Source organism: Pseudomonas sp. 9Ag (assembly GCF_902506445.1).
Taxonomy (GTDB): domain Bacteria; phylum Pseudomonadota; class Gammaproteobacteria; order Pseudomonadales; family Pseudomonadaceae; genus Stutzerimonas; species Stutzerimonas stutzeri_AB.
The window spans coordinates 2,564,507-2,619,791 of record NZ_LR733836.1; the positions used below are offsets into that span (position 1 = coordinate 2,564,507).

The window sequence follows — 55,285 nt, forward strand, 5'->3', positions numbered from 1 at the left end:
TGCTCACCGAGATCGAACAAGCCGACCTGATCTGGGGCGTGGTTACCAACAAGCCAGTGCGTTTCGCCGAGCCGATCATGCAGCAATTAGGGCTTGCTTCTCGCTCCGCCGTTCTGGTCTGCCCTGATCACGTCAGTAAGAGCAAACCCGATCCGGAGCCGATGCTGTTGGCCTGCAGCCAGTTGGACCTCGATCCTGCAACCGTCTTGTTCGTTGGAGACGATCTTCGGGATATCGAGTCCGGGCGTGCTGCGGGAAGCCGCACGGCTGCTGTGCGTTACGGCTATATCCATCCCGATGACAATCCAGATACCTGGGGCGCGGATGTGGTGGTAAATCACCCGCTTGAGCTGCGCAGGTTTCTCGGGTCGCCAAGGCTCGACTGACCGACAACGGCCATCATCACTTTCACGATAATTACCAATGGGCGATCGCCCTACTCCGTTTTCTACGAGGCTTTAGATGTTCGAGTACTCAGCCCGCCCCGACCTGCTCAAGGATCGGATCATCATGGTCACCGGAGCAGGCCGCGGAATTGGCGAAGCAGCCGCAAAAGCCTACGCAGCACATGGGGCGACCGTGCTCCTGCTGGGCAAAAACGAGGACAACCTCAACCGGGTCTACGATGAGATTGAAGCAGCCGGCTGGCCGCAACCAGTGGTAATACCGCTCAACCTCGAAACCGCACTGCCACATCAATACGATGAACTGGCCGCGACCGTCGAGCGCGAGTTTGGGCGACTGGACGGGCTTCTGCTCAACGCCAGTATCGTGGGCCCCCGCTCTCCGATTGAACAGTTATCAGGCGATAACTTCATGCGCGTAATGCAGGTGAACGTGAACGCTACCTTCATGCTCGCCAGCACCCTACTGCCACTGCTGAAACTGGCGGATGGCGCTTCGGTGATTTTCACGTCGAGCAGCGTTGGCCGGAAAGGTCGAGCCTACTGGGGTGGATATGCCGTCTCCAAGTTCGCCACCGAAGGCTTGATGCAGGTACTGGCTGACGAGCTGGATGGCACCAGCTTCGTGCGCAGCAATAGCATCAACCCTGGCGCTACGCGGACAGACATGCGCGCCAAGGCCTATCCCGGGGAGAATCCTGCAGTCAACCCTTTGCCTGCTGAAATCATGCCTGCGTACTTGTATCTGATGGGTCCGGACAGTCGAGACGTCAACGGACAGTCATTCAACGCTCAGTAAGCACTCAGCAGGGGCGCCTGTTTTCCGGCGCAATGGCAGCGGCACACATGTCAAATTGGCATCAGGCTGCCGTTTCGCTGGCAACCTCTTGCCACTAGCTTTGTAGCGCCGGGCTAAGTACTTGTTTTTGTAGCAATTATTAAGTTGGCATCATATTCGCTATAGGACCTCTATCAACGCAGGCAGCGTTCTGAGGTTCACTCCCATGCTGGCAGACAAGCAGACCCCTTCTACAGTCGACATCGGCAGCGCCCGAATTCGACGCATGGACATCAGTTGCAGCAAGACGCTGTCGACAGGCCAATATGGCCTTTCCGAACGACTGAGACATCTGACGTTGCGCTTGCAAACCAGCCTTGAGCTCGACCGGCTACTGGAGTTCTTCTTCGAGGAGGTCCGCCATCTGGTTCCCCTGCGAGCCCTTTCGTATCGCCATTCGGGCACTGACTTCCAGCTTCAAATTGGCGAGACCAATGGCTTCGATGTCAGTTATTCGCTCTCCCATAGCGGGGACTGCCTGGGCGAGCTGCGCCTGTTCAGCCCGAAGTATGTGGCCGATCCGCTTCTGGATCAGCTCGAAGATGCCCTCGACTGCCTGCTATTCCCGTTGCGCAATGCGTTGCTTTACCGGCAGGCCGTTCAAGCCTCGCTGAGAGATCCGTTGACAGGTGCTGGCAATCGCGCAGCCATGGTCCAGTCTTTGACGCGGGAAACCGAATTGTCGCGCCGCCATTGCCAAGCCGTGTCAATCATCATGCTGGACATGGACCATTTCAAACACCTTAACGATACCTACGGACATCAGGCGGGAGATGCTGCCCTGAAAGCCACCGCGCTGCTGCTTAGAGAACAGCTACGCAACGTCGACATGGTGTTCCGCTTTGGCGGCGAGGAGTTCGTTCTGGTGTTGTCAAACACGGGGCCGGAGGCTGCGGCTGTTGTGGCCGAACGGATCAGAGCCTCCATTCAGAACCTCTGCTTGCTGGTCGGGGACAAACAGGTCCGGCTATCAGCCAGTCTCGGCTGCGCTACTTACCAGCCCTGCGAGTCCCAGGATGATTTGCTGCGTCGCGCTGACCAGGCCCTGTACCAAGCCAAAAGAGATGGACGAAATCTGATCCGCGTTGCCTCGGCTTAGCGACAAAGGCTAGGTAGGCCAGCCAAACAAAAAGGGCGAGACCGTAATGGCCTCGCCCTTTCTATTTAGCTTCTCGCTACACCGTCAAGGCCGCTTGGAGCGATCACCACGCCCAAAACCCGGACGTTGCCCTTCGGTTGCTGCCGGGCCATTACGCTTGGCAGGCGCCGGCTTGCCACGCTCGCGGCCAACAGCACTTGGCCGCTCCGCCACGGGTGTGCCGCGGCTGGGTTTGCTGCGCTCATCAGTATCGCGCGGCTTGCGTGCTGGTTTATCACCGCGTGCGCCTCGGCCGCGTCCCGCATCTCCAGGCGCATCAGCTTCATGTGAAGAGCGCAGCACACGGGGGCGACGGTCGCCGCGACCGATAGGCTTGGCCACTTTACGCTGCATGCGATCAAGCTTCTCCTTGGCCTTGGCTTTCATGCCTGGCAACGCCACTGACTTGAGGCCAACCTCTTCACTGAGGATATCGACTTCGCTTTGCGACATTTCACGCCAGCGACCCATTGGAAGGTCTGAGGTCATGAACACAGGCCCAAAACGCACACGCTTCAGACGACTGACCACCAAACCCTGCGACTCCCAGAGGCGCCGGACTTCGCGGTTACGGCCTTCCATCACCACGCAGTGATACCAATGGTTGAAGCCCTCACCGCCAGGCGCTTCCTGAATGTCGGTGAATCGGGCCGGACCGTCTTCGAGCATGACGCCCGTCTTCAGGCGCTCGATCATTTCCTCGTCGACTTCGCCGCGCACACGCACCGCGTACTCACGGTCCATTTCGTACGAGGGATGCATCAGACGGTTCGCCAGTTCGCCATCGGTGGTGAACAGCAGCAAGCCTGTCGTGTTGATGTCGAGGCGACCAATGTTGATCCAGCGTCCCTCTTTTGGACGTGGTAGCCGGTCGAATACCGTCGGACGACCTTCTGGATCGTCACGGGTGCAGATCTCGCCATCGGGCTTGTTGTAGATCAGCACTCGACGGACCGTTTCGGCCGCTTCTTCACGCTTGAGCAAGCGGCCATCGACGGCAATCGCATCGTGCAGATCGACACGCTGGCCGAGCGTCGCAACGGATCCGTTGACCTTGACTCGGCCAGCCGCGATCCAGTTTTCCACGTCGCGCCGCGAGGCAAGGCCAAGACGGGCCAGTACCTTCTGCAGTTTTTCGCCGTGGGCAATGTGAGGAGTTGTTTCTTCGTGTTCGGTCATCTGGGCACCTCCCGGTGTGGCAATTCCGATTGAAAGGCCGCGCACTATACGCGCAACGGTTTACCGAAGCACGAGAAGGTTAGCAGCCAGAAAGGAGGCGCGCCCGGCGCGCGCCTCGATCTGCCGTCAGCCTTTCGCCAAGGAGGCCAGAGCTTCAGCCGTGGCCTGCTGTATTGCAGCCCAATCCCCGTTCTTCAACGCGGCGCCATCAATCATCCAGGTTCCGCCGACGCACAAGACGTTAGGGAGCGACAGGTACTGAGCGGCATTGCCTGCATTCACGCCACCGGTGGGACAGAAACGAACGTCAGCGAACGGTCCTCCAAGTGCTTTGATCGCAGCGACCCCACCACACACCTCGGCAGGGAAGAGCTTGAAGCGCCGATACCCGAGCGCGTAGCCACGCATGATGTCGGAGGCATTGCTGATGCCGGCCAGCAGGGGCACGGAGCAATTGACGCCGGCTTGCAACAGTTCATCGGTGCAACCCGGTGAGACGATGAACTGAGCACCAGCAGCCTCGACCTCGTCCATCATGCGCTTGTCCAGCACCGTACCGGCACCGACGCACAGGTTGGGCCGTTCCTGGCGCAGGCGGCGAATGGCAGTCAGCCCATGTGCTGAACGCAGGGTTATCTCAAGCGCCGTCAATCCACCAGCGGCGAGCGCGTCCGCCAGCGGCAGGATTTGCTCCTCGCTGCCAATGGTGATCACCGGCAGGATGCGAGCTTCGGTACAGATCTTCTCGATCAGCGCGTTTTTCTGGTCCATGGTCATGGAAAAGTCCTCGGGCCTCACGGGCACCAGTAGATCTCTAGAGGTGAATGCAGAAATGCGCGAATCGGCATCTGCGAAGGTTCGAGCCGCATGGCCTGGCGCAGCGTTTCCAGCTTGGCGGAGCCTTGAATCGCCAGGCATTGAACGCGTGCTGATGCCAGCAGCGGGAAGGTCATGCTGATGCGCTGCTCGGGACTGACGGGCGCCAGCATTGGCAGGCAAAGGTCACTACCGCTTTCATCCAACCCTTTTGCCAGCAGCGGGCTGTTCGGGAACAGCGATGCGGTGTGTCCATCGTTACCCATCCCAAGCACCAGCACATCGATCGGCTGAGCGAAGCCCACCAGCTTCTCACTGGCGAGCTCTGCCGCTTGCTCCAGGGTCTCAGCGGCTTGATACAAACCGACAAGCAGGGCGTCGGCCGCTGCGTTTTGTAGAAGATGTCGACGGAGCAAGCCTTCATTACTGTCTGGGTCTTCAGGTTCAACCCAGCGCTCGTCAGCCAAGCTGACCTGCACCTTGGCCCAGGGCAACTCGCGCACGGACAGCGCTTCGAGAAACGCTATTGGGCTCCGCCCACCCGATACCACCAGGCTTGCTCGGCCATGGCTGGCGACGGCGTACTGCAACGCCCCCGCAACCCGATCGGCCAGCGCCTGCGCCAGCTGTTCCGGCCCAGGCAGACTGTGTGCCACTACGTCGGAGGGTAGATCGAGTTCAGAGATCGCCATACCAAGACCTCCCGTCACGCGTAATCAATGCAATTGAAGCCACAGGCCCCCATGAACCCGCCGGGTAGGGTTTGGGGGCATCCCCGATGCGCGACCAACCGTCGATCAGCTGATCGCACCATTTCCAGGCATATTCAATTTCATCCTTGCGGACGAACAGGTTCTGGTTGCCCTGCATCACCTCGAGCAGCAAGCGCTCATAAGCATCCGGAATGCGCGAGCTTTTGTAGGTTTCGGAGAAGTTCAGCTGGAGCGGGCCGCTACGCAAATGCATGCCTTTGTCCAAGCCCTGCTCTTTGGTCATCACCTGCAAGGAAATGCCTTCGTCCGGCTGCAGGCGGATGATCAGGCGATTGCTGATCAGCGACCGTTGCTCGGGCGCGAAGATATAAAAAGGCGGCTCTTTGAAATGGATGACGATCTGAGAGACCTTTTCACCCATCCGCTTGCCTGTACGCAGATAGAACGGCACTCCGGACCAGCGCCAGTTGCAGATATCGGCCCGTAGCGCAACGAAGGTCTCGGTGCTGCTTTCGGCGTTCGAGTTCTCTTCCTCGAGATAACCCGGCACCTGCTTGCCGCCGACCGAACCCCCAACATACTGGCCCCGCACAACTTGCCGAGACAGACGCTCGGGTGTGATCGGCGCCAGCGCCTTGAGTACCTTTACCTTTTCGTCACGGATGCTGTCGGCAGTCAGGTCGCTTGGCGGGTCCATGGCGATCAGACACAGCAACTGCAGCAGGTGATTCTGAATCATGTCGCGCAGCTGGCCGGCCTGATCGAAATAGCCCCAGCGTCCTTCAATGCCAACCGTCTCGGCGACCGTGATCTCGACGTGGGAGATGTGGTGCTGATTCCACTGGGTCTCGAACAGGCTGTTGGCAAAGCGCAGCGCGATCAGGTTCTGGACCGTTTCCTTGCCGAGGTAGTGGTCGATCCGATAGATGCGCGTCTCGGGGAAGTACTGCGCAACGGCATCGTTGACCAGTCGCGACGAGTCCAGGTCGTGCCCGATCGGCTTTTCCAGAACGACTCGCGTCTGCTCGGCCAATCCGGCCGCTGCCAGGTTTTCGCAAATCGAGCCATACACCGCTGCAGGTGTGGCGAAATAAGCAATCAGCGGCATCTCGGGCGCGACCATTTCGGCCAGCGCCGCGTAGTCTTTCGCATTGCGAAAGTCCATGGTCAGATAGCCCAGCCGGCCTTGGAATCGGCTGAGAACGCTTTCGTCCAGCTGAGCAGCCGGCACATAGCGACGCAGCGCCTGGTCGATACGCTCGAGATGAGCCGCCGGCTCTCCCGGATCACGCGACAAGGCCAGGATGCGCGTGTTGTTGTTCAGCAGCCCCGCTCTATCGAGCTGATAAAGTGCCGGGAACAGCTTACGCAGCGCCAGATCCCCGAGGGCGCCAAACAAGGCGAAGGTAGTTGCGTCAACAGTTATAGCAGGCATGATTTTTATATTAACCAAATTAGTCTGCGCGAGAGGTTCAGATGCGCAGTTTAAGCACAATATGTTGTTATTAAAACAACATACACCGATTTTTTCGAACGCCGAATTCGGTACTATCCGTAGCCTTGGGCATGAGTCCCTGAAGGAAGAGACATGGATCGCATGAAAAATCTCTTGGAACAGATAAAGAATCGGCTCGATGAGCTGAACAAGGCAGAGCGCAAGGTGGCCGAGGTCATTCTTCGCGACCCACAAGAAGCAACGCGCTATAGCATCGCCGCGCTGGCGCAAGCAGCGAAGGTCAGCGAGCCAACGGTGAATCGCTTCTGTCGCTCATTTGGTGCGGCCGGCTATCCAGCCTTGAAAATCCAGCTGGCACAGAGCCTGGCCAGCGGCGCGGCCTATGTCAGCCGGGCCGTGGAAGCGAACGATGGACCTGAGGCGTACACGAGGAAGATATTTGGCAGCGCCATTGCGTCTCTGGACAGCGCCTGCCAGGCGATAGACCCTCAGGCGATCAGCCAAGCCGTCGATCTGATGATTCAGGCGCGGCAGATTCACTTCTTCGGGCTTGGGGCTTCGGCATCGGTGGCGCTGGACGCTCAGCACAAATTCTTCCGGTTCAACCTGCCGGTAACCGCACACAGTGACGTGCTAATGCAGCGGATGCTGGCTTCGGTCGCGCATACCGGCGATCTATTCGTGATCATCTCGTACACCGGACGCACCCGAGAGCTGGTGGAAGCCGCGACCATCGCACGGGACAACGGTGCCTCTGTTCTAGGTTTAACGGCAGCAGACTCCCCGTTGGCAAAGGTTTCCACGTTGAGCCTGGATATTCCGCTGCCAGAAGATACTGATATCTACATGCCGATGACGTCTCGAATCATTCAGCTGACGGTACTCGACGCACTGGCTGCCGGCGTGACATTGAAGCGAGGTGTGGATTTCCAGCCACACCTGCGCAAGATCAAAGAAAGCCTGATGGCGACCCGCTATCCAAGCGAAGAGCACTGATCATTTCTTTTTCTTCTTTGCCTTGCCCAGCTGTTTGAGCCGCTCGGCGGCCACCTCATTGACCGCCTTGCGCTCCTTGTTCTTCATGCCCTTCCAGGCCTTCATCTCCTCCCGGCTGCGACCGCAGCCGATGCAGATGTCGTCCTTGAGCTTGCAGATACTGAAGCAAGGGTTCTTCGCCTTGTCGCCCAAAACCACCTCCTGATCAGCCATGGCGCCTACGATCAGTAGAGGCCATGGCGGGCAGGAGGTTCTAAGCGAATTCGGCTATGGCGTCGATCAATCCCACCAGTACTCGACCTGCACGCCAAAGTTGGAACCGTGCTGCGCGGTGCCAAAGGCACCGGTCTCCGACAAGGCGCTACCAGCGGCCATCAGATTGGCGGCCTCCTGCGCAGCGTCGTTCCACTGGGCATAGGTGTAATACAGACGGAATTCGGGACGCGCCCAGAACCCAGGGCCTGCGGGTGACCAGGTCGGAGCGATGGTGAATTTGGTCAGCTTGCGGGTCCCGGCTTCAGCATCGATCTGATCGTGTCCCACCTCGGCCACCAGCTTGAACTCCTCGGTCAAGGCATAAACCGGGCGCACCCCCACCGAGATCCAATCCTGATCGCCGCCACCCTGGCGCTTGTCCTTCTGATAGACCACCTGGAACTGCCCACCGAAGCGCGGCGTAACCTGCCAATCGAAAAACTCAACCACCCGCCAGCTCTTGGCGCTTTCATCCAGCGTCACGTCTCCGGTGTAGCCAAGCCCGGTACCTGGGCCTTCACCATATTGAACAGCGAAAGTATTGCTGCCCCCCAGAAACCCAATCTGCTCATGCTGAGCCGTCACCGACCAGCCACTGTTGGAGTCGCCACGGTCCGGATCGGCGATGTAGCTGACGCCGAACTGCAGCTCACCGTCGGGGTTAGAGTCAAACCCGCCGACGTTGAAGTCGTGGCGATTGGTGTAGTTTTCCTGGAAGACGCTGTCCTTGCGCGAAAATGCGTAGCTGTATTGCAGGCCGCCAATTTCAACGTTTTCAATACCGGCACCCGTAGCACTCTGGTTCCAGTAATAGAAGTCGGAGATGTGGATGTCATTCCGCTTGTAGAAGCGCCTTCCGGCCCACAACGAGCCGTTGTTAAGCGCCGCGATGTTGCTCCATTCGGCGTAGGCCTGCACCAACCGCGCAAAGCCATGGTCGCCGGTGAACTTGGGTGTGTGATCGTATTCGTTGTACAGCGCAGCCATGCCCTCAACGCTCAGGACTGACCCGTCGTCCATGGTGAATAGATTCTGACGCAACCCCAGCTCGGCGTACTGCTCGCACTCGTTCCCTAGTCGGAACTTGGACGCTGCGCCCGGCAGCTGGAAGCAGGCCTGCGATTCGCTTGCCGTCGATTCGCCAACACCACTGCGCACATAGCCGTTGAAGTCCAATGCCTGCGCAGTAAACGGCAAAGCGAGACTGGCCAGCGAGACTGCGAGGCCTATGCGTGTCGTTTTCTTCATATCCACTCCAATTAGCTCTTATTGTTGTTACTGCTTTTGGATTGAGCCGGTATGGCTCTCCTTTCGATCCGCATCAGCGTCGCTGCCTGTCGCGGCTCGAGTTTTCACCAGCAGCGACCATGGCCACTGCCTGCTAAAAAAGTCTGAAATATCAATAACATCTCAAAGCGCCGGGTGCCGGTACGCAAATACACGGCGACCCGGCCTTTTTCCCACTTCGCTTGGGATCAGCGATTTACCGCGCGACCAGCCGGGTGATGGTGCTATTGCGACCGGAAGCTCCGTTGCCAGGCGTAACGCCCAACCGCTCACCCGTCTGCGCATCGAACAGCAGCACCTTGTCCGGCTCGAATTGCAACGTCAGGCTCTCGTCGGGATTCGGCGCGGCGTCCGGGCTCAGCCGGCAGCAAACCTTGGTCTGGTTGAGGCTGACGAAGATCATGGTGTCGGGCCCTGTCGGCTCGATGACCTGCACTTCGGCGCGCAGCGAAGGCAGATCTACCTCGGCACCTACGCTGATCTGCTCTGGACGTATGCCGAGGATCACCTCTCGGCCTTCCAGCGATTGCCCATCCGCCAGGTTCAACGGCAACTCGCAACGGTCCTGGCCGCTTTCCAGCAAAGCGCGCCAGCCACCGGCGTGACGGCTCAGGCGCAGCGGGATGAAGTTCATCGGCGGTGATCCGATAAAGCTTGCGACGAAGAGATTGGCGGGATCGTTGTAGATCTCCTTTGGTGTCCCGAACTGCTGGACGATGCCATCCTTCATCACGGCAACTTTATCGCCCAGAGTCATGGCTTCGATCTGGTCATGGGTGACATAGACCGTCGTGGTCTTCAGGCGCTGATGCATCAGCTTGATTTCGGTGCGCATCTCCACCCGCAATTTGGCATCGAGGTTGGAGAGCGGCTCATCGAACAGATAGATCTTCGGCCGGCGCGCCAATGCCCGGCCCATGGCGACGCGTTGCTGCTGACCACCGGAAAGCTGAGCCGGCTTGCGACCGAGCAGATGTTCGATCTGCAACAGCTTGGCGACACGAGAAACCTCTTCGTCGATCTTCGATGCCGGCACTTTGCGCATCTTCAAGCCGAAGGCGATGTTCTCCTGCACCGTCATGGTCGGGTACAGGGCGTAGGACTGAAACACCATGGCGATGTCGCGATCCTTTGGGCTGGCGCCGCTGATGTCTCCGCCGTCCAGGCGGATCTCTCCACCCGTGATCTCTTCCAGCCCAGCAATGCAGTTCATCAAGGTCGATTTGCCGCAACCGGAAGGCCCGACAAGGATCAGGAATTCGCCATCGTCGATTTTCAGATCGATGTCTTTCAGGGTGTCGTGGTTGCTTCCGGGATAGCTCTTACGGACATTGCAAAGTTCGAGTGCGGCCATGATTGTTCTCCTATCCCTTGACTGCGCCGGCAGTGAGCCCGCGCAGGAAATACTTGCCGGCAAGGATGTACACCAGCAGTGTTGGCAGCCCGGCGATCATCGCCGCAGCCATATCGACGTTGTATTCCTTGACCCCCGTGCTGGTATTCACCAGGTTGTTCAGCGCCACGGTGATCGGCTGCGTATCGCCACTGGCGAACACCACACCGAAGAGGAAGTCGTTCCAGATCTGGGTGAACTGCCAGATCAGGCAGACCATGATCGTGGGGATCGACATCGGCAGCAGGATCCGCGCAAAGATGGTGAAGAATCCCGCACCGTCCAGGCGTGCTGCGCGAATCAACGCGTCCGGCACACTCACATAGAAGTTGCGGAAGAACAGCGTGGTGAAGGCCAGGCCATAGACCAGATGCACCAGCACCAGGCCCGGCGTGGTATTGGCCAGCCCGAGTTGCCCGAGCGTGAAGGACGCTGGCAACAGGATCACTTGAAACGGCAGAAAGCAGCCGAACAACAACAGACCGAAGAACAGCTGCGAGCCGCGAAAACGCCACATGGCCAGCACGTAGCCGTTCAAGGCGCCGAGCAGTGTCGAGATGATGACGGCCGGAACGGTGATCTTCACAGAGTTCCAGAAGTAACCGCCGACGGCATCCCACGCCTTGACCCAACCGATCACAGTCGTGACCTCCGGCCACGACAGCAGATTGCCGGTTCGGATGTCTGCGGGCGTCTTCAGGCTGGTCAGCAGCATGACCACCAGCGGTATGAGATAAACCGCAACGGCGACCAGCAGCGTTGTGTAGATCGCTACACGACTCAACGTCAGGCGCTTTGGCCCTACATGGCTAGTCATGGCGCTTGTTCCTCAATTCCGAATACAGATAAGGCACGACGATCGCCATCACCGCGCCCAGCATGAGGATCGCGCTCGCTGCGCCAAGCCCCATCTGCCCGCGGGTGAAGGTGTGCGTGTACATGAACATGGCCGGCAGGTCGGAGGCGTAGCCCGGCCCCCCTGCGGTCATGGCCGCCACAAGGTCGAAGGCCTTGATGGCGATATGCGCAAGGATCATCAGCGCACTGAAAAACACCGGGCGCAGGCTGGGCAGGATGATGCGCAGGTAGATGCTCGGCAGGCTGGCGCCGTCGATCTGCGCGGCGCGCACGATGGACTGGTCGACGCCGCGCAAGCCGGCGAGGAACAGGGCCATGACGAAACCCGAGGCCTGCCATACGGCTGCAATCACCAGGCAATAGACCACGCGGTCCGGGTCCACCAGCCAGTCGAAACGAAAGCCTTCCCAGCCCCAGTCGCGCAGCATCTTGTCGATCCCCAGGCCGGGGTTCAGCAGCCACTTCCAGGCCGTGCCGGTGACAATCATCGACAGCGCCATCGGGTAGAGGTAGACGGTACGAATGAAGCCCTCGCGGCGGATGCGCTGGTCCAGCAGCACCGCCAGCAACACGCCAATCGCGAGACTGATCGTGATGAACAGCCCGCCGAATACCAGCAGGTTCTTGCTTGCCACCCACCAGCGATCGTTGTTCCAGAGCCGCTCGTACTGCAGCAGCCCGACCCACTTGTAGCTCGGCATGAAGCTTGAATTGGTGAACGAAAGCAGGAAGGTCCACAGGATGTAGCCGTAGAAGCCGACCAGAACGATCAGCATGCTGGGCGCCAGTACCAACTTGGGTAGCCAGTTCTGCAGCGCATCCAGCGGCGAAGCCTTGGTGTAAACGGCTGTTGAGCTCATGGTTGGCTCCGATTGTTTACAGGTTCCGTTACGGTCGTGATCAGAGCGCGCTGATATCGAGGCCCGTTACGAATTTCGAACAAGCCGTTCCCGTCGCGGCCGGCTGACAGCTCGGCCGCGGGGGAGTCAATGCTTGATCGGTGTTGAAATGGGGCGCGAGGGTCCGCGCCCCGTTGCGCTACTGGACCGCCTGAATCGCAGCTGCCAATTGCTGGGCAGCCTTTTTCGGGTCGGCGGACGAGTCGTTGAAGAAGTTCGTCACGACATCGAACACAGCGCCCTGAACGTAGCTCGACGCCGCCATGCCATGCGCCAGGCTGGGCACCAGCCCCGGGCCCTGAGCCGCTTGCTTGAAGTCCGTCATCGATTGCTGGGCGCAGGCATCGAACTCACTCATGTCCTGATCCAGACGGACCGGGATCGAGCCCTTGTTCTGGTTGAAGAACTGCTGGAACTCAGGCTCCAGAACGATCCGGGCCAGATCCTGCTGGGCCTTGCGATTGTCATCGTTGTTCAGCTTGAACATCGCCAGTGAGTCGATGTTGTAGGCGAAGCTGCCCTGAGTGCCCGGGAACGGCACGCACTTGTAGTCGTCGCCAGCGATCTTCTTGGCTGCGCTCCACTCGCTCTTGGCCCAGTCGCCCATGATCTGCATGCCAGCCTTGCCGTTCATGACCATGGCCGTCGCGCTGTTCCAGTCGCGGCCTGCGGCATTGTTGTCGACGTAGCCGCGCAGCTTCTTCAGGGCCTCGAAGGTCTTGACCATCTTGTCGCCGGTCAGCACGTCACGATCGAGCTCGACGAATGCCTTTCGGAAGTCCTCCGGGCCAAGGATGGCCAGGGCCAGATCTTCGAAGACGGTTCCGTCCTGCCAGGGCTGGCCACCATGAGCCAGTGGCATGAAGCCCGCTTCTTTCAGCTTCTCGGCCACTGCGAAAAATTCGTCGAGTGTTTTCGGCGGTTCAACGCCGGCTTTCTCGAACACGTCCGGGTTGATCCACAGCCAGTTCACACGGTGTACGTTGACCGGCACGGCGACGTAGTCACCGTCGTACTTCATCGCAGCCGATACCTGTTTGGGCAGCAGTTCGTCCCAATTGGCTTTTTCCGCCACCTCGTTGAGGTCAGTCAGCAGGCCCAACTCACCCCACTCCTGAATGTCAGGGCCTTTGATCTGAGCGGCTGCAGGTGCGTTGCCAGAAACGGCGCGGGTCTTGAGAACGGTCATGGCCGCTTCGCCACCGCCACCGGCAACGGCGAAATCCTTCCAGGTGTGGCCCTCTTCCTCGACCAGTCGCTGCAGGGTGTCAGCAGCGCGCTTTTCGCCTCCTGAGGTCCACCAGTGCAGCACTTCAACTTCCCCGGCGTGGGCGAAAGGAACGAGGGAAACAAGGGAAACAGCAGCAACCAGACGATGAATCGCGTTCATTGGGGTTCCTTTTCTTGTTGTTATCGATGCAAGTCTTTGCTTGCGCTGCACCGATTCTAGGCGCGCGAATCATCGCGCCGGGTAACGAAGGGATAGTGATTGGTCACCGTTTCGTTACAAAGCTCGGGACTTTGTAACGCGTTGAGGTGCCACGCCTGCAGAGGGGCTCAATCGGTCGTCCGCGGAAGGCTCAAGGTCACCCGCAGCCCCCCGGCAGGCAGATTGCGCAGACTGACCTCACCGCCATGGGCATGCGCGATGTTTCGCGCGATGCCGAGACCAAGTCCGTAACCGGGTTGCTTGGCGGCGAGGCGGAAGTTGGGTTCAAAAACCTGCTTGAGCCAGGCTTCCGGCACCCCAGGCCCTTCATCATCAACATGCAGAACGAATGTTCCGTTATCGTCTTCGATAAGCAGATGGGCACGTTCGCCATACTTCAACGCGTTGTCCAGCAGGTTGCCGATGCAGCGCTTGAGCGCCAGCGGCTTGCCGGCATAGGGGGCACTCGCCCTGCCCTGAACCGTGACGCGGCCGTTGCCTCCGTTCGCCAGATACGGCTCGGTGACGCAATCGAGCAGCAGATTGAGATCCAGCGGTTCGATGTTTTCGTGGATATCGGTGTCCTTGACGCACTGCAGTGCGCCTTTGACCAACAACTCCAGCTCATCCAGGTCACGACTGAATTTGCGCTGCAAGGCTTCATCTTCCAGCAGCTCCACTCGCAACCGCAGCCGCGTGATGGGCGTACGCAGATCATGCGAGATCGCACTGAACAACTGGCTACGTTCGGTGAGGTAACGCCCGATGCGCTCACGCATGCTGTTGAATGCGCGACTGACTTCCACCACCTCACTTCCCCCCGCCTCGGGCAACAGTTCCACTTCGCTGCCCAGCGACATCTCACGCGCCGCCTGGGCCAGCTGCTTGAGCGGTCGGCTCTGCCAGTGCACCAGAATACCGATGAACAGCAGCAGAAAACTGCTGGTCAGAAAGATGAACCAGAGTTGCTGAGTGGGGACGCCTTCGTTCTCGAGGCTGACATAGGGTGCCGGCATCAGCGAGGCGAGATACAGCCACTCGTTCGGCGCAATCTGAATCTGAGTGACCAGCACAGGCGGGTTCAGCGGCTCCAAGCTCAGTGCGTAATGCGCCCAGGACCGCGGCAACTCGTCCAGCTTCAGGCCGCCGTTGAAAATCCGCAGATCGTCAGGACTGACGAAGCTGACCGACATGTCGACATTCCTGCCGAGACGTTCACGCAGCACCTCATCCACCTGCGCCAGCACCGCCTGCTTGCGCTCGGTTGGCGGCAGGATTCGCATCTCAAGCGGCTTGTCATTCAGCGATACGAAAAAGCGCGTACCGCCCATGCTGCGCAACTGGTCGAGCACCAGGGGCCGGTACCCCAACGGCAACGAACGGAAATAGCTGACGCTGGCAGCCATCGAATGGGCCAGGCTGCGTGCACTGGTCAGCAGCCCCTCCTTCTGGCTTGCGCGAAGCTGCGAGACCCAGATAAAGCTGGACAGCGCCTGCGCCATCAGCACCACCAGCAGCGTCAGGAACAGCATGCGGCCGAGCAGTGAGCGTGGAACAGGCGACCAGCGGCGCTTAACCGAGCGCGTCATGATGCGGTGCGACCTGCGCGGCGAGCATGTATCCACTGCCCCGTACGGTTCGGATCAGTCTTGGGCACTTTCCGGTGTCGCGCAGCCGCTGACGCAGGCGACTGACCGCCATGTCGACGATCCGCTCGAGCGGCATGACCTCGCGGCCGCGGGTGGCGTTGGCAATGGTGTCGCGGTCGAGGATCTGTTGCGGATGGTCCAGAAACAGCTTGAGCAACGCAAAGTCGGCGCCGGACAGCAGCACCTCTTCACCGTCTTGATGAAACAACCGGTGACTGACCATATCCAGCCGCCATTCATCGAAGGCCTGTACGTCACTGCCGCGCTCCTGGCCAAAGTTGACCCGACGCAACAGCGCTTTGATCCGCGCCAGCAGCTCGCGCGGACTGAAAGGCTTGCCGAGGTAATCGTCGGCACCCAGCTCCAGACCAATCACTCGATCAGCCTCATCTGAACTGGCGGTCAGCATGATGATTGGCATCTGTGCCAGCCGCTGATGCCCTCTCACCCAACGGCAAAGGCTGAAACCGTCCTCGTCAGGCAGCATCACATCGAGGATGACGAGGTCTGCAGGGTCGTGGCTCATGGCTTCGCGAAACTGCGCACCGTCGGCAACGGTGCGCACTCGAAAGCCTGATCGGCTGAGGTAGGTGTCTAGCAGCTCGCGGATTTCCTGGTCATCGTCGACCAGCAGAATCGATCTTCCAACCTGGCTCACTGGCGTCCTTTCTTTTCTTATAGGGTGTTTCGAAACGGGTCAGTCCCCGCTGTGCAGGCCCTCCAGCAACTGCTGCAATGCCACGCCGGCGCCTTCCAGGCCAGGATACTTGGCAGTCACTACCCAGACCGGAATATTGTCAAAATACCGACTCATATTGCCCTTGTCGCGAAAACTCTGGCTGAAACCGCTGCGCCTGAAGAATTCGACGAAGCGCGGAACGATACCACCCGCGATATAAACGCCACCTCGTGCACCCGTGGTCAACACGTTATCGCCGGCGATCCGACCCAACCAGACGCAGAATTGTTCCAGCACTGCTGCCGCATAGGCATCACCGGTCAGCGCTGCCGCGGTCACCTCAGCTGGGCTGGCCAGTTTTACCGGCTCGTTATCCAGCGCGCAGCTGGTCCGATAGAGTTCCAGCAAACCGCCGCCACTCAGAATCGCTTCAGCATTCACGTGCCCTAACTTATCGTGCAGCCGCGTCCACAGTGCAGCCTCTCGCGCGCTGCCGATTGGCAGGCAGACATGGCCACCCTCCCCTGGCTGCGCCCGCCAACTGCCGTCCTTGAGCGGCAGCAGGGTCGCGACGCCGAGGCCGGTCCCGGGGCCGATCACCAGGCGTGCGGCGCCGGGTTCAGACTGCCCCGAACAGACCTCGACCAGTTCGCCTTCGCGCAGCCGGGTCATGCCCAGCGCCATGGCGGTGAAGTCATTGATCAGCAACAGGTTGCTCAATCCCAGGTCCTGGCTGAACGCCTTGCGGCTGAGGCGCCAATGGTTGTTGGTGAAAGCGAATTCATCGCCTGAAACCGGCCCGGCACAGGCCAGACACACGGCCTGCAGCGCGTCGACAGCCAGTCCGACGCCTTGCAGGTAGGCACGAATCGCATCTTCCGGGCGTGGATAATCAACCGTCGGCAATACCCGCACCGACTCGATCTGCTGGTCTCGCCACAAGGCAAAGCGCGCATTGGTGCCGCCGATATCCCCTACGAGCGCCGTCACTTGAGCGCCCCCAACGCCTCGGTGAAGACGCTAGCGCCCTTTTCCGCCGGGCTGAACGCCGCGCGCAGAAAGCCGAACAGCTCACGTCCGCAGCCAATCCCCAGATCGCTCGGAGCCGAGATGGCGTCGCGGCTATCGAACTCGGCCTGATCAACCAGTACTCGAAGCTCACCCGTTTCGCCATCGACACGAATGACATCGCCGTCGCGCACACGGCACAGCGGACCGCCGTCGAGCGCTTCCGGACAGACGTGGATAGCCGCCGGTACCTTTCCGGAGGCGCCGGACATGCGGCCGTCAGTGACCAGCGCAACTTTGTAGCCGCGATCCTGCAGCACGCCGAGGAATGGGGTCAGCTTGTGCAGTTCAGGCATGCCATTGGCTTTCGGCCCCTGGAAACGCACCACGGCGACGAAATCCTTTTCCAGTTCACCGTTCTTGAATGCCAGTGCGAGCTCGCTCTGGTCATTGAACACGCGCGCCGGCGCCTCCACCACGCGGTGTTCCGGCGCGACCGCAGAGATCTTGGTGACGCCACGCCCAAGATTCCCTTCGAGGACACGCAGCCCGCCCTCAGGCGAGAATGCGCGCTCGACCGGGCGCAGGATCGCCTCGTCCAGACTGTTTTCCGGCCCTTCGCGCCAGACGAGCTTGCCGTCTTCGAGGAAGGGTTCCTTGGTGTATTGGCTGAGGCCCTTGCCCAGGACCGTGTATACGTCCTCGTGCAGCAAGCCGGCCTCAAGCAACGTACGCACCATGAACGGAACGCCACCGCAGGCGTGGAAATGGTTAACGTCCGCCTGGCCGTTCGGGTAGACCTTGGCGAGCGTCGGTGTGACGGCCGAAATATCGGCCATGTCCTGCCAGGTCAACTGGATGCCTGCCGCCTGGGCGAACGCCGGGATATGCAGGGTGTGGTTGGTCGAGCCGCCCGTGGCATTCAGCGCTACGACCGAGTTGATGATCGATTTTTCATCGACGATCTTGCACAGCGGCACGTAGTTACCCGACTGCGGCGTAAGGCGAGTGATCTGCCGCGCCGCCTCACGTGTGAGCTCGTCACGCAGTGGCGTATAGGGATTGACGAAGGACGAACCCGGCAGGTGCAGGCCCATGATCTCCATCACCACCTGGTTGGTGTTGGCGGTGCCATAGAACGTGCAGGTACCAGGGCTGTGATAAGACGCCATCTCCGATTCCAGCAGCTCCTCACGGCTGGCCTTACCTTCTGCGTAGCGCTGGCGCACTTCCGCTTTCTGCTTGTTGGGAATGCCAGAGGTCATCGGGCCACCGGGCACGAACACTGACGGCAGGTGGCCGAAGCGCAGCGCGCCGATCATCAGGCCCGGAATGATCTTGTCGCAGATACCGAGGTAAAGGGCCCCGTCGAACATGTTGTGAGACAACGCGACGGCCGTGGCCATGGCGATTACTTCGCGACTGGCCAGGCTCAGTTCCATACCCGCCTCGCCCTGGGTCACGCCGTCACACATTGCCGGCACACCACCAGCGAACTGCCCGATCGACCCCACTTCGCGCAGAGCTTCCTTTATCAGGTCGGGAAAGTACTGATACGGCTGATGCGCCGAGAGCATGTCGTTGTAGGCCGAGACGATGGCTACATTCGCCTCGTTCATCAGTCGCAAACGCTGCTTGTCATCGGCCGATCCACAACCGGCAACGCCGTGAGCGAAGTTGGCGCACTGCAGCTTGCCGCGCTGAGGCCCGTCACTCGCCGCGCCGGCCATCTGCGCCAGATAGCGCTGTCGGGTCGGCCGGCTGCGTTCGATCAATCGCTCAGTCACTTCTTGAATCCGCGGGTGCATGCCATCACTCCTGCTCATGAATCTTTGGTTTTATCAACAAAACAACATGGATTTGGGCTTGATTTCTATTTTGACAGGAATAATCTTGTAATTCCTACAACAAATTCCGCCCAGGACCTCTTATGACTATTCGGATCGCCATTAACGGCTTCGGTCGTATCGGACGCAACGTCCTTCGTGCCCTGTACAGCCAGAGCTATCGCGAGCATCTGCAGGTCGTGGCCATCAACGACCTCGGCAGCCCGGCGATGAACGCCCACTTGTTGCAATTCGACAGCGTCCACGGCCATTTCGACGCAAAAGTCGAAGTGTCAGACGACCAGCTGCGGGTCAACGGTGACCCGATTGCCGTGACAGCTATTCGTAATCCCGCGGAGCTGCCGTGGCGCCAGCACAACGTCGATGTGGTCTTCGAGTGTACCGGCCTGTTCACCTCCCGTGAAAAAGCCAGCGCACACCTGCAGGCCGGTGCCGGCAAAGTCATCATTTCAGCCCCGGCCTCCGGCGTTGACGCCACCATCGTCTATGGCGTCAATCACGATACATTGCGTCAGTCGCACCAGATCATTTCCAACGCATCCTGTACGACCAACTGCCTGGCGCCCGTAGCGCAGATCCTGTCACGCGAATACGGCATCGAACACGGCCTGATGACCACCATCCATGCCTACACCAATGACCAGAACCTGTCCGACGTCTATCACAGCGACCCGTTCCGAGCGCGCTCGGCCACCCAGTCGATGATCCCGACCAAGACCGGCGCCGCCGAAGCGGTGGGTCTGGTACTGCCAGAGCTGGCCGGCAAGCTGACCGGCATGGCCGTACGCGTTCCGGTGATCAACGTCTCGCTGGTCGACCTGACCCTCGAACTGGGTCGCGAGACAACCGCCGAGGAGGTCAACGCATTGATGCTCGACGCCAGTCAGCACTCGCCGATTCTGGCGTGCAACTCGCTGCCGCTGGTTTCCTGCGACTTCAACCACAACCCGATGTCGTCGATTTTCGACACCAACCACACCAAGGTTAGCGGACGCTTGCTGAAAGTGATGGCCTGGTATGACAACGAGTGGGGTTTTTCCAACCGGATGCTAGACACTTGCCGCGCTCTTCACGAAGCGTCATAAGATCAGCAGCCCATCCCTGCCCTCAAGGAAGAACATGAACCGCATCGATTTTGTGAGCGCGACACTCCCCGCCCGCAAACGTATCGCACTGGTCGCGCACGATCACTGCAAGGAGCGCCTGCTGGACTGGGCTGAGCGGCAGAAATCTAAATTGGAGCCTCATGAGTTGCTGGCTACCGGGACCACGGGGTTGCTACTCGAGCGGCGCTTGAAGTTGCCGGTCGAGTGCATGATCAGCGGCCCCCTCGGAGGAGATCAGCAGATCGGCGCACGCATTGCCGAGCGCAGGATCGACATGCTGGTGTTCTTCTGGGACCCCTTCGAGCCACAGCCCCATGACCCTGACGTGAAGGCGCTGCTAAGGGTCGCCGCAGTGTGGAACATCCCACTGGCGGCCAACGAAAGCAGTGCCGATTACCTGCTTTCCAGCCCGCTGCTGGACCAGGAACATTCACTGAGCATCCCGAACTATGCAAACTACCTGGCCGGCCGCCAGGTAGCCGATCAATAGTCGCGACGGTCCTCTTCTGAGGTGGACTGGCCTTCCTCAGGGTCAGTCTCGCCGCGCAGGTCATCAAAATCGGTCTTCAATCCGGTTTCCATACTGTCCAGCTCGGCCAGAAGACTGCGGAAGCTGGTTTGTTCACGCGGCGTCTCCGGCTCCCCTTCGAGATCGGCGCGCGCCTGCAGCGCTGCCGGCACCGGAGCCTCTTCGACGTCGACCAGCTGGGGTTCGGGCTCCATCTCGCGCAACACGGCCAGCGGGGGCAGCTCGTCGAGGTTCTTCAGGTTGAAATGATCGAGGAATTGCTTGGTGGTGGCGAACATGGCCGGTCGCCCTGGCACATCGCGATGACCTACCACCCGCACCCACTCACGCTCCAGTAGCGTCTTCACGATCTGGCTGTTGACCGCCACTCCGCGGATATCCTCGATCTCGCCACGGGTGATTGGCTGGCGGTACGCGATCAGTACCAGCGTCTCCAACAGGGCCCGCGAATAACGCTGTGGCCGCTCCTCCCATAGCCGGCCAACCCAGGGAGAAAAACGCTCGCGCACCTGCAGGCGGTAACCACTGGCCACTTCTTTCAGCTCGAACGCTCGTCCCTTGCATGACTTGTCCAGCACTTCTAGCGCCTTGCGCAACAAGCTGGGGGTTGGCCGCTCAATTTCGTCGAACAGCTCGGCCATTCGCTCAACCGACATCGGCTTGCCTGAGGCCAGCAAGAAGGCTTCAAGCAGCGAGGCAAGATCCTTGGGATCGGACAGATTCACAGGCTCGGTTCCATTGACTCTTCCAGTGGCAACGAGGACTCATCGCTGCGGGCCCTGACATGAATTGGTGCGAAGGGCTCGTTCTGCACCAGCTCGACCAGCGATTCCTTGATTAGCTCAAGCACTGCCATGAAGGTCACCACCACACCGAGCCGCCCCTCTTCGGCAGTAAACAGCGCAACAAAAGGTACAAAGCCGCCGCCCTTGAGCCGTTCGAGCACGTCGCTCATGCGCTCGCGGGTCGACAGCGTCTCACGGGTGACCTGATGGCTTTCGAACATGTCAGCACGACGCAAGACCTCAGCCATGGAGATCAACAGCTCCTCCAGGCTGACCTCAGGCAGCAGCTTGCGTGCGCGAGCGTCAGGTGCGTCGAGTCTAGGCACGTAAAGGTCGCGACCTACCCGCGGCAGCTGGTCGATATCTTCCGACGCCGCCTTGAACCGCTCGTATTCCTGAAGCCTGCGGATCAATTCGGCACGCGGGTCGAGTTCGTCCTCCTCCACCTCGGCCGAGCGAGGCAGCAGCATGCGCGACTTGATCTCAGCCAACATGGCCGCCATTACCAGGTACTCGGCCGCAAGCTCCAGGCGCACGGCCTTCATCAACTCGACATAGCCCATGTACTGACGAGTGATTTCCGCGACAGGGATATCGAGAATATCGATGTTCTGCTTGCGGATCAGATAGAGCAGCAAATCCAGAGGTCCCTCGAATGCCTCAAGGAAGACCTCGAGCGCATCTGGGGGGATATAGAGATCCTGCGGCAGGTTATTGAAAGCCTCGCCGTAGACAAGCGCCAGCCGCAGCTGCTCGCCGGGCGCCTTGAGGGTCGCCTCGGCCTGGGTGTCCTGCATTATCTCTCCGGAACGAACGAGTACTGGAAGCGGCGACAGCTTATGCCGGCGCCCGAATAGGCTCTAGCGATAATTCAGACCCATGGCCTGACGCACGACCACCAAGGTCTCGCGTGCTTCGTCGCGTGCCTGCTCAGCGCCTTCAGCGAGAATGCTGCGCACCAGATCCGCATTCGCCTCGTAGTCCTGAGCCCGTTCTTGCAGCGGTGCCAACTCGAGCTTGATCGCATCGATAAGTGGCGCTTTGCATTCCAGGCAGCCGATGCCCGCGGTGCGGCAGCCCTGCTCCGCCCAACTGCAGACCTCTTCTACCGAATGGGCCTGGTGCATTTGCCACACCGGACAACGTGTCGGCTCACCCGGGTCGTGGCGATGAACGCGTGCCGGATCGGTTGGCATGCGCTTGATCTTTTCCTCGATCTCAGGCGGCGTGTCGCGCAGAAAGATGGAATTACTGGCCGACTTGGCCATTTTTCCGCCGTCCAGCCCAGACACCTTGGGGATATCGCTGAGCAACGCCTGCGGTTCGGGCAACAACAACCTGCCGCTCCCCTCGAGATAGCCAAACAGGCGTTCCTGGTCGCCAATGGTAATGGTCTGCTGATCCTTGAGCAGCGCACGGGCGGTATTCAGCGCTTCGAGATCGCCTTGCTCCTGATAGCTCTTGCGCAGACTGGCGTATAGCTTAGAGCTTTTCTTGCCGAGCTTGCGCACCGCCGCTTCGGCCTTGACCTCGAAATCCTCTTCGCTGCCGTACAGATGGTTGAAGCGTCTGGCGACATCACGAGCAAACTCGATATGCGGCAACTGATCGGCGCCAACAGGCACGACACCTGCGCGATAGGCGAGGATGTCCGCGGCCTGCAACAACGGATAACCTAGAAAACCGTAGGTGCCGAGATCTTTGTTCTGCGAATCAAGCTGCAGCTCCTTGTAGGACGGCACGCGCTCCAGCCACGCCAAGGGGCAGATCATCGAAAGCAGCAGGTGCAGCTCGGCGTGTTCGGGCACCTGGGACTGGATGAACAACGTGGCAGAGCTCGGGCTGACACCGGCTGCCAGCCAATCGACTGCCATCTCCTGCACATTGCGTGCGACATCTGCGCCTGCAGCGTAGTCGGTGGTCAGTGCATGCCAGTCAACGATGCAGAAAAAGCATTGGTACTCATGCTGCATTCTGACCCAGCTCTTCAGCACGCCGTGATAGTGGCCGAGGTGGAGACGGCCATTAGGCCGCATTCCGGAGACTACACGTCGCTGCGAATCCATGGCGCTCAAAAGGGTTTCCTTCGTAGATTTGAAAAAAGCGAACGGTTCAGCCGGCGAACGGCGCGGGATCGCCGCAGCCGACCCGTACCACTTCCGGATCGCCATCAACCAGGCTGATGACGGTCGACGCTTCGACGCCACCGTAACCGCCGTCGATGATCAGGTCTACCTGATGCTCCAGCGCATCCCGCATTTCGTAAGGGTCGCTCATCGGTTCGGTTTGACCAGGCAGGATCAGGCTGACGCTCATCAATGGCTCACCCAGCTCGGCGAGCAACGCCTGCGCAATCGGTTGAGCAGGCACGCGCAGGCCAATGGTACGACGCTTCGGATGCAACAGCATTCGCGGCACCTCCCGAGTGGCGCTGAGAATGATGGTGTAAGGCCCTGGCAGATGCGTCTTGAGCAGGCGGAAAGCGGCGGTATCCACCTTCGCGAACAATCCCAGCTGGGACAAGTCGCGACAGACCAGGGTGAAATTATGTTTATCGTCCAACTGGCGCAGGCGGCGAATGCGCTCGATGCCGGTTTTGTTTCCCATCGAGCAACCCACGGCATAGGACGAGTCGGTGGGGTAAACCACCACGCCGCCGCTGCGAATGATCTCTACGGCCTGCTTGATCAGCCTGGCCTGTGGGTTGTCTGGGTGTATCTGAAAGAACTGGCTCATGGGAACTCCCTGTTCAGCGGCCAACAGACTCGCCGGGTTCATGATCAAAAGACTTCCACAGCGGTCGCAAGTCGTCAGGGAGGGTTCTATACATACCCAGCTCCGACCAGTCGCCTGGCGCATGGAAATCACTGCCGATGCTGGCCATCAGCCCGAACTCCCGCGCCAGGATCGACAAGCCACCCACCTGTTCCAGTGGTTGCATACCATTGACCACTTCCAGCGCATGACCGCCTGCCTGGGCGAATTCGCTCACCAGTCGGCGTCGTTTGCTGCGGGTGAAATCGTACTGCCAGGGATGCGCCAAACTGATCCAGGCGCCGGCGTCGCGCAAGGTACTCACGGTTCGCTCAAGCGTCGGCCAATGCTGCTTGACATCCCCCAGCTTGCCGGAACCGAGCCACTTGCGGAATGCCTCGGCGCGGTCGCGCACATGCCCGGCACGCACAAGGTAATCCGCGAAATGAGGGCGAGCCGGCGCGTTGCCGCTATCCCCCAGCTCCTGCTGAATTGCCCGCGCACCCTCCAGCGCACCAGGCATTCCCTTGGCCTCCAGGCGCTGAGCAATCGTCTCGGCACGCTGCCAGCGGCCGGCGTGCAACTCGCCAATAGCCTGTTGCAGCGCAATGGCATCACGGCGAAACGCGTAACCCAGCACATGGATGGTGGCGCCATTCCAGACACAGGACAGCTCGATGCCATTGACCAGCCGGACACCCAGCAAATCAGCAGCGGCGCGAGCATCATCGAGCCCTTCGAGGGTGTCGTGATCGGTCAGCGCAAGCAGTTCGATTCCACGCGCATGTGCTCGCTGCACCAGCACGTCCGGCGCAAGCACGCCGTCAGAGGCGGTGCTATGGCAATGCAGATCAACAATCATTCGGGACAGATTCTCCAGGGGGCTTGGCAGCTCACAGCGTGTGACCGCCAGCGCCAGCGCTCGTGCCGTCGTCCAGTTTGCCAAAGCTTGCGCAATGTCTTGGAAACGGCAAGCGGACAGCGTTCCGCTAAAAGCGCGGTTTGTTATTATGCCGGGCACATCTGCCCTCTGGCTTGCCTCGTGAAACAAATCATCGACTTCGTTCCGCTGCTGCTGTTCTTCATCGCCTACAAAATCGAGCCTACAACGGTCGACATCGGGGGTTTCAGCCTAGGCGTCGGCGGCATATTCAGCGCAACAGCGGTGCTGGTCGTCAGCTCCGTCATCATCTACGGCGTTTTGTTCATCCATCAGCGACGACTCGAAAAAAGCCAGTGGCTGACATTGGCGGCTTGCTTGTTATTCGGCGGGCTGACCTTGGCGCTGCACAGCGAAGCGATCCTCAAGTGGAAAGCGCCCGTACTGAACTGGCTGTTCGCGCTGGCCTTCACCGGTAGCCACTTCATCGGCGACAAACCGCTAATTCAGCGGATGATGGGTCATGCCGTCAGCTTGCCGGCAGCACAATGGGCCCAGCTCAATGTCGCCTGGATTCTGTTCTTTCTCGTCTGCGGCTTCGCCAATCTCTTCGTTGCCTTCATCTATCCCACGATCTGGGTAGACTTCAAAGTCTTTGGCAGTCTCGGCCTGACGCTGCTGTTCATGGCTGGCCAGGCCTTATATCTGGTGCGCCACATGCGACCCGAACCTGAACAATCATAGGAATCCATCATGCTCTACGCCATCATCGCCAGCGATGTACCCAACTCCCTGCAGGACCGTCTGGCCTCGCGCCCCGCTCACCTGGCGCGTCTCGACCAACTCAAAAGCGAGGGCCGGCTCGTGCTGGCTGGCCCACATCCGGCAGTGGACAGCAATGACCCAGGCGCAGCCGGCTTTACTGGCAGTCTGGTTGTCGCCGAATTCGACTCGCTGCAGGCAGCCGAACAGTGGGCTGCGGCCGACCCCTACAAAACCGCAGGCGTTTATGGCGATGTCATCGTCAAACCTTTCAAGCAGGTTTACCCCTAAGTCGATCGGCTGACGCCGCCACCCTGCTGCAGAGCCGTCGCTTCGCCACGGCCCTGCAGAGAAACAACCGTTGAGGAAAAAGGAGTTCCGATGCGCCAAGGTCCGCTGTTTCTGCTGATTGCCCTAGGTCTCGCCACACCCTTGCTGCAGGCCGAAGAAGCCACCATCGAGCCGCCCGCCGAACAACAGGTCGAGCTGGAGCACCGCCTAAGCGACAATCAGCAGCAACGGGAGGCGATCAAGGAAAACCTCGACGTCGCCGTCAGCGCAGTGAGCCATGCCCAGCTTTTAAGACTGCGCCAGGAAAACCAGCGATTACGCCTGCAGCTTGAACAAGAACAAGCGCAGACGCAGGTGCAGCCGCCACTGCTCAACGACCAGCAACAGTGGTTCGCCGTTGGGGGCGGCGTCGGCGTGCTGGGCTTTCTGCTTGGTGTCCTGACAACCCGCGGCCGCCGCCGCCGGCAGTGGCTGAACTAAATCGACGCGAGCGAACCATGAGCGAATTGCTGCTGATAGACGATGACCAGGAGCTCTGCGAGCTATTGGTCAGCTGGCTGGCCCAGGAAGGCTTCGTCGCCCGTGCCTGCCATGACGGCCAAAGCGCACGTGCAGCGCTGGCCGAACACCAACCCTCGGCAGTCGTGCTCGACGTGATGCTGCCTGACGGCAGTGGGTTGGAATTGCTCAAGCAGCTGCGTAGCGAATATCCCGACCTGCCAGTATTGATGCTTTCCGGGCGAGGCGAGCCACTTGACCGCATCCTGGGCCTGGAGCTGGGTGCGGACGACTACCTCGCCAAACCCTGTGATCCACGCGAACTCACCGCCCGCCTGAAGGCTGTCTTGCGCCGTAGCCAGCCGGCCAGCACGCCGACCCAACTCGAACTGGGTGATCTCTGGTACAGCCCCGCACGCGGCGTCGCCAGCGTCGGCGATCATGAGGTCACGCTCACCCTTTCCGAAGGGCGCATCCTCGAAGCACTCCTGGGCCAGCCCGGCGAACCTATGGAAAAGCAGGCGTTGGCGCAGCTGGCCCTGGGTCGCAAGCTCACCCTGTACGACCGCAGCCTGGACATGCACGTCAGCAACCTGCGCCGAAAACTCGGCCCCCATCCAGACGGCCGCCAGCGGATCGTCGCCTTGCGCAGCCGCGGTTACCTTTACGCATCCTGATCGGCCTTTACCCAGCCTTTACCCTGCACTGACTGCCGTTGACCTTGCGCGTCCTAGACTGAGCTCATCCGGTCGAAGCCTTGCTGAGGCGCCCTCGAAAGGCGCCAACTCGGTGACCGGTTTCCATATCAAGGAGAAACTCATGATGCGCAAGACTCTGATTGCCGTACTTTTCGCCTCCACCCTGCCCACCATTGCCATGGCCATGCCTGACGATGGCCAGCGCCATCACGGTGGCAACCACTCGCCTTTCGAGCAGCTCGACCTGACCAAGGAGCAGCGGAAAGAGATGCGCCAGCTGATGGGGCAGCAGATGAAAAGTCATCGCGAAATCACTCAACGGTACCTGAACAAGCTGCCCGAAGCTGATCGCAAAGCCATGCAGGACGAACTGAACGCCAACCAGGAAAAAACCCAAAAACAGGTGCGTGACCTGCTCAAGCCTGAACAGCAGAAGAAGTTCGACGAGCTGCACGAAAAGATGGCAGCCAAGCGCGCCGACCGCGCTGAATTCGAACAGTGGAAAGCCGAACGCGATCAAAAGAACTGATCCACAAATCCGCAAAACCGCCCGGCGCGCCCCCACCTTTAGCCAAGCGCGCCGGGCTTTTCTCTGGAGTACATGACAGGTGCGATCACTGTTCTGGCGCATCCTTGCGACGTTCTGGCTGGCCATTGCGCTGGTAGCAGGCTTGGCCATGCTCCTCGGTCATGCGCTCAACCAGGACACCTGGATTCTCAACCGTCACCCCGGCGTAAATGGCCTGGCCGAGGTTTGGACCAAGGTCTACGAGCGACAGGGACCAATCACTGCACAGTTTCTTCTCGAACGGCATCGCAACCGCTACGGCGTCGATGTGCAGGTTCTCGCTGAGAACGGCCAGCCAATCATCCGCGGCACCTTTCCAGCTCGCGCCGCCGCTTTCGAAGCGCGCCAGGAACACCGCGACGGTCGCCTGCCCTGGCGGCGGCTGACTGCTGATTACACCAGTCCCGAAACCGGCAATACCTACCTGTTTATCTACCGTATTCCGAATCAGGAGCTGCAAGCCTGGCACCGAGGCAGCCTGTTCTGGCCCCTGAGTGCGCTCGCCATCGCCTTGGTCGTTCTGACCGGGTTCAGTCTGCTGCTGACCCTTTCGATCACGCGTCCGCTCGACCGGCTTCGCGGCGCCGTGCACGACCTGGGGCAGACCACCTATCAGCAGAATTCGCTGGCGCGCCTGGCCAATCGACGCGACGAGCTGGGCGTGCTTGCCAAGGACTTCAACCGCATGGGAGCCCGACTGCAAAGCTTGATCGGCAGCCAGCGGCAATTGCTGCGTGACGTTTCCCACGAACTGCGTTCGCCGCTGGCCCGCCTGCGCATCGCACTGGCACTGGCAGAACGCGCCACGCCGGCCGAACGCGAAGCCATCTGGCCACGGCTGGCTAAGGAATGTGATCGCCTGGAGGCGCTGATCAGCGAGATCCTGGAGCTCGCGCGACTCGACGCCGACCCTGGCGCGCCGAACCCCATTAACTTGCAATCGATGTTCGACCAGCTTGAGGAAAACGCCCGCATTGTCTCGCCGAATCAACGCATTGATTGTCAGGTTGAAACCGAAGCCCAATTGCAAGGCTGGCCGGACATGCTCGAGCGCGCCCTCGACAATCTGTTACGCAATGCCCTGCGTTTCAATCCCGAAGGCAAGCCCATCGAACTGCGAGCCAGCAGCGACAGTCAACACCTGCTACTGAGTGTCCGCGACCATGGACCTGGGGTAGACGGAGCCCACCTCGAGCAACTGAGCGAACCCTTCTTTCGAGCACCCGGGCAGACCACAGCGGGACACGGATTGGGGCTGGCAATCGCTCGCCGAGCCGCCGAACGCCATAACGGCGAGCTACTGCTGGGCAATCACCCGGACGGTGGCTTTATCGCTACGCTGAAGCTGCCGCTGAAACTGGCTATCGACGCTCCGCAGCACGCGTAGTGAGCTAGCGTGCACCGGACCACTCAGTGACGAACTGCTGAGGCTCCAGTTCCGGCGGGGTCCGCAGCGTACCCTCGGGAGTGCCGACGTAGATGAACCCCAGGATTTGCTCGTCACCGGTCAACCCCAGCGCCTTCGCCAGGTACGGATCGTAAGCAAAGTCGCCGGTCCGCCATACGGCGCCAAGGCCCTGAGCGTGCGCAGCCAGTAACAAACCGTGCGCAGCGCAGGACACTGCAAGCACTTGTTCGGAACCCGGCACCTTTGCGTGCGGCTGCACGGAGGCTATGACCACCACCAGCAGCGGCGCGCGCAACGGCATTTTACGAGCCTTAAGCAAAGCTTCATCGCTCGCCTCAGGCGAGCGCACACGCAGCGACTCAGCCATCAACTTGCCCAACCGCTCGCGGGCTTCGCCTTGCACAGTCAAGAAACGCCACGGACGCAGCTGGCCATGATCCGGCGCGCGCAGGGCAGCACGAAACATCACGTCCAGCTGAGCCGGTGTTGGCGCAGGATCGGTAAGCCGCGTGACAGACACGCGGTTGAGCAACAGGTCGAGAGCTTCCATCCGACTACCTCCGAAAACGAATCGGACATTCTAGAGCCCAGAGCCGTTCGTTTGGCAGCACAGGTTGTAGCAAGCGTCGTATCGGCTGACCAATTTGACGATCAGCGCCCCGAATGCCAACGCTGTCAGGCGACCCGATCAGGCGCAAGCTGCGGTTCCAGCGGGGGCATCAGCGGTGGAAGACCGTGGGCCGCGCGAGCAGTGTCGCAATGGGCGTTATGTTGACCGTCGACCCAGGACGCTTCGAATTCGCGACAGGTACTCGAGCGCTGCTCGTACATGGTGCAACGGACGCCGCAGCCCACATCGCCCATCAGCCCGACACAACGCGCTGGACTGGCTTGCGTCCCGAGCATGGCAACGTGAAACGGGCTGACCTGCACGGTAGCGCTGTCAGGAACGGCACCGCCGGACGAGGCACACTCGCCCCAAAAGAAAGACACACGAAAATACGCGCAGCAGGCGCCGCACGTGAGGCAGGGATTGTCGATGGACATGGAAGGTGAACACTCAGAAACCGGCAAAGGGCCGGCACCGGGCGGCTATTCTATTTATCGCAACGAACTTGGGAAGAGGCCCGCCAGGGGGGTTACAAAAGATTTTTCAACAGGCCGATAGCCGGTTTACTGCCACAGCGACAGGCGTAGAATGGCGGCCTCATTTTTCGAGCCGAGCAGCAATCACACATGGCCTTGCCGACCCTGCGCATCATCGGTTTCATTCTCGGCATTTTCCTGATCACACTCGCAGTCAGCATGGTCATTCCAATGATTACGTTGTTCGCTTTCGATCGCACGGACGATCTCCAAGCGTTTCTGTGGTCCAGCCTGATTACTTTCAGCTGCGGTATCGCATTGGTAGCGCCCGGACGCCCCGAATTGGCCCAGCTGCGGCCGCGTGATATGTATTTTCTGACCACCGTCAGCTGGCTGATCGTGTGCTGCTTCGCCGCGCTGCCGATGATGCTGATTCACCACATCAGCTACACCAACGCCTTTTTCGAAACCATGTCTGGCATTACAACCACAGGCTCGACGGTGCTCTCCGGTCTGGACTCGGCATCGCCCGGCCTATTGATGTGGCGTTCGATGCTGCAGTGGCTTGGGGGCATCGGCTTCATTGGCATGGCGGTAGCGATTCTGCCGTTGTTGCGGATCGGCGGCATGCGGCTGTTCCAGACCGAGTCGTCCGACTGGTCGCAGAAAGCCATGCCGCGCTCGCACGTCATGGCCAAGTCGATTCTGCTCGTCTACCTGGCGCTTACCCTGATCTGCGGGCTGGCCTACTGGCTGAGTGGGATGACGCCCTTCGAAGCAATCAACCACGCCATGACGACCATCGCCACCGGTGGTTATTCAACATCCGATAGTTCAATGGCCAAGTTCAGCCCTGCGGCGCACTGGGTAGCAGTGGTGTTCATGCTCCTTGGCGGCTTGCCCTTCATTCTTATGGTCTCGACGATACGTGGGAACCGCTACGCCCTGATTCATGATCAGCAGGTGCAGGGCTTCGTTGGCATGCTCCTGATCATGTGCTTCGGGTTTGCGATATGGCTGACGCTCAACTCCGACTATGTGTTTCTCGACGCCCTGCGCATCGTCTCGCTGAACGTCGTGTCGGTGGTCACCACTACCGGTTTTGCACTGGGCGATTACACCCAATGGGGTGAATTTGCAGTGTTGGCTTTCTTCTACCTGACCTTCATCGGTGGCTGCTCCGGCTCGACCTCGGGTGGCCTGAAGATCTTCCGCTTTCAGGTCGCGTATTCCCTGCTGCGCGCCAACCTGGCGCAGCTCGTTCATCCACGCGCCGTCATCAAGCAGCGCTACAACAAACACACCCTCGATGAAGAAATCGTGCGGTCCATCCTGACCTTCTCGTTCTTTTTCACCATCACCATCGGCGCGCTGGCGCTAGCGCTGGCGCTTCTCGGATTGGACATGCTCACCGCGCTTACCGCGGCAGCAACCGCGGTCTGCAACGTGGGCCCAGGGCTCGGTCCGATCATCGGTCCCGCGGGCAACTTCTCAACCTTGCCAGACTCGGCAAAGTGGTTGTTGTCGTTCGGCATGTTGCTCGGACGTCTGGAAATCATCACCGTACTGGTGATGCTGACCCCTTCGTTCTGGCGCCACTGACGGGGATTACGTCTCGCCGATATCCTCGTTCCACAGCTCGGGGCTGTCGGCGATGAAGCGACGCATCATCTCGACACAGCCCGGCTCCTGCAGCACCTCAACCTCAACGCCCCGACCGCGCAGCAGCAGTTCCTCGCCCATGAAGGTCTGGTTCTCGCCGATCACCACCTTCGGTATGCCATAGAGCAGAATCGCCCCGCTGCACATGGAACAGGGCGACAGCGTCGTATAGAGGGTGGAATCGGCGTAGACGCTGGCCGGTTGCCGACCGGCGTTTTCGAATGCGTCCATCTCTCCGTGCAGCACCGCGCTGCCTTGCTGAACCCGCCGGTTGTGACCGCGACCAATGATCCGACCCCGATGGACGATCACCGAACCAATCGGAATTCCACCCTCGGACAGCCCCTTGTGCGCTTCGTCGATTGCGGCCTGCATGAATTCATCCATTCACGGTGCTCCTTCGCTCTTGCTGGATAGTGGGATTCGCCATTAGGCGGTTTCGGATCGACGCTTGAACAGTCGCTTACCCAACTCGACAGCTGCAAATACCAGGCCGCCAGCCAGTATCCCGAAAGCGGCGTCCAGCAGCGTCGGCAACAGCCCGGCCAGAACAGTCCCGATGTACGGCAGCGCCAAGGTGTGCTCCGCGCTGTTCTCGATGAGGTGGTGAATGGCCTTGAAGCCGTGGGTCAGAATGCCGCCGCCGACCATGAACATGGCGGCCGTACCAATCACTGACAGAGACTTCATCAACCAGGGCGCGACCGAGAGAATGGCACTGCCGAGCGACTGCGCTGCGGAACTGGTGCGTTTGGTCAGCGCCAGGCCCGCGTCGTCGAGTTTGACGATGCCGGCAACCAAACCGTAGACGCCGATGGTCATGATGATTGCTATGCCCGCCAGTACGACGATCTGCTCGACAAAGGTGGCGGCAGCGACTGTACCCAGTGTGATGGCGATGATTTCGGCGGACAAAATGAAATCGGTGCGCACCGCCCCGCTGATTTTGTCGCGCTCGAACGCCACCATGTCGACGTTCTCGTCGGCCAACGCCTTGATCTGCTCCGCATGATGATCCTGATCGCGGTGCAGGAACCGGTGTGCCAGCTTCTCGAATCCTTCGAAGCAGAGAAAAGCACCGCCCAGCATCAGCAACGGCGTGATGGCCCAGGGGATAAACGCGCTGATAAGCAACGCTGCCGGCACCAGAATCAGCTTGTTGCGCATGGAGCCCTTGGCCACGGCCCAGACCACCGGTAGCTCGCGGTCCGCATTGACGCCGGTGACCTGCTGAGCATTGAGTGCCAGATCGTCGCCGAGCACGCCAGCGGTTTTCTTTGCTGCCACCTTGGTCATCAGGGATACGTCGTCCAGGACCGAAGCGATATCGTCGATCAAGGCAAGAAGGCTACTGGCCAATGCGGGTCATCCTTTAGGTATCGGCAAAAAGCGGCACAGGTGCGCCGCGGTCATGTATACGCAAGCTAAGGCTATGGCAGCAAAGCACAAGTTCCGGCATGGGCGCTTCAACGCTGTGCGCGGTATTCGCCAGGTGTCATCGCGAACCAGCGCTTGAAGGCGCGGAAGAAATTGCTCGGATCGGCAAAGCCCAGCAGATAAGCCACTTCCAGCAAGGCGAGATCTGCACGCGCCAGATATTGCTCGGCAAGCGTGCGCCGGGTGTCGTCGAGCAACTGCTGGAAGCTCGTGCCCTCCTCGTCCAGTCGCCGCTGCAATGTACGCTCGGACAGTTGCAGCGACTGCGCTACCGTTTCGCGCCGCGGTTCGCCCTGAGGCAACAGACGGCAGATCACCTGCCGGGCCCGGTGCGTTACCCGGTTGTCCGAGAAGCGTGCCAGGTAGTCGCCGGCAAACCGGTCGTGCAACTGAGCCAGTTCGGCGTTCGCGGTAGGTAATGGAATATCCATATCAACGTGGCGCATCAGCAAGCCGTGGCTGTCGGCATTGAAGCGTAGCGGTGCTTGAAACATGGCCTGGTACGGTTCGACATCCGCAGGTCGTGGGCCCTGGAAATAGACTTCTAGCGGGACCAGTGACTTGCCGGTCAGCCAGCGACAGAATGCAAGCGTACTGGCCAGGGAACCGTCTGCGCTCTGGCGGGCGGGTGGCAACTGATCACCATGAATCGCCAAGGTCAACAAAGCGCCGCGATCAGTTGGCCTGAACTGCAGGTCCGCACCTTCGGCAATGATGCGCTGGTACCGCACCAGCCGCTGAAAGCTGTCCCTGAGCGTGCTACTGGACATCAGTGCATAGCCGACCACATGCATCGCGCCGGGGCGCATCACCTTTGCCAGATTCAAGCCGATCGCAGGGTTCCCGGTCATCTCCACCGCGCGTTGCCAGAGCCGAGTCATGCCATCCTGGGCAAACCGGGCGTCGGGATCGCTCAGTGCGCAATAGTCGAGCCCAAGCTCGCTGAACAGCGCCTGGCAGTCGAGGCGCTCGAGTTCAAGCGCCTGGACAATGCTCAAGGCCCAGCTCGAGGACGTGGTGCGTTCTGTCATTAATCGATTCGCTCATGGTCAGCTATTACTCAGCGCGCCGTCATAACAACGGCCAACGCAGTGTCAACCGCCGAGGGATGGCACACAAGGCTACTAAACTGGCACCTGGAGTCAGTGGCCTATATTGCCGGAGGTTCTAGACTCCAACGACCACAACTACAGGAGGTGCGGCATGAGCACGCAAACCGCCGAACGCTTTACCCGCTTTGCAGATTTCTATCCGTTCTACCTGGCCGAGCACAGCAATCTCACCTGCAGACGGTTGCACTACATTGGCAGCTCGCTGGTACTGGCAATCCTGGCGTACGCAGTGATCACCCAGCAGTGGCTATGGCTATTGGCGATGCCATTGGCCGGCTATGGGTTTGCCTGGGTCGGTCATTTCATTTTCGAGAAGAACCGTCCGGCGACATTTCAGTACCCGCTGTATAGCTTTCTCGGCGACTGGGTAATGCTCAAGGACATGCTGACTGGAAAGATTCGATTCTGATCCATGGATCGTGTGCCGGTGCTGCGCTGCACCGGCGCTCGGTCACGGAATGGACCGGCGGTTTGGCGCAGTGCTGGCGACTTGGTTATGATCTGCGAGCCAGCGCCGGTCGATGCGCTGCAGCCTCTCACGGCGCATTCCAGAGCGCCGGCATCTTTCAGGGATAGCAACCATCATGTCAACCGTGACCGGTGAACGACGTAACGGCCTCGCGACTCGTCCATTGCGCGAGTACTACGCACGAGTCTTCGCCTATCTGATCTGTGCCGCCACGCTCGCTGCCGGTGTTTATACCCAGCAGTTCGGGCTCGAGCTCTTGTGGATGGTGCCGTACACACTCCTGTATCCGCACTTCGCCTATCACCTCAGCTACCGCTTCAAACGCGACCATCCGGAAACCACCTCACAGACCCTGTTGTGCCTCGATGCCCTCAATGCAGGCGCCGGAATCGTGCTGCTCGGAGGCAGCCTCGTACCGAGCCTGATGTTCATGCTGACGCTGAGTTTCAGCGCGCTGGTGGTCGGTAGCCTGCGTCATCTGTTGATGACGCTGTTGATGGTCTGCATCGGCGCCGGACTGACCAGCCTACTGGTGCCTTTGCGCTTCGAAGGCGTCAGCTCGGTCTTGGTATCCACAGTCAGCATCCTGCTCACCACGCTCTACGTGTGCGTAACGGCTTACTACGTCCACCAGCAGGGCATCCGTCTGGCGCAGGCACGCAGCGAAGTGGAGGCCCAACAGGCTAAAGCGGCGCGACTGGCCCGTAGCCTGGCCAAATACCTGTCACCGCAGGTATGGGAATCGATCTTCTCTGGCAAGCGCACGGTCCGCCTTGAAACTCAACGCAAGAAGCTCACCGTCTTCTTCTCGGACATCAAAGGCTTCACTGAGCTCTCGGAAGAACTGGAAGCCGAAGCCCTCACCGACCTTCTCAACACCTACCTCAACGAGATGTCGAAAATAACGCTCAAGTACGGCGGCACCATCGACAAGTTCGTTGGCGACTGCGTGATGGTGTTCTTTGGCGACCCCACCAGCCAGGGCGCGAAAAAGGACGCCGTGGCAGCGGTTTCGATGGCTATTGCCATGCGCAAGCACATGAAGGTCCTTCGCCAGCAGTGGCGCAGCCAAGGCATCACCAAGCCGATGGAAATCCGCATGGGCATCAACACTGGCTACTGCACAGTCGGCAACTTCGGCGCCGACACTCGAATGGACTACACCATCATCGGTCGCGAAGTGAATCTGGCGAGCCGCCTGGAAAGCTCCGCCGAGGCCGGTGAGATCCTCATTTCCCACGAGACCTATTCGCTGGTCAAAGACGTCATCATGTGCCGCGACAAAGGCCAGATCACGGTCAAAGGCTTTACCCGCCCGGTACAGATCTACCAAGTGGTGGACTTCCGTCGCGACCTCGGCGCCACAAACAGCTTCGTCGAGCACGAGTTGCCCGGCTTCTCGATGTACCTGGACACCAATGGCGTGCAGAATTTCGACAAGGAGCGTGTCATCCAGGCGCTCAACCAGGCCGCTGAAAAGTTGCGCGACAAGGTCATCATGTAGCGCCCCCCAGGTCCGGCACGGGTCCGACCGCCATCACTCATAAATACCGGCCGGCGCTCCGCAGGCAGTCGAGGTCTACCATGCCGCCCATCCTTTCCTTGCGTCATTACAACCGTGACCAGATCACCCATAGCCATGAGCACACGCAGCTGGTCTTCGGCCTGCGAGGACGGTTGGATTTCGAGGTTGATGGCCATGGCAGCCGCATCCAACAACAGCTTCTGGCCGTTGTGCCCAGTGACACTCGGCATGCCTGCGACAGCGCCGAGGGCAGTCTGTGTCTGGTCCTCGACATTCCGGATGGTGCCTGGCTACGGCGGCAGCTCGGCCACCACGCCGATTCGGCGCAGCGGCTGCTAGAACGCCCCGCTGCCCTGCACCTGAGTCAGACGCAAAGCCAACTGGTGGGCTGGCTCGCTGCCAGCCCCATCAACGACCCGATCATCAGCGAGCAAGGCGCTGCCCTCTTGCTGACGAGCCTCGCCGCCGGCTGCGAACCCATTGCTCGGCAACACCCGCTGCCGATCGCGGCGTTGCGGGACTTCGTCGATCGGCATCTGTCACATCCACTCGAGGTAAAGGATCTTGCACGGTCGGTGGGCCTTTCGGTGCAGCGATTCCACGCACGCTTTGTCAGCGAAACGGGGCTCACGCCGCAGGCATTCATTCGACGTCGACGCCTGCATCAGGGCCGTGAGTTGCTGCTCAGCACCCCGCTCGCAGTAGGCGAGATTGCAGCGCGGGTAGGTTATGCCTCGCAAAGCGCCTTTACCGCAGCTCTTAGCCGCCAGTTCGGCATCACCCCACGTGAGGTCCGACGCGAGTCGCTCGACAAACCGCAAGCGTGACGCGACAGACCATTCGCCTCGCACGGCCTACCATGAATCTTCACTGATGCAGATGCGTAAACGCATGCTATTGCGAGGCTTCATGAATCATTTCAGCTCATCCGCCCCCCACCTTCGGTCTGCTCCGCTGGACCTCAGACCATGACCCATCGCAACGCCCTGCTGGCGATTCACCTCGGCGCACTGATGTTCGGGTTGTCCGGTGTGTTCGGCAAGCTGGCGGCGAGCACGCCTTTGATCATCACCCTCGGCCGAGCCGGCTTCGCCGTCGTGGCGTTGATACTGGCCGCACAAATGCTCCCCAGCAAAGGCACGCAGCCAACCGCACGCCAGCGGTTCGGACTGCTGCTCGGCGGGCTGCTACTCGGTGGACACTGGCTTACCTTTTTCCTGGCCGTAAAGGTGGCTGGAGTCGGCATCGCTACGCTGGGCTTCGCCAGTTTTCCCGCGTTTGCCATCCTGCTCGAGGGCATGCTATTTCGCGAGCGTACACGCCCCGTCGAGTTCGGCTTGGTCGCGCTGGTCTGCTTCGGTCTGCTGCTGGTAACCCCGCAGTTCGATCTAGGTAGCCAGAGCACGCTGGGTCTGCTCTATGGGATCGTCTCCGGGTTGACGTTCGCCTTGCTTTCCCTGCTCAACCGGGCAGTCACCCGCGACGTAGACCCGGTCCAGGCCGCGCTCTGGCAGAACGGCACCATCCTCCTGTGCCTTCTGCCGTTCACGTGGACGTCCCTGCCGGCCGTCCCAGCCATGGACTGGCTGTGGCTGGGCTTGCTCGGCGTGTTTTGTACGGGCCTCGCACACAGCCTGTTCGTGGCGAGCCTGAAGGTATTGAAGGCACGGACCACCGCTGTGATCTTCGCGCTGGAACCGGTCTATGGCATCACCATCGCCTGGTGGTTGTTCAATGAACAACCCACGGTAAGGATGCTCGTCGGCGGCGCCTTGATCATCCTCGCCTCGGTCATCGCCAGTCGATTGAAAACACCGGTAGTCACCAACGCCGCCACGCCCTTGGCAAAAGCAGCACAAGTACAAGAGCGGCGCTAAAACAATGTAAATGTCGCTGCAAGCGCTACGGCAGGCTCAGGGGCGGTCGTTATGCCCCAGATTTCGCTCTGGATCGATCTGGTCCCGCACCCGCTGTTTCAAGCTCTTGGCTTCGGGAAACCCGCCGTCCAGCTTGCGCTCCCAGATCTGCACTCCGTCGCAGGTGATGTGAAAGGTTCCGCCTGTTGTAGGCACCAGCGACACCTTGCCGAGGTCATCCGAAAAGGTTGAGAGCAGTTCCTGGGCCAGCCAGTTAGCGCGCAACATCCACTGGCACTGGGTGCAATAGGTGATGACAATTTCAGGCTTGGTAGCGGCCATATCGAGGCGCTCGGGTAGCTGACGGGGCGCCTATAATAGCCGCCATTTTCACGTCAGTTTGCCCGGTGTGCCTTCATGTCTCGTCTGCTCTTTCTGCTGATACTGCTCGTCCCCTTGGCAGGCTATGCCGAAACCCAGCCACGCACAGGCCTGGTCCTTTCTGGCGGAGCCGCGAGGGGGCTTGCGCACATCGGCGTGCTGAAGGCGCTGGAAGAACAAGGCGTGCAGGTCGATGCGATTGCTGGCACCAGCATGGGTGCCGTGATCGGTGGCCTGTATGCCGCTGGCTACAGTGTCGATGAACTGGAAAAGCTGGCGCTCGAACTGGACTGGCAACAGGTACTCTCCGACGACCCTCCGCGCGAGGACATCCCTTTCCGACGCAAGCAGGACGACCGAGATTTCCTGGTCAAACGCAAGCTGAGTTTTCGCGACGATGGCAGCCTCGGCCTGCCGCTCGGCGTTATTCAGGGGCAGAACCTGTCGCTGCTGCTTGAGCGCCTGTTGGTTCACGCCAGTGACACCCGTGACTTCGACCGGCTACCCATCCCGTTTCGCGCAGTCGCAACGGATATCGCCAATGACAAGAAGGTGATCTTTCGCAGTGGCCACCTCCCTCAGGCCATTCGCGCCAGCATGTCGATCCCGGCAGTTTTCGCCCCGGTCGAACTCGACGGCCGGCTACTGGTCGACGGCGGCATGGTCGACAACATCCCCATGGACGTTGCGCGGGACATGGGCGTAGACCGGCTGATCGTGGTGGACATCGGCACCCCTCTTCTACCTCGCGAGCAGCTGCTCACTGTCGTCGATGTGCTCAACCAATCGACCACCATGATGACGCGACGCAACTCAGAAGCGCAGTTGGCCACCCTGCGTCCAGAAGACCTGCTGGTGCAACCGATGCTGGCAGGGTTTGGGGCGACCGATTTCGCGAGAGCCGAGCAGCTGATTGATGCCGGTTATCGCGCCGCCGATGCCTTGGGTGCGCGGCTGGCTACCATGCGCAGCGAAAGCGGCGGCAACCTTTCGCTGAGCCTTGCCCGTTCGGCCGAGCCGCGCAACCCGCTGATCAGCGCCGTGCGCATCGAGAACGATTCCAAGGTCAGCGATGCGGTGGTACGCCGACACATCCGTCAGCAGACCGGTAAGCGCCTCGATTTGCAGGGCCTGCAGAAGGACATGGGCACGCTGTACGGACTCGATTACTTCGAGCAGGTCGAGTACCGAGTGGTCCACGACAAGCTTGGCAATACGCTGGTCATCACGACCCGAGAGAAGCGCTCCGGCACCGATTATCTGCGCCTTGGGATCAACCTCTCGGATGATTTTCGAGGCGATAGCGCCTTCAACATCGGCGCAAGTTTTCGCAAGAATGGCATCAACCAACTCGGTGCCGAGTGGCTGACGCGCCTGCAACTGGGCGATCACCAGGAGTTCTTCAGTGAGTTCTACCAGCCGCTGGACGCCGGCTCGCGCTGGTTCGTGGCGCCCAACCTGTTTGCCGAGGCGCAAAACGTCGAAGCAATTCTGGATAACGACCCGATCGCCGAGTACCGCCTGCAACGTTATGGCTACGGGCTGAACCTGGGCCGGCAGATCGCCAATAACGGTGAAATCCGCTTCGGTGTAGGCCAGGCCTGGGGTGAGGCCGATGTCCGAGTCGGCGATCAGCAGCTGCCGGACTTCTCGTTCGAGGAAGGTTACTACCAGCTGAAATATTCATTCGACACGGTGGACGACGTCGACTTCCCTCGCGAGGGCGAGGACATTGGGCTCACCCTTCGCCAGTACGATCCAAGCCTGGGCTCCGATGGGCGCTATCGTCAGTGGGAACTCCGCCTGGACAAGGCCGTCAGCTTCGGCCTGGACACATTGGTATTTGGCGGCCGCTACGGGCGCACGCTGGATGATGCTGAGATCGTCACATCAAGCTTTCTGCTCGGTGGGGCGCGGCAGTTGTCGGGTTTCCGGCAAGACGCCCTGTCCGGGCAGAACATCAGCCTGGCGCGGATGATCTATTTCCGCCGAATGACGCCGCGCTCGTTCCTGCCGCTGGACTTTCCTTTGTACCTGGGCGCATCGCTCGAGCGAGGGCGCGCCTGGAACAACGACAATGCGTTCGATAGCGGCTACATCAACGCCGGCAGTGTGTTCGTTGGCTACGAAACACCTTTGGGCCCGCTGAACTTTAGCTACGGTCTGAATGACGAGGCCGAGCGGGCCATGTATCTGAATCTAGGACGCAGTTTCTAATTGCTGCGCCCGTTCAATACTTCCACGCCATCAGCCGATCATTGCCAGCAACTCGTTGACCTGCCGCCGCTGCGCTTCATCGCCCTCAGTCGCAAGGGTTTCGAGAATGCTGCATGCACTCTCCATATCACCCTGTTTGATATACGCAACGGCCTGGTTAAGACGAACCAGATGTTCAGGGTTTGGCTCTAGCTGGCGCAGCTCCTCGGCCGTGGGCTTCGACTCGACCGGTTCCACATTGCCGAGCAACGATGTCAGCTCGCCAAGCGTCAGCGCTTCATCGAAACCATCGATCAATGGTTGCGCGGGATAAGACTGCCTGACCTCTGCCGCTGAGCCTTGCAGGGCGGGAGCGGATGCAGCATCCAAAAAGTCCGCTGCCAATGATTCGTCCAAAACAAACGTGATGTCCGGATCCAGCAAAGCCTCAGAGTCCGGTTTGGCTGCAGCAATGGCCGAAGCCAGCGCGGGATGCAGCGCGAGCAGCTGATCGAGCTGTGCCTCCGCACCGCCGGCCTGCAGATAAGCTTCAGCTGCGGCGCTATAGCCCTCGGTGTCACCGGCCTCAGCAAGAAGTCCGATATGACGAAATCGAATATCGAGTTGTGCCGGCGCTCGCTCGATGCCACGTGCCAGCACGTCGATCGCTTCATCGCGGCGGCCATAGGTGATGTATATATTGGCCGCTTCGAGCACGTCGGTCTCGCTGACCGAGGCATGCGCGGGCTGACGAGGCATTTCCGGCGAAGCCGCGACAGCCACCGGTGCTACGCGCGCCGGCTGGGCTGCAACCAGGGGCGCTGCATCCGGGTATTTGGGTTCAGGTTTTTTACGGCGACTGAACCACAAGCCGCCCAGCAGCATGGAAATCAACACGCCCCCGCCCAGCAACGTCCAGTCCTGCCAGCGGAATGACGAAACAGGCTCGGTCGGGGTCGATACAGCGGCTGGCTGGTCCATCGGCTCGCTCTGCGGCATGACCGCCGGTGCCGACGGTTGGCCAGCTAGCGAAGCTTTTGTCTGCGGAGTTCTTTGCTCGGCCAGTTGAGCAGTAACGGCTTCGAGCTGCAGCCGCATGTCGATGAGCATTTGCTTGAGCTGCTGATTCTCCTCACGGCTCGCGGCCAGTTCTTCGAACAACTGCCGGCGCAACATCGCTACCTGATCATCGACAAGTGCCGGATCGGCAGGCACGGGCGCCGTGGGCTCGGCATCAGCTGCCAGCGGGCTCTGCACGATGGTCTCCGTCACTGGCGCTGGCGCAGCGGGCTCGACGAGCTCTGCTGTGGTTTGTATGGCTGCATCGGGCAGCAGCAGATCAGCACCCGCCTTGAGACGCGCCGCATCACCACCGGCGAACGCATCAGGGTTCAGCGCCAGAATGTCGCGCATCAACTGCGCCTGTGATGGCTGTGAGCCATCTGTGTAGGCGCCGGCGATGGTCCACAGGCTCTCGCCGCTCGCCACCCTGTGGCGCTGGCCCTGAGACGCTTGCGGCAACTCTGCAGACGGCACGAAATGCGATGGCTCGACGGGCGCCGGCGAAGCTACGGCTTGCGGATTATTCACGACGAAGCTGGTCGAGGTCTCGGGCGAGCTCGGCATCGGGTCGAGCAGAACCGTGTACTCACGGAGCATCCGGCTTTTTGCTCGAGTGATCTCGACCAGAAAATTCAGATATGGCTCGCGGACGGGCTTGTTGGACGCAACGCGGATACGACTGCGGTTACCGTCGATCACTGGCGTGAAGCGCAGATCCTGCAGAAACGCCGGACGCTCGACGCCGACCCGCGCAAAGTCAGCGCTGGAAGCCAATACGACACGAATGTCATCAGCGCCCAGATCACCTACGTCCAGCAGGTCGATCTCGGCGCTCAGCGGCTGATTCAGTGCCGAATTGAGCGTGATGTCGCCCATACCCAGGGCGGAAACCATCCCCGAATAGATCAGTGAGCCAGAGGCCACTGTGAACAAGACTCGACGACCGAGTGCCATGAAACCTCCGCTGGTGGCGCTCGGCGTGTTTCGTCGCCGGTCCACGGTTCGATTACTGAACTGTGACGCGGTTATCGACTGATGCAGCAGAAAGTAGAGGCAGTTCGTCGGCTTGCGCGTGAAAGCATTGTGCCATCATTTGCAAACCATAGCCTAACGTCAAAGGACAAACGGCAGCGAGAGGCAGTGCCTGGAATTGGTCGCTCAAGTATTCGCTTCAAAACCGTCACGTTTTGCTTGCAAGCCTTCACCCACGAGGCAATCTTACCAGCGGCGCTATCAACGTTTGGCTTTCACCAGGTTAGCCAGGATGCGTTCATGCACCTGCTGGCATTTGCGCAGATCCTCTTCATCAATGCCATCGAAGAGCTCATGGCGAACCTGCGTGGAAATCGCCTCGATTCTCTGAATAAGAGGACGCGCCGGAGCACCAAGCGTAATCAGTTTGGCGCGACGATCACCGGGCGCCGGCTGGCGGTGGACGAGCCCTTGGGCTTCGAGACTGTCCAGCAACCGCGCCAATGTCGGCCCCTCAACCGCAACGCTTTGCGCAAGCTCACGTTGTGTCGGGTCGTGATCGAACCGGGCCAGATGCAGCAGCACCAACCATCGAGCCTGAGAAAGATCGAGATCTGCCAGACGACGGTCCAGCTCGGCGCGCCAGCCACGCGAAAGTTGAGCCAACTGCATGGCGAAGCGGTGTTGGTCGGGATACATGGAGCGGTCTTTCCGGAAAAACTAATTATTAGTGAGCTAATCACAGCACCGGAAGACTGGCAAGGCTACCATCGACTTGGGTACGTAACCCAGTGTTGCGGTGCCCCGCGCTAACCGCCACGCCAAACAAGCGCAGCGGCAATACGCCGCACTGCACCCGTCGAGCGCTAGAGCTCGAACTCCGCTTGCAACGAGGCACGCACGCAGAACAGCACCGCTTCCGGGACGCGACCGGCGAACTGCTCGGCGACTGCCGCAACCGGGGGCAATTCTCCTTCGCCGTCGAGGAACGCCTCCTGAATCTCACCGAGCAGATCCTCTGGCAGGTCCAGCGCCTGCTCGAGGCTCAGCTGCTGGTGGCCTATGGCTTCTGCAAGCATGGCGTAGACGTTTTTTTCGCTGCAGTCGAGTTGCCGCGCGATCTGAGCCGGCGTCATTCCGGCACGTGCCAGCGTGATCAGCTCATGACGAACATCCGCGGGCGACTTGGCCACCGGCGCCGTACCCTGCAGGGCTTCGAGAAACGCTTCGCCATAACGCTCCAGTTTGCGTGCACCCACGCCGCTGATACGCGCCATATCGCTGAGCGTGCCGGGCTGGCTGCGCAGCATCTCAAGCAGGGTCGCATCCGGGAAGATGACGTAAGGTGGCACGCCATGCTCCTCGGCCAGCTTGCGCCGCAGTGCGCGCAACGCTTCCCAGGTCTCGCGTTCCTCGCTGCGCACCAACTGACTCGCCGCGCTGGCAGCCGACTTTGGCGCCTTGGTCGTCAGCTCTCGACGCAACTCCAGGGTAACCTCTCCCCTGAGCAAGCTACGGCAATTGTCGCTGAGTCGAAGGCCGCCGAAACCCTCAAGATCGACGTCAGCCAGCCCTCGCGCGACCAGCTGGCGAAACAGCGACCGCCACTCCCCTTCGGACAGCGCCTTGCCTACGCCGAAAACCGACAGATGCTGATGACCGAGACTGCGGACCTTCTCGTTGTCCCGTCCGAGGAGGACGTCGACCAGATGGCCCACACCGTAGCGCTGGCCGCTGCGGTAGATCGCCGACAAGGCTTGTCGTGCGGGCTCGGTGGCATCCCAGGTCTGCACGCCGTCGACACAATTGTCGCAATGGCCGCAAGGCTCCGGCATCTGCTCATCGAAATAGGCCAGTAACACCTGGCGACGACAGCGAGTTTCTTCACACAGCGAGAGCATCGCGTCGAGCTTGTGTTGCTCGATACGCTTATGCCGCTCGTCACCGTCGGAGTTGTTAAGCATCTGCTTGAGGAAAATTACGTCTTGCAGCCCATACGCCATCCAGGCGTCTGCAGGCAGACCATCTCGACCTGCGCGGCCGGTTTCCTGGTAGTAGGCTTCCAGCGACTTCGGCAGGTCCAGGTGCGCGACGAAACGCACGTTAGGCTTGTCGATGCCCATGCCGAACGCAATGGTTGCCACCATGATCAGGCCTTCCTCATTAAGAAAGCGCTTCTGGTGAAAGGCCCGTAAATCGTTCGGCAAGCCGGCATGGTAAGGCAATGCCGGAAAACCCTGCTCGGTGAGGAAGGCGGCAATGTCATCGACCTTCTTGCGCGACATGCAATAGATGATGCCGGCATCACCGCGTCGCTCAGCCAGGAATGCCATCAGCTGCTTGCGCGGCTGCTCCTTTGGCACAATGCGATAAAAGATGTTTGGCCGATCGAAACTCGACAGGAATCGCTCGGCGTTCCCCAGATGCAAGCGCTGGACGATTTCCTCCCGTGTGCGCTTGTCAGCCGTGGCAGTCAGCGCAAGGCGTGGGACATTGGGGAAAAACTCAGCCAGCTGACCGAGCTGCAGGTACTCGGGTCGAAAATCGTGCCCCCACTGCGACACGCAGTGCGCCTCGTCAATGGCGAACAGGCCGATCTGCAAGCGCTGCAGGAACGCCAGCATGCGAGGCTGAACGAGCCGCTCCGGCGCCAGATAGAGCATCTTGATTTCGTTTCGGCGCAACCGCTCAGCGATATCGCGCTGCTGTTCGGCCGTCAGGGTAGAGTTGAGAGCCGCCGCCGCAACACCCAGCTCATCAAGCGTGGCCACCTGATCGTCCATCAACGCAATCAGCGGCGACACCACCACAGCCAGGCCGTCGCGAAGCAGCGCCGGCACCTGATAACAAAGCGACTTGCCGCCACCTGTCGGCATTAGCACCAACGCATCGCCGCCGTCGGCCACGCGCTGGATGATCGCACCCTGGTTGCCACGAAACGCGTCGTAGCCGAATACATCTTTGAGAATGCGCTGTGCCTGATCGAGCATGCCGGTCTCCGAAACAAGACGCGCGAGTATACGCGACACAGCCGCCCGGTTCAGGCCGAACACTGCCGCGCCGCGATAGTCGGATGCCCCATGCTTTGCACAGCGGAACTCCGCGCGTTTTTTTCAATCAGTCGAAGCAATAGAGGCTGGAAACGACCTCCGCCACCGCAGCGCCAAAGCGTGCGGTAGCCGGAGGCCTGCAGCTCGTCTAGAATCAGCGCTGTTTTCTCTCCAAGGTAGCCATCGATGTCCTTCGCCGAGCAACTCGCCCGCCTGCAAGTGTTTCTGGATGCAGATGATCTGCATGAAGAAGCGCTCGATTACATCGCCGCCCATGGCTATCTGACTGCCCTGTGCATCTGTTCCGAGCAAGTGTCCGAGCGCGAGTGGATTGATGCGCTATTTGCCGAACCGCCAAAATACGCGGACGACACCGAGCGCGAAGCCATCGAGGCGACGCTGATCCAGCTCAAGGCACACATCGCGCGGCAGCTGGCCAGTGATGAAGACATGGACCTTCCCTGCGAGCTCGACATGGGCGACGAGCCTGACGAATCCGATCTGCGCGGCTGGTGCATCGGTTTCATGGAAGGCGTATTCATGCGCGAGTCGGTGTGGTTCGAAGATTCCGAAGAGGAAGTCAGCGAGCTGCTTCTGCCGATCATGGTCGGCTCAGGGCTGTTCGACGAGCAACCCGAGTTCAGTGATATCGCCACAGACAAGGACCTGGTAGCCGAGATGGTCGAGCAGATACCAGAGATCCTCACAGCGCTGTATCTGATCTGCCATGCACCTGAAGAGAAGCCCGCGCTTCTCAAACCGCGCAAGCACTGACGTCGGACAGCCCACTTGGCTCACCGCGATATTCCGACGTATCGCAACCCAGTAGCGCGTTACGTGCTACTGGTGATCGGTTGGCTTAGCGTCACGCTCGGCATCATCGGGATCTTTCTGCCGGTCCTGCCTACAACTCCCTTTCTTCTTCTCGCTGCCGCTTGCTTCGTTCGTAGTTCTCGTCGCTTCTATGACTGGCTTGTGACACATCCGCGGCTCGGCCCCTGGTTCCGCGATTACCTGGAAGGCAACGGCATCCCCCTGAAAGGCAAGGTCTACGCCATCGCGACCATGTGGCTAAGTATTGGTGTTTCCTGCTGGCTGGTTCCGATGTTCTGGGCGCGGATCGGCATGCTGACCAGCGCGACACTGGTCAGCATCTATATCCTTCGCATGAAAACCCTCGCCGCCCGCTGATTTGCTCTCAGCCATCATGGGCATGGTTGCGCTGGTAAGTTTCAACACCCATTGCGGCTATCTGAGCCTCGATCAAGGCTTCAAATGGCCGAAGCAACTGATCGAACCGTCCCCCGCCTTCCAGCATGTTCAGCGCTGTGACGATCGCCTCGATCGTTGAAAGCGCACCTGGCACTGGTGCTTTTCGTAACCGATAGCGCGAGACGAGCCCCGCTGGCAGCGAGACGCGAGGCAACGCCGCCAGCTCTGGATTGAGATGCAACAGCCTGCGCGCCTTCCGCCAGGTGCCGTCCGGAACGATCAATCGCAACGGTCGATCGCCGCTCGCCAGACTTTCCAGCGGAGTGGCATCGACCCCAGGGAACAAGAGACAGTTGTCACGCTCATCGACCGGAAGCGTCACAACTTCCCCCACCCGCAACTGCGCATTGCGCAACCCCAAGGCCGCCAATCGAGCCGTATTGAGCGCATGTGCGGTTTCACTGGGGTGTTGCAGGATCAGCACCTGCGTGGAGCTGTCGAGTGAGGGGATCAGCGAACACAGGCAGTGACTGGACGGACGCTGACAACGGGGACATTGCGGACGGGACATGACTTCTCCTGTGATTGGCGAAGTCTGCCATATCGCGCGCAACGGCAGGCTATGCTGGTCTCACCCACCGAGACCAAGAAGGCAAGCGCCAATGATCACGCTCCACCATTTGGAACACTCCCGCTCGCAACGTGTGCTGTGGCTACTGGAGGAGTTGCAGCTACCCTACGAAATCAAGCGCTACACCCGGGACCCGCAGACTATGCTGGCGCCGCCCGAACTGAAACAAGTGCACCCGCTGGGCAAATCCCCAGTCATTACCGACGGCGACCTGACGCTCGCGGAGTCCGCAGCCATTCTGGAATATCTGGTGGAGCGCTACGGCGAAGGTCGGCTGGCGCCGGCTGCCGGAACGCCGGGGTACCTCCGCTATCGGTACTGGATGCACTACGCGGAAGGGTCAGCGATGCCGCCATTGCTGCTGCGGCTAGTCTTTGATCGTGTCGCCAATGGACCAATGCCATTCTTCATCCGGCCCGTAGCGCGGGCGATTGCCAAAGGCGCTAACCAGGCGTTCATCAGCCCGCAGCTAAAATTGCATCTGGACTATATGGAGAACGAGCTGTCCAAAACCGAGTGGTTCGCAGGGGAGAACTTCAGCTTGGCGGATATTCAGATGAGCTTCCCCTTGGAGGCCGCCCAATCTCGGGCAGGCCTGGACTCCAGTCGCCCGAACTTGACTGCATTTTTGCAGCGGATACGAGAACGGCCCGCCTATCAGCGCGCGGTCGAGAAAGGCGGTCCTGCAATGCCCGGTCGCTGACAACCGCGCCCGGCTCGTAGGAGCTAGCGACGTGTATCCGCTACCCTATCTCGTTGCGCACGTACCGGGATAGGTTGCAAACGAGGCGGTTCGATAAACCCAAGCGCCACTGCCAGGTTCCAGCACACACTATTGAGCCATGCTTTCATGGTCTAACCCCTCCTGCTTGATACGGGTCTTGGTGGAGCCGTGGGACTTCGAGATCAGCATAACTCAACAATCGCAACATCGCCCGTGGGCAGGTGTTGCAGAGTGTGCAATAGCCTCGCCGTCCGTCCAGTCTTATAATAGCGACCCATACCTGCTAGAAGTGTTCGCTTCGCGCGACTAGCGGGCAGTCTGCTCCTTGCGACGATATGGAAAGACATCGATCACCTTGCCGGCGCTGATCGCCTGCTGCAAGCCCTTCCAGTAATTGGCGTCGTAGAGCTCTCCGTGCAGCTTGGCGAAGAGCCGGCGCTGCTGGATATCTGCAAACAGAAAACGAGGAAATTCTTCGGGGAATACATCGTTGGGCCCAACGGAATACCACGGCTCGGAGGCCATTTCGTCCTCAGGGTATCGGGGCTCGGGGATGTAGCGGAAATTAACTTCGGTGAGAAAGCAGATCTCGTCGTAATCGTAGAACACAACGCGGCCATGGCGGGTCACTCCAAAGTTCTTCAACAACATGTCCCCAGGGAAGATGTTGGCGGCAGCCAGTTGCTTGATGGCCAACCCGTAATCTTCCAGCGCCTCATGGACCTGCTGCTCGCTGGCGCTTTCCACGTACAGGTTCAATGGCGTCATCCGCCGCTCGGTCCAGCAGTGCCGTACCAGAACCGTATCGCCCTGAACCTCGACCGTAGAGGGCGCAACTTCCAGCAATTCAGCCAGGCACTCCGGCTCGAATTTGTCCTTGGGAAAGCGGAAGTCGGCGAATTCCTGGGTATCGGCCATGCGCCCTACCCGGTCGACGCTTTTGACCAACCGGTACTTCTCTACGACCGTCGCGCGGTTGACGTTCTTGGTATGGGAAAAACGATCCTTGATGATCTTGAACACGGTGTTGAAGCCCGGCAACGTGAACACGCTCATGACCATCCCGCGTACGCCCGGCGCCATGATGAAACGGTCGTCCGTGGTCGCCAGATGGTTGATCAACGCGCGGTAGAACTCAGACTTGCCGTGCTTGTAGAAGCCTATCGAGGTGTAGAGCTCGGCGATGTGCTTGCCTGGCATGATCCGCTTGAGGAAGCCGATGAACTCCGCCGGGATCGGGACTTCAACCATGAAGTAGGAACGGGTGAACGAGAAAATGATCGACACTTCCGCTTCATCCGTAATCAGGGTATCGGCGACCAATCCGTCGCCTTCCCGGTGCAGCAGCGGGATAACCAACGGCCATTGCTCGTCGCAAGTAAAGATGCGCCCGACCAGATAGGCACCCTTGTTGCGATACAGCACCGAGGTGAACAGCTCGACGACGAGCTCCGGATCCTTGCACACCCAATCCGGCAGGGACACCTGCAGCTGCGCCTCGAGTCGCTGCAGATCCCCCTCCCGATCGCCATACGGTACATCGAATGCGAAATCGCTGAGGATTTGCTCGAGCACGCCATGCAGGTCGCCGCTGGGTTGGTAGCGCCGCGTCTGAGCCATCCGCTGGGCGCGATTAGCTGGCCGTGTGGTGTGGATGAACATGGTGCTGTCATTGATGCAGTCATGGCTGAACAAGGTACAAAAGATCGAGTTGTACCAAGTTTCCGAAAGCTCATCGTCAAAGCGCGGATTGATCAGGCCGATGTACTCGCCCTTGATCTGCGGCCAACGGTTCACGTCGAGCAGAACCTGCGGATCAACAGCCGAGCGCAAAGCCGCCGCGGTTTCGCTGACCTTTTCTTCGTACAGGTTGATGCGCGCTGCCGATGCACGCTGCGCATCCTGCCACTGGGCTTGCTCGAAGCGCGCCCTGGCACCCTCGGTAATGAGCCTGAAATGTTCGCGGTAGTCATCGAACCCCAGAAGGATCTGTCGGGCGATCTCGTGGTCCGGCGAATGCTGCGCCATATCATTTTCTCGCTGCATGAAAACGTCGAGCTTATCCACGGACCCCGTTCAATGAAAGCCAGTCAGCTCAACGGGTGTTTGAAAGCGCGAGCCGAGCGCCAGGCACGCCCGCCTCACCAACACTGACGACTGTCCGCCGGAGCGCTACTAAGACTCTTCGACAGGCTGCGCCTCCTCAGCCTTGCACTGGCTATAGCGCCAACTTTCTCTTCCTGCGCATCATCGCGCCGGTGCTTGGCACCTGCGCTGTGCGCCTAGGCGGTGCCAAGGACCCGCCGCGGCTAGGCGAAATCGGCACTCGTTATCGTTGATCACATCGACTACGGCGGGACTGCATACAGCCCCGCACAGCATCGATTATTGCTGCAGCTCCTGCTCGCCGAACATGTCGGAAAACAACATGGACGACAGGTAGCGCTCACCCGAGTCAGGCAGGATCACCACGATATTCTTGCCCTGCATTTCCGGCTTCTCGGCCAGGCGCACCGCCGCAGCCATCGCCGCACCGCAGGAAATACCGCACAGGATGCCTTCCTCACGCATCAGGCGCAGCGCCATCGCTTTCGCCTCATCATCATCGACACGCTCGACCTGATCGACGATCGACAAGTCCAGATTCTTCGGCACGAAGCCCGCGCCGATGCCCTGAATCTTGTGCGGACTGGGTTTGACTTCTTCACCCGCCAGCGTCTGACTGATCACAGGCGAGCTGACCGGCTCCACCGCGACGCTCAGAATCTGCTTGCCCTTGGTGTTCTTGATATAGCGCGAGACACCCGTGATGGTCCCGCCCGTTCCCACACCAGCCACCAGCACGTCGATGTTGCCTTCGGTGTCGTTCCAGATTTCAGGCCCGGTGGTTTTTTCGTGAATGGCGGGGTTCGACGGGTTCTCGAACTGTTGCGGCATGAAATAGGTATCTGGCGCTGAAGCAGCAATCTCAGCAGCCTTCTCGATGGCCCCCTTCATACCTTTTGCGGGCTCGGTGAGAACCAGTTCAGCGCCGAGCGCTTTCAATACCTTGCGCCGCTCCAGGCTCATCGACGCAGGCATGGTCAACATCAGCTTGTAGCCCCGCGCCGCAGCGACGAAAGCCAGGCCAATGCCCGTATTGCCCGAGGTCGGCTCGACCAGCGTCATGCCCGGTTTCAATTGCCCGCTATCTTCGGCGTCCCAGATCATTGCGGCGCCGATCCGGCACTTGACTGAATAGGCGGGATTACGACCTTCGATCTTGGCCATGATGCTGACGCCCTTGGGCCCCAGCCGATTGATCATTACCAGTGGCGTGTTGCCGATGGTTTGCGCGTTGTCAGCGAAGATGCGGCTCATGACGGTGTCCCTGCGATGAAAAAACCAGACTGATGAGCCTAAGCGCAGTCAACGGAGTCGTCCAGCCGAACTCAGGGTCTTTGGGCACGGTCAATCCAGAAGCAGAGCCGCCCATGCTTCCACCCGACCAGGCCTCCGATGAAGACACGTTACCGACCCCTACTATGGACCTTGTTGTCGCTTGCACTGCTGTTGCTGGCTGTCCATCTAACGCTGCCCTACCTCGTCCTCAACTACCTGAACGGCAAGCTCGCCGACATGGGCGACTATCGCGGCCACATCGAAGACGTCGATCTGGCCTGGTGGCGTGGTGCCTATCGCCTGAACGATCTGGTGATAGAGAAAAAGAACGAGCAGGTCCAGGCGCCCTTGTTCACCACCGACGCCGTCGATATCGGCCTTAGCTGGACGGCGCTCTGGAGGGATCAAGCGCTGGTCGGGGAAATCATTCTTGAACAGCCGCACCTGAACTTCGTCGACGGTGAGAAAAAGGAAAGCTCGCAAACGGGTGATGGGGTCGATTGGCGTGATCGCCTCAATGAGCTGATGCCGTTCACGCTTAATGAACTGAAGGTTATGAACGGGCAGGTCTCGTTTCGCAACTTTCAGGCAGACCCGCCCGTTCACGTCTATGCCAGTGCCATCAATGCCAGCCTCTTCAACCTGACCAATACTGCCAACCAGGAGCAGGGCCGCGTCGCACGCTTCGAAGGTACTGCTCAATTCTTCAACCAGGCCCCGATGGAAGCCAGCGCACAGTTCGATCCCTATACGGACTGGGAAGACTTCCAGTTCAGTTTGCGTGTGACAGGCGTCGAACTGACCAAACTGAATGATTTCAGCAACGCCTATGGAAGCTTTGACTTCGCCAGCGGCACCGGCGATCTGGTAATAGAAGCCGAGGCCAAGGACGCTCAGCTGGACGGTTATATCAAGCCGCTGCTGAGAAATGTCGAGGTGTTCAATTTCAAGCAAGACGTTAAAAACGAAGACAAGGGATTCTTCCGTGGCATCTGGGAAGCGGTTGTCGGCGCCGGTGAGGAAGTGCTGCAGAACCAGCGCCAGGAGCAATTCGCTACGCGCGTTGAACTGAATGGAAATACTAAAGATGCCGATGTCAGCCCGTTCCAGGCCTTCGTTGCGATTCTCCGCAACGCCTTTGTCGAGGCCTTCTCAGCTCGTTTCGAGCGCTCGCTCGGCGACGATGAGGGATAAGCGCGAACACCTATAGAAAAGCTGCCCATTCAGTGACTGAATGATCCGCTCACGTTCACACTCGCGCGTCCATCACTTATAGTCGGCCGTCTAACTAAACAGTAAGCGCCTGCGTGCCAGGCCCGATGCAAGGAAACTCCGATGAAGTTCGAAGGCACCCAGTCCTACGTCGCCACCGACGACCTCAAGCTTGCGGTGAATGCCGCCATAACCCTCGAGCGTCCGCTGCTGGTAAAAGGCGAGCCGGGCACCGGGAAAACCATGCTGGCCGAGCAACTGGCGGAGTCATTTGGCGCGCAGTTGATCACCTGGCACATAAAATCCACCACCAAGGCGCATCAGGGCTTGTACGAATACGACGCGGTGAGCCGTCTGCGTGACTCGCAGCTGGACTCCGACCGCGTTCACGATGTACGCAACTACATCAAGAAGGGCAAGCTGTGGGAGGCATTCGAGTCGGAGCAGCGCGTTATCCTGCTGATCGACGAGATCGACAAGGCCGACATCGAGTTCCCTAACGACCTGCTGCAGGAACTCGACAAGATGGAGTTCTACGTTTACGAGACCAACGAAACCATCAAGGCCAAGCAGCGGCCCATCATCATCATTACCTCTAACAACGAGAAGGAACTGCCCGACGCCTTCCTGCGCCGCTGCTTCTTCCACTACATCGCTTTTCCCGATCGTGACACGCTGCAGCGGATCGTCGATGTGCACTACCCGAATATCAAGAAGGACCTGGTGGCCGAAGCGCTGGATGTGTTCTTTGATGTACGTAAGGTGCCAGGCTTGAAGAAGAAGCCGTCCACCAGCGAACTGGTCGACTGGCTGAAGCTGCTGATGGCCGACAACATTGGCGAGGCGGTCCTTCGCGAGCGCGATCCGACCAAGGCCATCCCGCCGCTGGCTGGCGCCCTGGTTAAAAACGAGCAGGACGTGCAGCTGCTTGAACGGCTGGCATTCATGAGTCGTCGCGCCAGCCGTTGACTGACGGCGTTCGCACGAGCCGGACGCCTCACTTACTGGAGGAAGATCCATGCAAACGCATACCGGTAGTTGCCTCTGTGGCGTCGTTCGTTATCGCATCGATGCCCCGATCAACGAGCTGACCCATTGTCACTGCAAAATGTGTCGCAAAGCCCACGGTGCGGCTTTCGCCACTTATGCGAGCGTGCCGCTGGATGCGTTTCACTTTCTCTCCGGCAAGGATCAGCTGGGCGTTTATCACTCGTCCGACCATGTGACGCGGACGTTCTGCATTCGCTGCGGCTCCAACCTGCAATTCGTCGACAACCGCGAGCATGAGCTCGGCGTCGCAGCCGGCACGCTCGACTCGCCATTGCCCGCCCCGCCGCAGGCGCACATTTTCGTGCGCTCCAAGGCGGACTGGTATGAGATCCGAGACGGCCTGCCGACTCACGACGAAGATCTCTGAATCAATCATGAAAAGCTGCCGCCACGACCGGCAGTTCGAGGTTCTGCCATGTTGCTTGGCTTGTTCAATGAGATGCGCGCTGCGAAGGTTCCGGTATCGGTGCGCGAGCTGCTCGATCTGATCAATGCGCTTAAACACAACGTCGTGTTCGCCGACATGGACGAGTTCTACTATCTGTCGCGTGCCATTCTGGTGAAGGACGAGCGACACTTCGACAAGTTCGATCGCGCCTTCGGCGCCTACTTCAAAGGTCTGGAAAATCTCGATCAACACATCGAAGCGTTGATTCCGGAAGAGTGGCTGCGCAAAGAGTTCGAGCGCTCGCTGAGCGATGAAGAGCGGGCCAAGATCGAGTCGCTAGGCGGCTTGGACAAGCTGATCGAGGAGTTCAAGAAGCGTCTCGAGGAGCAAAAAGGCAAACACGCGGGCGGCAACAAGTGGATCGGCACGGGCGGCACCAGCCCCTTCGGCTCCGGCGGTTACAACCCCGAGGGCATCCGCATTGGCGATGCGGGCAAGCGCCAGGGCAAGGCGGTCAAGGTCTGGGATCAGCGCGAGTACAAAAACCTCGACGATCAGGTCGAGCTGGGAACGCGCAACATCAAGGTCGCCCTGCGCCGTTTGCGCAAATTCGCCCGCCAGGGTGCGCAGGACGAACTGGATCTGGACGGCACCATCGACCACACCGCGAAGGACGGCGGCCTACTGAACATTCAGATGCGACCTGAGCGCCGCAATGCCGTAAAGCTGCTGATACTGTTCGACATTGGCGGTTCG

Annotated in this window: 57 protein-coding genes (2 of these 57 cut by a window edge); 25 read left to right on the forward strand and 32 right to left on the reverse strand. The window is 60.0% G+C overall.

Features of this window, described 5'->3' with window-relative positions; translation table 11 throughout:
• From mupP to ALTERO38_RS11430, 3 genes are all read left to right on the forward strand, one after another.
• Positions 1-386, forward strand: the 3' portion of a protein-coding gene (gene mupP / locus ALTERO38_RS11420) for an N-acetylmuramic acid 6-phosphate phosphatase MupP (RefSeq protein ID WP_159968455.1). The gene continues 283 nt to the left of window position 1, outside the view; only the last 386 of its 669 coding nucleotides appear in the window; the start codon falls outside the window, past its left edge; it ends in the stop codon at positions 384-386.
• A gap of 76 nt (positions 387-462) precedes the next feature.
• Positions 463-1,203, forward strand: coding sequence for a YciK family oxidoreductase (locus ALTERO38_RS11425; RefSeq protein ID WP_159968456.1), 741 nt, complete (start codon positions 463-465; stop codon positions 1,201-1,203).
• A 205-nt stretch (positions 1,204-1,408) separates the two neighbouring features.
• Positions 1,409-2,341, forward strand: a complete 933-nt coding sequence (locus ALTERO38_RS11430; protein WP_159968457.1) for a GGDEF domain-containing protein — start codon at positions 1,409-1,411, stop codon at positions 2,339-2,341.
• Between the two features lie 84 nt (positions 2,342-2,425).
• On the opposite strand, the gene rluB is transcribed toward ALTERO38_RS11430, so the two are convergent.
• The 4 genes from rluB to zwf form a co-directional block, all read right to left on the reverse strand.
• Positions 2,426-3,559 (reverse strand): 23S rRNA pseudouridine(2605) synthase RluB, encoded by a 1,134-nt coding sequence (gene rluB / locus ALTERO38_RS11435; RefSeq protein ID WP_159968458.1) that lies wholly within the window; start codon positions 3,557-3,559, stop codon positions 2,426-2,428.
• 126 nt (positions 3,560-3,685) lie between these two features.
• Positions 3,686-4,336, reverse strand: coding sequence for a bifunctional 4-hydroxy-2-oxoglutarate aldolase/2-dehydro-3-deoxy-phosphogluconate aldolase (locus ALTERO38_RS11440; RefSeq protein WP_159968459.1), 651 nt, complete (start codon positions 4,334-4,336; stop codon positions 3,686-3,688).
• Between the two features lie 17 nt (positions 4,337-4,353).
• Positions 4,354-5,067 (reverse strand): 6-phosphogluconolactonase, encoded by a 714-nt coding sequence (pgl, locus tag ALTERO38_RS11445; RefSeq protein WP_159968460.1) that lies wholly within the window; start codon positions 5,065-5,067, stop codon positions 4,354-4,356.
• Positions 5,054-6,523 (reverse strand): glucose-6-phosphate dehydrogenase, encoded by a 1,470-nt coding sequence (gene zwf, locus ALTERO38_RS11450; RefSeq protein WP_159968461.1) that lies wholly within the window; start codon positions 6,521-6,523, stop codon positions 5,054-5,056. The genes pgl and zwf overlap by 14 nt, the downstream gene beginning before the upstream one ends.
• Positions 6,524-6,685: 162 nt before the next feature.
• Between zwf and ALTERO38_RS11455 the strand changes: the two genes are divergently transcribed.
• On the forward strand, positions 6,686-7,540 hold the full coding sequence (locus tag ALTERO38_RS11455; RefSeq protein ID WP_178114639.1) for a MurR/RpiR family transcriptional regulator: 855 nt from the start codon (positions 6,686-6,688) through the stop codon (positions 7,538-7,540).
• On the opposite strand, the gene ALTERO38_RS11460 is transcribed toward ALTERO38_RS11455, so the two are convergent.
• The 10 genes from ALTERO38_RS11460 to edd all read right to left on the reverse strand — a co-directional run bounded on the left by ALTERO38_RS11460 (position 7,541) and on the right by edd (position 18,805).
• A complete protein-coding gene (locus tag ALTERO38_RS11460; protein WP_159968462.1) occupies positions 7,541-7,753 on the reverse strand; it encodes a DUF1289 domain-containing protein in 213 nt (70 codons plus the stop codon).
• A gap of 66 nt (positions 7,754-7,819) precedes the next feature.
• Entirely contained in the window at positions 7,820-9,043 is a 1,224-nt protein-coding gene (locus tag ALTERO38_RS11465; RefSeq protein WP_159968463.1) for a carbohydrate porin, read from the reverse strand.
• Between the two features lie 235 nt (positions 9,044-9,278).
• The gene (locus ALTERO38_RS11470; RefSeq protein WP_159968464.1) at positions 9,279-10,436 is read right to left on the reverse strand and encodes an ABC transporter ATP-binding protein; all 1,158 of its coding nucleotides are present in this window, start codon (positions 10,434-10,436) and stop codon (positions 9,279-9,281) included.
• 10 nt (positions 10,437-10,446) lie between these two features.
• Positions 10,447-11,292 (reverse strand): carbohydrate ABC transporter permease, encoded by an 846-nt coding sequence (locus ALTERO38_RS11475; RefSeq protein ID WP_159968465.1) that lies wholly within the window; start codon positions 11,290-11,292, stop codon positions 10,447-10,449.
• On the reverse strand, positions 11,285-12,193 hold the full coding sequence (locus tag ALTERO38_RS11480) for a carbohydrate ABC transporter permease (protein ID WP_159968466.1): 909 nt from the start codon (positions 12,191-12,193) through the stop codon (positions 11,285-11,287). The genes ALTERO38_RS11475 and ALTERO38_RS11480 overlap by 8 nt, the downstream gene beginning before the upstream one ends.
• A gap of 178 nt (positions 12,194-12,371) precedes the next feature.
• Positions 12,372-13,622 carry an ABC transporter substrate-binding protein gene (locus tag ALTERO38_RS11485; RefSeq protein ID WP_159968467.1) on the reverse strand — a complete coding sequence of 417 codons (1,251 nt, stop codon included), beginning with the start codon at positions 13,620-13,622 and terminating at the stop codon, positions 12,372-12,374.
• Positions 13,623-13,789: 167 nt separating this feature from the next.
• Positions 13,790-15,250, reverse strand: coding sequence for an ATP-binding protein (locus tag ALTERO38_RS11490; protein WP_159968468.1), 1,461 nt, complete (start codon positions 15,248-15,250; stop codon positions 13,790-13,792).
• Complete coding sequence (locus ALTERO38_RS11495; RefSeq protein ID WP_102834493.1) at positions 15,234-15,968, reverse strand: response regulator; 735 nt, start codon at positions 15,966-15,968, stop codon at positions 15,234-15,236. Before ALTERO38_RS11495 ends, ALTERO38_RS11490 begins: the two co-directional genes overlap by 17 nt.
• 39 nt (positions 15,969-16,007) lie before the next feature.
• The gene (locus ALTERO38_RS11500) at positions 16,008-16,979 is read right to left on the reverse strand and encodes a glucokinase (RefSeq protein ID WP_159968469.1); all 972 of its coding nucleotides are present in this window, start codon (positions 16,977-16,979) and stop codon (positions 16,008-16,010) included.
• Positions 16,976-18,805, reverse strand: coding sequence for a phosphogluconate dehydratase (gene edd / locus ALTERO38_RS11505; RefSeq protein WP_159968470.1), 1,830 nt, complete (start codon positions 18,803-18,805; stop codon positions 16,976-16,978). The genes ALTERO38_RS11500 and edd overlap by 4 nt, the downstream gene beginning before the upstream one ends.
• Positions 18,806-18,927: 122 nt before the next feature.
• On the opposite strand from edd, the gene gap reads away from it, so the two are divergent.
• Positions 18,928-19,929 carry a type I glyceraldehyde-3-phosphate dehydrogenase gene (gene gap, locus ALTERO38_RS11510; RefSeq protein ID WP_159968471.1) on the forward strand — a complete coding sequence of 334 codons (1,002 nt, stop codon included), beginning with the start codon at positions 18,928-18,930 and terminating at the stop codon, positions 19,927-19,929.
• A 34-nt stretch (positions 19,930-19,963) separates the two neighbouring features.
• Positions 19,964-20,440, forward strand: coding sequence for a methylglyoxal synthase (locus ALTERO38_RS11515; protein WP_159968472.1), 477 nt, complete (start codon positions 19,964-19,966; stop codon positions 20,438-20,440).
• Here ALTERO38_RS11515 and scpB read toward each other — a convergent pair.
• The 5 genes from scpB to ALTERO38_RS11540 all read right to left on the reverse strand — a co-directional run bounded on the left by scpB (position 20,434) and on the right by ALTERO38_RS11540 (position 24,880).
• The gene (scpB, locus tag ALTERO38_RS11520) at positions 20,434-21,204 is read right to left on the reverse strand and encodes an SMC-Scp complex subunit ScpB (protein ID WP_159968473.1); all 771 of its coding nucleotides are present in this window, start codon (positions 21,202-21,204) and stop codon (positions 20,434-20,436) included. The genes ALTERO38_RS11515 and scpB overlap by 7 nt on opposite strands.
• Positions 21,201-22,061, reverse strand: a complete 861-nt coding sequence (locus ALTERO38_RS11525; protein ID WP_159968474.1) for a ScpA family protein — start codon at positions 22,059-22,061, stop codon at positions 21,201-21,203. Before ALTERO38_RS11525 ends, scpB begins: the two co-directional genes overlap by 4 nt.
• Positions 22,062-22,124: 63 nt before the next feature.
• Positions 22,125-23,330 carry a tryptophan--tRNA ligase gene (locus ALTERO38_RS11530; protein WP_178114641.1) on the reverse strand — a complete coding sequence of 402 codons (1,206 nt, stop codon included), beginning with the start codon at positions 23,328-23,330 and terminating at the stop codon, positions 22,125-22,127.
• Between the two features lie 46 nt (positions 23,331-23,376).
• Complete coding sequence (locus ALTERO38_RS11535) at positions 23,377-24,000, reverse strand: L-threonylcarbamoyladenylate synthase (RefSeq protein WP_019341671.1); 624 nt, start codon at positions 23,998-24,000, stop codon at positions 23,377-23,379.
• A gap of 13 nt (positions 24,001-24,013) precedes the next feature.
• On the reverse strand, positions 24,014-24,880 hold the full coding sequence (locus tag ALTERO38_RS11540; RefSeq protein WP_148924980.1) for a PHP domain-containing protein: 867 nt from the start codon (positions 24,878-24,880) through the stop codon (positions 24,014-24,016).
• Between the two features lie 180 nt (positions 24,881-25,060).
• On the opposite strand from ALTERO38_RS11540, the gene ALTERO38_RS11545 reads away from it, so the two are divergent.
• From ALTERO38_RS11545 to ALTERO38_RS11570, 6 genes are all read left to right on the forward strand, one after another.
• Positions 25,061-25,642: a septation protein A gene (locus ALTERO38_RS11545; RefSeq protein ID WP_159969694.1), complete on the forward strand. Its 582-nt coding sequence runs from the start codon at positions 25,061-25,063 to the stop codon at positions 25,640-25,642.
• A gap of 9 nt (positions 25,643-25,651) precedes the next feature.
• A complete protein-coding gene (locus tag ALTERO38_RS11550) occupies positions 25,652-25,951 on the forward strand; it encodes a YciI family protein (RefSeq protein WP_148924979.1) in 300 nt (99 codons plus the stop codon).
• A 90-nt stretch (positions 25,952-26,041) separates the two neighbouring features.
• Positions 26,042-26,431 (forward strand): hypothetical protein, encoded by a 390-nt coding sequence (locus ALTERO38_RS11555; protein ID WP_148924978.1) that lies wholly within the window; start codon positions 26,042-26,044, stop codon positions 26,429-26,431.
• A gap of 17 nt (positions 26,432-26,448) precedes the next feature.
• Complete coding sequence (locus ALTERO38_RS11560; RefSeq protein ID WP_102834506.1) at positions 26,449-27,126, forward strand: response regulator transcription factor; 678 nt, start codon at positions 26,449-26,451, stop codon at positions 27,124-27,126.
• A 145-nt stretch (positions 27,127-27,271) separates the two neighbouring features.
• Positions 27,272-27,676 (forward strand): Spy/CpxP family protein refolding chaperone, encoded by a 405-nt coding sequence (locus ALTERO38_RS11565; protein ID WP_159969695.1) that lies wholly within the window; start codon positions 27,272-27,274, stop codon positions 27,674-27,676.
• Positions 27,677-27,755: 79 nt separating this feature from the next.
• Entirely contained in the window at positions 27,756-29,102 is a 1,347-nt protein-coding gene (locus ALTERO38_RS11570; RefSeq protein WP_159968476.1) for a HAMP domain-containing sensor histidine kinase, read from the forward strand.
• Between the two features lie 4 nt (positions 29,103-29,106).
• Here ALTERO38_RS11570 and ALTERO38_RS11575 read toward each other — a convergent pair whose 3' ends face one another.
• Both ALTERO38_RS11575 and ALTERO38_RS11580 read right to left on the reverse strand, forming a co-directional pair.
• Entirely contained in the window at positions 29,107-29,673 is a 567-nt protein-coding gene (locus tag ALTERO38_RS11575; RefSeq protein ID WP_159968477.1) for a nitroreductase, read from the reverse strand.
• A gap of 125 nt (positions 29,674-29,798) precedes the next feature.
• The gene (locus ALTERO38_RS11580) at positions 29,799-30,170 is read right to left on the reverse strand and encodes a YkgJ family cysteine cluster protein (protein ID WP_159968478.1); all 372 of its coding nucleotides are present in this window, start codon (positions 30,168-30,170) and stop codon (positions 29,799-29,801) included.
• Between the two features lie 189 nt (positions 30,171-30,359).
• On the opposite strand from ALTERO38_RS11580, the gene ALTERO38_RS11585 reads away from it, so the two are divergent.
• Positions 30,360-31,811 (forward strand): TrkH family potassium uptake protein, encoded by a 1,452-nt coding sequence (locus ALTERO38_RS11585; protein WP_159968479.1) that lies wholly within the window; start codon positions 30,360-30,362, stop codon positions 31,809-31,811.
• Between the two features lie 6 nt (positions 31,812-31,817).
• Here ALTERO38_RS11585 and ALTERO38_RS11590 read toward each other — a convergent pair whose 3' ends face one another.
• The 3 genes from ALTERO38_RS11590 to ALTERO38_RS11600 all read right to left on the reverse strand — a co-directional run bounded on the left by ALTERO38_RS11590 (position 31,818) and on the right by ALTERO38_RS11600 (position 34,339).
• Entirely contained in the window at positions 31,818-32,258 is a 441-nt protein-coding gene (locus ALTERO38_RS11590) for a nucleoside deaminase (protein ID WP_159968480.1), read from the reverse strand.
• 42 nt (positions 32,259-32,300) lie between these two features.
• A complete protein-coding gene (locus ALTERO38_RS11595; RefSeq protein ID WP_159968481.1) occupies positions 32,301-33,230 on the reverse strand; it encodes a DUF808 domain-containing protein in 930 nt (309 codons plus the stop codon).
• A 107-nt stretch (positions 33,231-33,337) separates the two neighbouring features.
• A complete protein-coding gene (locus tag ALTERO38_RS11600; RefSeq protein ID WP_159968482.1) occupies positions 33,338-34,339 on the reverse strand; it encodes an AraC family transcriptional regulator in 1,002 nt (333 codons plus the stop codon).
• A gap of 172 nt (positions 34,340-34,511) precedes the next feature.
• On the opposite strand from ALTERO38_RS11600, the gene ALTERO38_RS11605 reads away from it, so the two are divergent.
• The 4 genes from ALTERO38_RS11605 to ALTERO38_RS11620 all read left to right on the forward strand — a co-directional run bounded on the left by ALTERO38_RS11605 (position 34,512) and on the right by ALTERO38_RS11620 (position 38,291).
• A complete protein-coding gene (locus ALTERO38_RS11605) occupies positions 34,512-34,829 on the forward strand; it encodes an Mpo1-like protein (protein ID WP_159968483.1) in 318 nt (105 codons plus the stop codon).
• Between the two features lie 175 nt (positions 34,830-35,004).
• Complete coding sequence (locus tag ALTERO38_RS11610; RefSeq protein ID WP_159968484.1) at positions 35,005-36,393, forward strand: adenylate/guanylate cyclase domain-containing protein; 1,389 nt, start codon at positions 35,005-35,007, stop codon at positions 36,391-36,393.
• Positions 36,394-36,473: 80 nt separating this feature from the next.
• Positions 36,474-37,241, forward strand: a complete 768-nt coding sequence (locus ALTERO38_RS11615; RefSeq protein ID WP_159968485.1) for an AraC family transcriptional regulator — start codon at positions 36,474-36,476, stop codon at positions 37,239-37,241.
• Between the two features lie 141 nt (positions 37,242-37,382).
• Entirely contained in the window at positions 37,383-38,291 is a 909-nt protein-coding gene (locus ALTERO38_RS11620) for a DMT family transporter (RefSeq protein ID WP_159968486.1), read from the forward strand.
• Between the two features lie 36 nt (positions 38,292-38,327).
• Here ALTERO38_RS11620 and ALTERO38_RS11625 read toward each other — a convergent pair whose 3' ends face one another.
• Positions 38,328-38,612, reverse strand: a complete 285-nt coding sequence (locus ALTERO38_RS11625; protein ID WP_159968487.1) for a SelT/SelW/SelH family protein — start codon at positions 38,610-38,612, stop codon at positions 38,328-38,330.
• Positions 38,613-38,687: 75 nt separating this feature from the next.
• Here ALTERO38_RS11625 and ALTERO38_RS11630 point away from each other — a divergent pair, with 75 nt between their 5' ends.
• Complete coding sequence (locus tag ALTERO38_RS11630) at positions 38,688-40,868, forward strand: patatin-like phospholipase family protein (RefSeq protein ID WP_159968488.1); 2,181 nt, start codon at positions 38,688-38,690, stop codon at positions 40,866-40,868.
• A gap of 30 nt (positions 40,869-40,898) precedes the next feature.
• On the opposite strand, the gene ALTERO38_RS11635 is transcribed toward ALTERO38_RS11630, so the two are convergent.
• The 3 genes from ALTERO38_RS11635 to recQ all read right to left on the reverse strand — a co-directional run bounded on the left by ALTERO38_RS11635 (position 40,899) and on the right by recQ (position 45,871).
• Positions 40,899-42,863, reverse strand: a complete 1,965-nt coding sequence (locus tag ALTERO38_RS11635) for a FimV/HubP family polar landmark protein (protein ID WP_159968489.1) — start codon at positions 42,861-42,863, stop codon at positions 40,899-40,901.
• 279 nt (positions 42,864-43,142) lie between these two features.
• Complete coding sequence (locus ALTERO38_RS11640; RefSeq protein WP_045428075.1) at positions 43,143-43,580, reverse strand: MarR family transcriptional regulator; 438 nt, start codon at positions 43,578-43,580, stop codon at positions 43,143-43,145.
• A 167-nt stretch (positions 43,581-43,747) separates the two neighbouring features.
• Complete coding sequence (recQ, locus tag ALTERO38_RS11645) at positions 43,748-45,871, reverse strand: DNA helicase RecQ (protein ID WP_159968490.1); 2,124 nt, start codon at positions 45,869-45,871, stop codon at positions 43,748-43,750.
• 246 nt (positions 45,872-46,117) lie between these two features.
• Here recQ and ALTERO38_RS11650 point away from each other — a divergent pair, with 246 nt between their 5' ends.
• Together ALTERO38_RS11650 and ALTERO38_RS11655 are read left to right on the forward strand one after the other, a co-directional pair.
• On the forward strand, positions 46,118-46,705 hold the full coding sequence (locus tag ALTERO38_RS11650; RefSeq protein WP_148924964.1) for a YecA family protein: 588 nt from the start codon (positions 46,118-46,120) through the stop codon (positions 46,703-46,705).
• A 15-nt stretch (positions 46,706-46,720) separates the two neighbouring features.
• Complete coding sequence (locus tag ALTERO38_RS11655) at positions 46,721-47,122, forward strand: YbaN family protein (protein ID WP_148924963.1); 402 nt, start codon at positions 46,721-46,723, stop codon at positions 47,120-47,122.
• 7 nt (positions 47,123-47,129) lie between these two features.
• On the opposite strand, the gene ALTERO38_RS11660 is transcribed toward ALTERO38_RS11655, so the two are convergent.
• Positions 47,130-47,714 carry a tRNA-uridine aminocarboxypropyltransferase gene (locus tag ALTERO38_RS11660; protein WP_159968491.1) on the reverse strand — a complete coding sequence of 195 codons (585 nt, stop codon included), beginning with the start codon at positions 47,712-47,714 and terminating at the stop codon, positions 47,130-47,132.
• 91 nt (positions 47,715-47,805) lie between these two features.
• Here ALTERO38_RS11660 and ALTERO38_RS11665 point away from each other — a divergent pair, with 91 nt between their 5' ends.
• Positions 47,806-48,477 carry a glutathione S-transferase family protein gene (locus ALTERO38_RS11665; RefSeq protein ID WP_159968492.1) on the forward strand — a complete coding sequence of 224 codons (672 nt, stop codon included), beginning with the start codon at positions 47,806-47,808 and terminating at the stop codon, positions 48,475-48,477.
• Between the two features lie 23 nt (positions 48,478-48,500).
• Here ALTERO38_RS11665 and ALTERO38_RS21645 read toward each other — a convergent pair whose 3' ends face one another.
• The 3 genes from ALTERO38_RS21645 to cysK form a co-directional block, all read right to left on the reverse strand.
• Positions 48,501-48,626 (reverse strand): PA1414 family protein, encoded by a 126-nt coding sequence (locus ALTERO38_RS21645; RefSeq protein ID WP_306109788.1) that lies wholly within the window; start codon positions 48,624-48,626, stop codon positions 48,501-48,503.
• Between the two features lie 178 nt (positions 48,627-48,804).
• On the reverse strand, positions 48,805-50,526 hold the full coding sequence (gene aceK, locus ALTERO38_RS11670) for a bifunctional isocitrate dehydrogenase kinase/phosphatase (RefSeq protein ID WP_159969696.1): 1,722 nt from the start codon (positions 50,524-50,526) through the stop codon (positions 48,805-48,807).
• A gap of 357 nt (positions 50,527-50,883) precedes the next feature.
• Positions 50,884-51,858, reverse strand: coding sequence for a cysteine synthase A (gene cysK, locus ALTERO38_RS11675; protein ID WP_102834528.1), 975 nt, complete (start codon positions 51,856-51,858; stop codon positions 50,884-50,886).
• A gap of 138 nt (positions 51,859-51,996) precedes the next feature.
• On the opposite strand from cysK, the gene ALTERO38_RS11680 reads away from it, so the two are divergent.
• From ALTERO38_RS11680 to ALTERO38_RS11695, 4 genes are all read left to right on the forward strand, one after another.
• Positions 51,997-53,073: a DUF748 domain-containing protein gene (locus ALTERO38_RS11680; protein WP_159968493.1), complete on the forward strand. Its 1,077-nt coding sequence runs from the start codon at positions 51,997-51,999 to the stop codon at positions 53,071-53,073.
• 141 nt (positions 53,074-53,214) lie between these two features.
• Positions 53,215-54,060 (forward strand): MoxR family ATPase, encoded by an 846-nt coding sequence (locus tag ALTERO38_RS11685; RefSeq protein ID WP_019341637.1) that lies wholly within the window; start codon positions 53,215-53,217, stop codon positions 54,058-54,060.
• 49 nt (positions 54,061-54,109) lie between these two features.
• Positions 54,110-54,508, forward strand: a complete 399-nt coding sequence (locus ALTERO38_RS11690; RefSeq protein WP_102834530.1) for a GFA family protein — start codon at positions 54,110-54,112, stop codon at positions 54,506-54,508.
• A gap of 48 nt (positions 54,509-54,556) precedes the next feature.
• Positions 54,557-55,285, forward strand: partial view of a VWA domain-containing protein gene (locus ALTERO38_RS11695; protein ID WP_159968494.1) — the 5' portion only. Its footprint extends 450 nt past the window's final position; only the first 729 of its 1,179 coding nucleotides appear in the window; it begins with the start codon at positions 54,557-54,559; the stop codon falls past the right edge of the window.

Excerpts from the sequence above, each read along its gene's own strand:
- ALTERO38_RS11575 (WP_159968477.1), bottom strand. The coding sequence starts at position 29,673 with ATGGAAGCTCTCGACCTGTTGCTCAACCGCGTGTCTGTCACGCGGCTT.
- ALTERO38_RS11465 (WP_159968463.1), bottom strand. The coding sequence starts at position 9,043 with ATGAAGAAAACGACACGCATAGGCCTCGCAGTCTCGCTGGCCAGTCTC.
- ALTERO38_RS11580 (WP_159968478.1), bottom strand. The coding sequence starts at position 30,170 with ATGTCCATCGACAATCCCTGCCTCACGTGCGGCGCCTGCTGCGCGTAT.
- zwf (WP_159968461.1), bottom strand. The coding sequence starts at position 6,523 with ATGCCTGCTATAACTGTTGACGCAACTACCTTCGCCTTGTTTGGCGCC.
- pgl (WP_159968460.1), bottom strand. The coding sequence starts at position 5,067 with ATGGCGATCTCTGAACTCGATCTACCCTCCGACGTAGTGGCACACAGT.
- ALTERO38_RS11650 (WP_148924964.1), top strand. The coding sequence starts at position 46,118 with ATGTCCTTCGCCGAGCAACTCGCCCGCCTGCAAGTGTTTCTGGATGCA.
- ALTERO38_RS11555 (WP_148924978.1), top strand. The coding sequence starts at position 26,042 with ATGCGCCAAGGTCCGCTGTTTCTGCTGATTGCCCTAGGTCTCGCCACA.
- ALTERO38_RS11560 (WP_102834506.1), top strand. The coding sequence starts at position 26,449 with ATGAGCGAATTGCTGCTGATAGACGATGACCAGGAGCTCTGCGAGCTA.
- ALTERO38_RS11455 (WP_178114639.1), top strand. The coding sequence starts at position 6,686 with ATGAAAAATCTCTTGGAACAGATAAAGAATCGGCTCGATGAGCTGAAC.
- ALTERO38_RS11665 (WP_159968492.1), top strand. The coding sequence starts at position 47,806 with ATGATCACGCTCCACCATTTGGAACACTCCCGCTCGCAACGTGTGCTG.
- ALTERO38_RS11565 (WP_159969695.1), top strand. The coding sequence starts at position 27,272 with ATGCGCAAGACTCTGATTGCCGTACTTTTCGCCTCCACCCTGCCCACC.
- gap (WP_159968471.1), top strand. The coding sequence starts at position 18,928 with ATGACTATTCGGATCGCCATTAACGGCTTCGGTCGTATCGGACGCAAC.
- ALTERO38_RS11600 (WP_159968482.1), bottom strand. The coding sequence starts at position 34,339 with ATGACAGAACGCACCACGTCCTCGAGCTGGGCCTTGAGCATTGTCCAG.
- cysK (WP_102834528.1), bottom strand. The coding sequence starts at position 51,858 with ATGAGCCGCATCTTCGCTGACAACGCGCAAACCATCGGCAACACGCCA.
- ALTERO38_RS11530 (WP_178114641.1), bottom strand. The coding sequence starts at position 23,330 with ATGGATTCGCAGCGACGTGTAGTCTCCGGAATGCGGCCTAATGGCCGT.
- ALTERO38_RS11610 (WP_159968484.1), top strand. The coding sequence starts at position 35,005 with ATGTCAACCGTGACCGGTGAACGACGTAACGGCCTCGCGACTCGTCCA.
- ALTERO38_RS11475 (WP_159968465.1), bottom strand. The coding sequence starts at position 11,292 with ATGACTAGCCATGTAGGGCCAAAGCGCCTGACGTTGAGTCGTGTAGCG.
- ALTERO38_RS11470 (WP_159968464.1), bottom strand. The coding sequence starts at position 10,436 with ATGGCCGCACTCGAACTTTGCAATGTCCGTAAGAGCTATCCCGGAAGC.
- aceK (WP_159969696.1), bottom strand. The coding sequence starts at position 50,526 with ATGGCGCAGCATTCGCCGGACCACGAGATCGCCCGACAGATCCTTCTG.
- rluB (WP_159968458.1), bottom strand. The coding sequence starts at position 3,559 with ATGACCGAACACGAAGAAACAACTCCTCACATTGCCCACGGCGAAAAA.
- ALTERO38_RS11625 (WP_159968487.1), bottom strand. The coding sequence starts at position 38,612 with ATGGCCGCTACCAAGCCTGAAATTGTCATCACCTATTGCACCCAGTGC.
- ALTERO38_RS11640 (WP_045428075.1), bottom strand. The coding sequence starts at position 43,580 with ATGTATCCCGACCAACACCGCTTCGCCATGCAGTTGGCTCAACTTTCG.
- ALTERO38_RS11615 (WP_159968485.1), top strand. The coding sequence starts at position 36,474 with ATGCCGCCCATCCTTTCCTTGCGTCATTACAACCGTGACCAGATCACC.
- ALTERO38_RS11440 (WP_159968459.1), bottom strand. The coding sequence starts at position 4,336 with ATGACCATGGACCAGAAAAACGCGCTGATCGAGAAGATCTGTACCGAA.
- ALTERO38_RS11515 (WP_159968472.1), top strand. The coding sequence starts at position 19,964 with ATGAACCGCATCGATTTTGTGAGCGCGACACTCCCCGCCCGCAAACGT.
- ALTERO38_RS11550 (WP_148924979.1), top strand. The coding sequence starts at position 25,652 with ATGCTCTACGCCATCATCGCCAGCGATGTACCCAACTCCCTGCAGGAC.
- ALTERO38_RS11630 (WP_159968488.1), top strand. The coding sequence starts at position 38,688 with ATGTCTCGTCTGCTCTTTCTGCTGATACTGCTCGTCCCCTTGGCAGGC.
- ALTERO38_RS11485 (WP_159968467.1), bottom strand. The coding sequence starts at position 13,622 with ATGAACGCGATTCATCGTCTGGTTGCTGCTGTTTCCCTTGTTTCCCTC.
- ALTERO38_RS11590 (WP_159968480.1), bottom strand. The coding sequence starts at position 32,258 with ATGGATGAATTCATGCAGGCCGCAATCGACGAAGCGCACAAGGGGCTG.
- ALTERO38_RS11480 (WP_159968466.1), bottom strand. The coding sequence starts at position 12,193 with ATGAGCTCAACAGCCGTTTACACCAAGGCTTCGCCGCTGGATGCGCTG.
- ALTERO38_RS11680 (WP_159968493.1), top strand. The coding sequence starts at position 51,997 with ATGAAGACACGTTACCGACCCCTACTATGGACCTTGTTGTCGCTTGCA.
- ALTERO38_RS11430 (WP_159968457.1), top strand. The coding sequence starts at position 1,409 with ATGCTGGCAGACAAGCAGACCCCTTCTACAGTCGACATCGGCAGCGCC.
- ALTERO38_RS11660 (WP_159968491.1), bottom strand. The coding sequence starts at position 47,714 with ATGTCCCGTCCGCAATGTCCCCGTTGTCAGCGTCCGTCCAGTCACTGC.
- ALTERO38_RS11620 (WP_159968486.1), top strand. The coding sequence starts at position 37,383 with ATGACCCATCGCAACGCCCTGCTGGCGATTCACCTCGGCGCACTGATG.
- ALTERO38_RS11540 (WP_148924980.1), bottom strand. The coding sequence starts at position 24,880 with ATGATTGTTGATCTGCATTGCCATAGCACCGCCTCTGACGGCGTGCTT.
- ALTERO38_RS11490 (WP_159968468.1), bottom strand. The coding sequence starts at position 15,250 with ATGACGCGCTCGGTTAAGCGCCGCTGGTCGCCTGTTCCACGCTCACTG.
- ALTERO38_RS11525 (WP_159968474.1), bottom strand. The coding sequence starts at position 22,061 with ATGCAGGACACCCAGGCCGAGGCGACCCTCAAGGCGCCCGGCGAGCAG.
- recQ (WP_159968490.1), bottom strand. The coding sequence starts at position 45,871 with ATGCTCGATCAGGCACAGCGCATTCTCAAAGATGTATTCGGCTACGAC.
- ALTERO38_RS11605 (WP_159968483.1), top strand. The coding sequence starts at position 34,512 with ATGAGCACGCAAACCGCCGAACGCTTTACCCGCTTTGCAGATTTCTAT.
- edd (WP_159968470.1), bottom strand. The coding sequence starts at position 18,805 with ATGCACCCGCGGATTCAAGAAGTGACTGAGCGATTGATCGAACGCAGC.
- ALTERO38_RS11635 (WP_159968489.1), bottom strand. The coding sequence starts at position 42,863 with ATGGCACTCGGTCGTCGAGTCTTGTTCACAGTGGCCTCTGGCTCACTG.
- ALTERO38_RS11690 (WP_102834530.1), top strand. The coding sequence starts at position 54,110 with ATGCAAACGCATACCGGTAGTTGCCTCTGTGGCGTCGTTCGTTATCGC.
- ALTERO38_RS11685 (WP_019341637.1), top strand. The coding sequence starts at position 53,215 with ATGAAGTTCGAAGGCACCCAGTCCTACGTCGCCACCGACGACCTCAAG.
- ALTERO38_RS11460 (WP_159968462.1), bottom strand. The coding sequence starts at position 7,753 with ATGGCTGATCAGGAGGTGGTTTTGGGCGACAAGGCGAAGAACCCTTGC.
- ALTERO38_RS21645 (WP_306109788.1), bottom strand. The coding sequence starts at position 48,626 with ATGAAAGCATGGCTCAATAGTGTGTGCTGGAACCTGGCAGTGGCGCTT.
- ALTERO38_RS11535 (WP_019341671.1), bottom strand. The coding sequence starts at position 24,000 with ATGAGCCAGTTCTTTCAGATACACCCAGACAACCCACAGGCCAGGCTG.
- ALTERO38_RS11585 (WP_159968479.1), top strand. The coding sequence starts at position 30,360 with ATGGCCTTGCCGACCCTGCGCATCATCGGTTTCATTCTCGGCATTTTC.
- ALTERO38_RS11425 (WP_159968456.1), top strand. The coding sequence starts at position 463 with ATGTTCGAGTACTCAGCCCGCCCCGACCTGCTCAAGGATCGGATCATC.